General features: G+C 72.8%; 45 protein-coding genes (1 of these 45 running past the window's edge). 4 read left to right on the plus strand and 41 right to left on the minus strand.

From position 1 onward, the window contains the following. From AB0B63_RS29425 to AB0B63_RS29520, 20 genes are all read right to left on the minus strand, one after another. Nucleotides 1–95: chorismate synthase (locus AB0B63_RS29425; RefSeq protein WP_357024739.1), on the minus strand; the 95-nt coding region annotated here is incomplete at its 3' end. 99 nt (nucleotides 96–194) lie between these two features. Continuing rightward, nucleotides 195–1,082: a sulfotransferase domain-containing protein gene (locus AB0B63_RS29430; protein ID WP_357024650.1), complete on the minus strand. Its 888-nt coding sequence runs from the start codon at nucleotides 1,080–1,082 to the stop codon at nucleotides 195–197. Between the two features lie 64 nt (nucleotides 1,083–1,146). Next, a complete protein-coding gene (locus AB0B63_RS29435; RefSeq protein ID WP_357024653.1) occupies nucleotides 1,147–2,754 on the minus strand; it encodes a polysaccharide biosynthesis C-terminal domain-containing protein in 1,608 nt (535 codons plus the stop codon). Next, complete coding sequence (locus AB0B63_RS29440) at nucleotides 2,751–4,976, minus strand: hypothetical protein (RefSeq protein WP_357024656.1); 2,226 nt, start codon at nucleotides 4,974–4,976, stop codon at nucleotides 2,751–2,753. Before AB0B63_RS29440 ends, AB0B63_RS29435 begins: the two co-directional genes overlap by 4 nt. Next, the gene (locus AB0B63_RS29445) at nucleotides 4,969–5,901 is read right to left on the minus strand and encodes a glycosyltransferase family A protein (protein ID WP_357024659.1); all 933 of its coding nucleotides are present in this window, start codon (nucleotides 5,899–5,901) and stop codon (nucleotides 4,969–4,971) included. Before AB0B63_RS29445 ends, AB0B63_RS29440 begins: the two co-directional genes overlap by 8 nt. Beyond that, the gene (locus AB0B63_RS29450) at nucleotides 5,894–7,531 is read right to left on the minus strand and encodes a hypothetical protein (RefSeq protein WP_208569484.1); all 1,638 of its coding nucleotides are present in this window, start codon (nucleotides 7,529–7,531) and stop codon (nucleotides 5,894–5,896) included. The genes AB0B63_RS29445 and AB0B63_RS29450 overlap by 8 nt, the downstream gene beginning before the upstream one ends. A 190-nt stretch (nucleotides 7,532–7,721) precedes the next feature. Next, the gene (locus tag AB0B63_RS29455) at nucleotides 7,722–9,641 is read right to left on the minus strand and encodes a delta-60 repeat domain-containing protein (protein ID WP_357024663.1); all 1,920 of its coding nucleotides are present in this window, start codon (nucleotides 9,639–9,641) and stop codon (nucleotides 7,722–7,724) included. Nucleotides 9,642–9,862: 221 nt separating this feature from the next. After that, a complete protein-coding gene (locus AB0B63_RS29460; protein ID WP_357024666.1) occupies nucleotides 9,863–10,807 on the minus strand; it encodes a glycosyltransferase in 945 nt (314 codons plus the stop codon). A 90-nt stretch (nucleotides 10,808–10,897) separates the two neighbouring features. After that, entirely contained in the window at nucleotides 10,898–11,737 is an 840-nt protein-coding gene (locus AB0B63_RS29465; RefSeq protein ID WP_208569481.1) for a phosphatase PAP2 family protein, read from the minus strand. Nucleotides 11,738–12,048: 311 nt separating this feature from the next. Beyond that, complete coding sequence (locus tag AB0B63_RS29470; protein ID WP_208569480.1) at nucleotides 12,049–13,284, minus strand: hypothetical protein; 1,236 nt, start codon at nucleotides 13,282–13,284, stop codon at nucleotides 12,049–12,051. Nucleotides 13,285–13,399: 115 nt separating this feature from the next. After that, nucleotides 13,400–14,905, minus strand: coding sequence for a family 16 glycosylhydrolase (locus AB0B63_RS29475; protein WP_357024670.1), 1,506 nt, complete (start codon nucleotides 14,903–14,905; stop codon nucleotides 13,400–13,402). A 280-nt stretch (nucleotides 14,906–15,185) separates the two neighbouring features. Next, nucleotides 15,186–15,995: a shikimate dehydrogenase gene (locus AB0B63_RS29480; RefSeq protein ID WP_208569478.1), complete on the minus strand. Its 810-nt coding sequence runs from the start codon at nucleotides 15,993–15,995 to the stop codon at nucleotides 15,186–15,188. Further along, nucleotides 15,992–17,227, minus strand: a complete 1,236-nt coding sequence (gene mltG, locus AB0B63_RS29485) for an endolytic transglycosylase MltG (protein ID WP_357024673.1) — start codon at nucleotides 17,225–17,227, stop codon at nucleotides 15,992–15,994. Before mltG ends, AB0B63_RS29480 begins: the two co-directional genes overlap by 4 nt. Beyond that, nucleotides 17,224–17,685, minus strand: a complete 462-nt coding sequence (gene ruvX, locus AB0B63_RS29490) for a Holliday junction resolvase RuvX (protein WP_208569476.1) — start codon at nucleotides 17,683–17,685, stop codon at nucleotides 17,224–17,226. Before ruvX ends, mltG begins: the two co-directional genes overlap by 4 nt. Before the next feature lie 72 nt (nucleotides 17,686–17,757). Beyond that, on the minus strand, nucleotides 17,758–20,436 hold the full coding sequence (gene alaS / locus AB0B63_RS29495; RefSeq protein WP_357024677.1) for an alanine--tRNA ligase: 2,679 nt from the start codon (nucleotides 20,434–20,436) through the stop codon (nucleotides 17,758–17,760). Beyond that, nucleotides 20,433–20,738: a hypothetical protein gene (locus AB0B63_RS29500; RefSeq protein WP_208569474.1), complete on the minus strand. Its 306-nt coding sequence runs from the start codon at nucleotides 20,736–20,738 to the stop codon at nucleotides 20,433–20,435. The genes alaS and AB0B63_RS29500 overlap by 4 nt, the downstream gene beginning before the upstream one ends. 31 nt (nucleotides 20,739–20,769) lie before the next feature. Next, a complete protein-coding gene (locus AB0B63_RS29505) occupies nucleotides 20,770–21,231 on the minus strand; it encodes a DUF948 domain-containing protein (RefSeq protein ID WP_208569473.1) in 462 nt (153 codons plus the stop codon). A gap of 139 nt (nucleotides 21,232–21,370) precedes the next feature. Further along, the gene (locus AB0B63_RS29510) at nucleotides 21,371–22,060 is read right to left on the minus strand and encodes a hypothetical protein (protein ID WP_357024742.1); all 690 of its coding nucleotides are present in this window, start codon (nucleotides 22,058–22,060) and stop codon (nucleotides 21,371–21,373) included. 3,251 nt (nucleotides 22,061–25,311) lie between these two features. Next, nucleotides 25,312–26,808 (minus strand): replication-associated recombination protein A, encoded by a 1,497-nt coding sequence (locus AB0B63_RS29515; protein ID WP_208569471.1) that lies wholly within the window; start codon nucleotides 26,806–26,808, stop codon nucleotides 25,312–25,314. Nucleotides 26,809–26,893: 85 nt separating this feature from the next. Then, complete coding sequence (locus AB0B63_RS29520; protein WP_067307861.1) at nucleotides 26,894–27,106, minus strand: hypothetical protein; 213 nt, start codon at nucleotides 27,104–27,106, stop codon at nucleotides 26,894–26,896. 129 nt (nucleotides 27,107–27,235) lie between these two features. Between AB0B63_RS29520 and AB0B63_RS29525 the strand changes: the two genes are divergently transcribed. Next, nucleotides 27,236–27,979, plus strand: a complete 744-nt coding sequence (locus AB0B63_RS29525; RefSeq protein WP_357024684.1) for a GNAT family N-acetyltransferase — start codon at nucleotides 27,236–27,238, stop codon at nucleotides 27,977–27,979. Here AB0B63_RS29525 and AB0B63_RS29530 read toward each other — a convergent pair. The 8 genes from AB0B63_RS29530 to AB0B63_RS29565 all read right to left on the minus strand — a co-directional run bounded on the left by AB0B63_RS29530 (nucleotide 27,950) and on the right by AB0B63_RS29565 (nucleotide 38,225). After that, a complete protein-coding gene (locus AB0B63_RS29530) occupies nucleotides 27,950–29,410 on the minus strand; it encodes an MFS transporter (RefSeq protein WP_357024687.1) in 1,461 nt (486 codons plus the stop codon). The genes AB0B63_RS29525 and AB0B63_RS29530 overlap by 30 nt on opposite strands. After that, nucleotides 29,410–30,006, minus strand: a complete 597-nt coding sequence (locus tag AB0B63_RS29535) for a helix-turn-helix domain-containing protein (protein WP_219469647.1) — start codon at nucleotides 30,004–30,006, stop codon at nucleotides 29,410–29,412. The genes AB0B63_RS29530 and AB0B63_RS29535 overlap by 1 nt, the downstream gene beginning before the upstream one ends. Before the next feature lie 105 nt (nucleotides 30,007–30,111). After that, entirely contained in the window at nucleotides 30,112–30,924 is an 813-nt protein-coding gene (locus AB0B63_RS29540) for a sugar nucleotide-binding protein (protein ID WP_357024691.1), read from the minus strand. 121 nt (nucleotides 30,925–31,045) lie between these two features. Beyond that, nucleotides 31,046–32,848 (minus strand): aspartate--tRNA ligase, encoded by a 1,803-nt coding sequence (gene aspS / locus AB0B63_RS29545; RefSeq protein WP_357024693.1) that lies wholly within the window; start codon nucleotides 32,846–32,848, stop codon nucleotides 31,046–31,048. Nucleotides 32,849–33,041: 193 nt separating this feature from the next. Then, complete coding sequence (locus tag AB0B63_RS29550) at nucleotides 33,042–34,094, minus strand: S1 family peptidase (protein WP_357024696.1); 1,053 nt, start codon at nucleotides 34,092–34,094, stop codon at nucleotides 33,042–33,044. Nucleotides 34,095–35,103: 1,009 nt separating this feature from the next. After that, entirely contained in the window at nucleotides 35,104–36,039 is a 936-nt protein-coding gene (locus AB0B63_RS29555) for an acyl-ACP desaturase (protein ID WP_208569464.1), read from the minus strand. Nucleotides 36,040–36,112: 73 nt separating this feature from the next. Then, entirely contained in the window at nucleotides 36,113–37,435 is a 1,323-nt protein-coding gene (hisS, locus tag AB0B63_RS29560; RefSeq protein ID WP_357024701.1) for a histidine--tRNA ligase, read from the minus strand. 70 nt (nucleotides 37,436–37,505) lie between these two features. Beyond that, nucleotides 37,506–38,225, minus strand: a complete 720-nt coding sequence (locus tag AB0B63_RS29565) for an MBL fold metallo-hydrolase (protein ID WP_208569462.1) — start codon at nucleotides 38,223–38,225, stop codon at nucleotides 37,506–37,508. Between the two features lie 259 nt (nucleotides 38,226–38,484). Between AB0B63_RS29565 and AB0B63_RS29570 the strand changes: the two genes are divergently transcribed. Next, the gene (locus AB0B63_RS29570; RefSeq protein ID WP_208569461.1) at nucleotides 38,485–39,369 is read left to right on the plus strand and encodes a peptidylprolyl isomerase; all 885 of its coding nucleotides are present in this window, start codon (nucleotides 38,485–38,487) and stop codon (nucleotides 39,367–39,369) included. A gap of 61 nt (nucleotides 39,370–39,430) precedes the next feature. Next, nucleotides 39,431–40,270: a peptidylprolyl isomerase gene (locus AB0B63_RS29575; protein WP_208569460.1), complete on the plus strand. Its 840-nt coding sequence runs from the start codon at nucleotides 39,431–39,433 to the stop codon at nucleotides 40,268–40,270. 164 nt (nucleotides 40,271–40,434) lie between these two features. Here AB0B63_RS29575 and AB0B63_RS29580 read toward each other — a convergent pair whose 3' ends face one another. The 12 genes from AB0B63_RS29580 to AB0B63_RS29635 form a co-directional block, all read right to left on the minus strand. After that, nucleotides 40,435–42,867, minus strand: a complete 2,433-nt coding sequence (locus AB0B63_RS29580; RefSeq protein WP_357024745.1) for a bifunctional (p)ppGpp synthetase/guanosine-3',5'-bis(diphosphate) 3'-pyrophosphohydrolase — start codon at nucleotides 42,865–42,867, stop codon at nucleotides 40,435–40,437. Between the two features lie 276 nt (nucleotides 42,868–43,143). After that, nucleotides 43,144–43,710, minus strand: a complete 567-nt coding sequence (locus tag AB0B63_RS29585; RefSeq protein WP_208569459.1) for an adenine phosphoribosyltransferase — start codon at nucleotides 43,708–43,710, stop codon at nucleotides 43,144–43,146. A 99-nt stretch (nucleotides 43,711–43,809) separates the two neighbouring features. Continuing rightward, a complete protein-coding gene (gene secF, locus AB0B63_RS29590) occupies nucleotides 43,810–45,009 on the minus strand; it encodes a protein translocase subunit SecF (protein WP_357024705.1) in 1,200 nt (399 codons plus the stop codon). Nucleotide 45,010: 1 nt separating this feature from the next. Next, complete coding sequence (gene secD / locus AB0B63_RS29595) at nucleotides 45,011–46,939, minus strand: protein translocase subunit SecD (protein WP_357024708.1); 1,929 nt, start codon at nucleotides 46,937–46,939, stop codon at nucleotides 45,011–45,013. Nucleotides 46,940–47,165: 226 nt separating this feature from the next. Next, nucleotides 47,166–47,513, minus strand: a complete 348-nt coding sequence (yajC, locus tag AB0B63_RS29600) for a preprotein translocase subunit YajC (RefSeq protein WP_208569456.1) — start codon at nucleotides 47,511–47,513, stop codon at nucleotides 47,166–47,168. Nucleotides 47,514–47,651: 138 nt separating this feature from the next. Further along, on the minus strand, nucleotides 47,652–48,716 hold the full coding sequence (ruvB, locus tag AB0B63_RS29605; protein ID WP_208569455.1) for a Holliday junction branch migration DNA helicase RuvB: 1,065 nt from the start codon (nucleotides 48,714–48,716) through the stop codon (nucleotides 47,652–47,654). A gap of 34 nt (nucleotides 48,717–48,750) precedes the next feature. Then, entirely contained in the window at nucleotides 48,751–49,353 is a 603-nt protein-coding gene (ruvA, locus tag AB0B63_RS29610; protein WP_208569454.1) for a Holliday junction branch migration protein RuvA, read from the minus strand. Next, nucleotides 49,350–49,877: a crossover junction endodeoxyribonuclease RuvC gene (gene ruvC, locus AB0B63_RS29615; RefSeq protein ID WP_208569453.1), complete on the minus strand. Its 528-nt coding sequence runs from the start codon at nucleotides 49,875–49,877 to the stop codon at nucleotides 49,350–49,352. Before ruvC ends, ruvA begins: the two co-directional genes overlap by 4 nt. A gap of 97 nt (nucleotides 49,878–49,974) precedes the next feature. Further along, nucleotides 49,975–50,583 carry a TetR/AcrR family transcriptional regulator gene (locus AB0B63_RS29620; protein WP_357024713.1) on the minus strand — a complete coding sequence of 203 codons (609 nt, stop codon included), beginning with the start codon at nucleotides 50,581–50,583 and terminating at the stop codon, nucleotides 49,975–49,977. Nucleotides 50,584–50,594: 11 nt separating this feature from the next. Then, on the minus strand, nucleotides 50,595–52,160 hold the full coding sequence (locus tag AB0B63_RS29625; protein WP_357024716.1) for an MFS transporter: 1,566 nt from the start codon (nucleotides 52,158–52,160) through the stop codon (nucleotides 50,595–50,597). Between the two features lie 155 nt (nucleotides 52,161–52,315). After that, nucleotides 52,316–52,939, minus strand: a complete 624-nt coding sequence (locus tag AB0B63_RS29630) for a transcriptional regulator (protein WP_357024719.1) — start codon at nucleotides 52,937–52,939, stop codon at nucleotides 52,316–52,318. A gap of 90 nt (nucleotides 52,940–53,029) precedes the next feature. Continuing rightward, nucleotides 53,030–54,067: an aminotransferase class V-fold PLP-dependent enzyme gene (locus AB0B63_RS29635; protein ID WP_208569450.1), complete on the minus strand. Its 1,038-nt coding sequence runs from the start codon at nucleotides 54,065–54,067 to the stop codon at nucleotides 53,030–53,032. Between the two features lie 370 nt (nucleotides 54,068–54,437). Here AB0B63_RS29635 and AB0B63_RS29640 point away from each other — a divergent pair, with 370 nt between their 5' ends. Continuing rightward, entirely contained in the window at nucleotides 54,438–55,298 is an 861-nt protein-coding gene (locus AB0B63_RS29640) for an SPFH domain-containing protein (protein WP_208569448.1), read from the plus strand. Nucleotides 55,299–55,458: 160 nt separating this feature from the next. Here AB0B63_RS29640 and dnaE read toward each other — a convergent pair whose 3' ends face one another. After that, nucleotides 55,459–57,671: the 3' portion of a DNA polymerase III subunit alpha gene (gene dnaE / locus AB0B63_RS29645; protein WP_357024723.1), read on the minus strand. It continues 1,318 nt past the right edge of the window; only the last 2,213 of its 3,531 coding nucleotides appear in the window; the start codon falls outside the window, past its right edge — the gene reads right to left on this strand; it ends in the stop codon at nucleotides 55,459–55,461.

The following is a 57,671-nucleotide window of genomic DNA, read 5'->3' on the forward strand; positions in this document are numbered from 1 at the left end:
TCACCAGAAGTCACCGCCACCCCAGCGGGAACCCCCTCCAACAACGCCACCAGAGCCGGACCATGCGATTCACCTGCAGTCAGCCAACGCAACACGACGGTCAGTCTGTCACGCCCGGTGCCGGCGTCGGCACCCTGTCCGGCCCGTCCCGCCCTGCGGACGCCGAGCTGCGCCGGGCGGGCCGCCGACCGGGTTCACGACCAGTCGAAGCGCATACCCAGTCGTTGTTCCAACGCCGCGTTGTGCGGGGCGAAGTGCGCGCTCAACTCTTCCCGTACCTGCTCGGGCATGGCGCTGCTGCGGCGGTGGTTGTGCGCCTCGTACGCGGCGAGCTGGTGCGGGGGCAGGCCGAGGAAGTCCAACACCCGGGCGTACGTGGCGGCCGGCTCGGCGTACAGCGTCTCGCTGGGCAGGATCAGCAGCTGGGAACGGTCGAACCGGTCCAGCCACGGCGTCAGGTGCTCCAGGTAGCGGCCCCGGGCCCGGTAGGTGTACCAGTCGTACGCCTCGCTGAAGTACGTCGGGTCGGCGATCAGCTTCTCCCGCTCCCCCGCCGTCCGCTCCTCCTCCCGGGCCAGCGCCTCGACGAAGTCCAACGGCTCCTTGCCCTCGGTGCGCCGCTCCTTCCAGTGCGAGTACGCCCGCTCCACGGGGTCCCGGAGCAGGAAGATCAACCGGACGTCGGGCATCAGCTCGGCTACCCGCTGCGCGGCGAGCGGGTGGAACATGTACAGCGGGGCGGCCTCACCGACGCGGACCGGCCCGCCGTGCCGACGTTCCAGGGCCTGCCGGTGCCGCACCGTCGGGAAGTGCGAGCGGTACCACGCCTCGCCCCGACCCCAGTTCTCCTCGAAGTAGTGCGAGGTCTTGGTGTTCCAGGCCGGGAAGAGCCGGGGCACCAGGGGGTGCGCCAGCAGGTAGCGCCACAGCGAGGTGGTGCCGCCCCGCTTGGTGCCGGTGATCAGAAAGTCGGGCAGCGGTCGGCGGTCGCTGGTGCGTTCGCCGTACCGGACCAGCGAGCTGCGTACCTGGTGGGTGACCTGGTGCGGGACCACACCCTTGAGGCGGTCGCGGATCGTCATCGTCTCCCTCTCGTCACGCCGGTTTCGGCCTGAGCATCGTCACGGCGGCCTCGGCCTGAGCGCCTCATGCCGGTTTCGGCCTGAGCATCGTCACGGCGGCCCGGACCGTACCCCGGACCCGCCGGTCCAGCAGCAGCCCGGCGGCGACGACCGCCAGCACCGCCAGGGCCAACGCCAGACCGGCCACGCCCCGGCCGGCGACCAGCGCGCTGAGCACCGCCACCACGGCCGCACCGCCGCCGGCCCCGAGCGCCGCCCAACCCACCGACCGGGTGAGCAGCGGCTCGCCGATCGCCACCCGGGCGGCGATCGCGGCCAGCACGTTCTCGGCGACCACGCCGGCCGTCCAGGCGTACGCCGCGCCGAGCGCGCCGTGGTCGGGGATGAGCAGGAAACCCAGGCCGACGGTGAGCGCCAGCCCCACCATGGTGGCCTGGAGGTGCCGGGTGCTGTTGCCGCTCATCAGCAGCATGGTCTGCACGATCCCCACCCCGGAGTTGACGAGCATCGCGAAGGCGAGCACCGCCAGCGGGGCGGCCCCGACGGTGAACCCGTCACCGAAGAGGCTGAGGAACCCGGGCGCGAACACCGCCAGCAGCAGGTACGCCGGCCAGGACAGCAGGATGATCACGACGGTGACCCGCCGGTAGACCAGCGCCGCGTCGGCGGTGCGCCCCTGCCCGAGCAGCCGGGAGAGCTGGGGCGCGACGGCCACCCGCAACCCCTGCATGATCAGCAGCCCGGCCAGGGCGTACCGGCCGACCGCGCCGAAGACACCTGACTCGTCCGCACCGGCCAGCGCCGCGGTGAGCAACACCCCGACCCACATGCTGCTCGCGTCGATCGCCGCCGACACCGCCCGGGGCAGCGCGAAGCCCCAGAGGGTACGCCAGTCCGCGCCGTCCGGCCGCAGCCGCGCCCCCGCCAGCACCCCGAGCGGACGCAGCAGCAGGACGGCGGCGGCGACCACGGCCAACGCCACCGGCAGCAGCCAACCGCCGAACCCGACGGCCACCCCGGCCCCGGTGGCGACCGTCGCCAGCAGCAGTACGGGTCGGGCCAGCGGCACCAGCACGTACTGGATGCCGATCACGGCGGTCACCGGCCGGACCGCCCGGACGGCGGCGAGCAGCACGGTCATCGCCACGGTGACCGGCAGGGCGAGGAACGCCAGCCGCAGCAGTGTCGGCCCGTCCGACCGCTCGAAGAAGACCGGGGCGAGCCGGTCGGCGGTGAACGCGCCCACCGTCGCGACGACCCCGGTGAGCAGCAGGACCGGCAGCAACGCCACCGGCAGCAGCCGGGCGGCGTCACCGTCGACACCGGTGCGGCGTCGGGGCAGCGCCCAGACCAGCGCGGTGTCCGCACCGGCGCAGCAGATCGCGCCCAGAATGGAGACCACACCGATGGCGGTGAACAGCGCACCCGATCCGTCGGTGCCGAACCCGCGCACGATGACCACGGTGAGCAGGAAACCCAGCGCGCCGTTGACCGCCGCGCCGACCAGCCCCACCGCGCCGCTGCGGGCGCTGCGGCGGACCTCCCCGGCGCCGCTCGCCGCGTCGGAGGTGTCCGCCACCGGCCCGGCCGGTGCGCCGGCCGCCGTGGCACGGCGGTCGACCTGCCGGGGAGCCGCGGGTGTGGTCCCGGTCCCGGTGCCCGGATGGCTCATGTCCGCTCCCTGCCGTCCTCGGTGCCGGTCTGGTCTGCGGTCCGGGTGGCGGTCCGGACCGGTGGGGTGGGCCCGTCGGGCCGGGCCGGTTGCACCACGGTGGGTGCGTCCACCCCGCCACCCGGACGGGACCCGCCGCCCGGAGCCGGGGCCGAGGTCGGCGGTGGGACCGACGGCCGGGCCGAAGCCTGGGCGGCAGCGGGCACCGGCGGTGAAGGCGGCCGGGGCGAAGCCTGGGTGGAAGCCGGCACCGACGGTGGGACCGACGGCTTGGCCGAAGCCTGACTGGCGGTCGGCACCGGCGGCGAAAGCGGCCGGGGCGAAGCCTGGGTAGCGGCCGACACCGACGGTGGGACCGACGGCCGGACCGAAGCCTGGGTGGCGGCCGGCACCGGGTGCGGCGCAGCGGCGGAAGCCGGAGTCGGAGCGGAAGCCGGAGCCGGGGTCGGAGCGGAAGCGGGAGTCGGAGCGGGAGCCGCGAGCGGGGGCCAGGCCGGGGCCGGGGCCGACGACGACGCGCTCCGGCCGGCGGGAGCGGGAGCCGGGTCCGCAGCGGGTGCCGAAGCGGGACCTGGGGCCGGATTCGGAACCGGAGTCGGGCCCGGGGTTGGAACTCGGCTCGGGGCTGGGGCCAGCACTGGGGCTGGGGCTGGGGTCGCGGGGCGGGGCGGGACCGGGGTCGGGGGTGGGGTCGCGCCCCGGGGGGCGGGCGGGGAAGCGCTGGCCGTGACCCTGGTGGGCGGGGACGGGACGCTGGCGGTGGCTCGGCCACGCGTGGCCGGGGCGGTGCCGGTGGCGCTGGGGGGCGGGACGGTGGCCGATGCCCTGGTCGGCACGGATGCCGTTCCGGTCGCCGCCGTCGGCGGGCCGGTGAGCGCCGCCGTCGGCGGGCCGGAGGCCGCCGCGGTGGGGCGGGGTGCGCGGGGCTCGACGACTCCGGGCGCGAGGGTCACCGGGCGGTTCACCGGCCCGCTGACCGCCGCCAACCCGACCCCGACCGCATAGAAGATCACCGACATGTTGGGGTCGATGTAGGCGTACACGGGGATCACCACCAAAGCGATCACCGGGATGGTGCTCAGCCACTGCCCGGCCGGGGAGACCGCGCCGGCGAGCCGCTTGGCGATCAGCACCAGCCAGGCCAGGAAGGCGACCAGGGCCGGGATGCCGTGGCTGTAGAGCACCTGCCAGATCATGCCCTGGGTGCCCAGCGGCTCCTCGGCGAGCGTGGTGTCGACGCTGTTGGGTGCGCCGTACCCGAGCAGCGGCGAGCGTTCGACGGCTTGGAGGGTACGGACGTAGAGGTCCATCCGGTCGACGTTGGTGTCGGTGCTGCTGACCCGGTTGTCGATCAGCTCCTGCACGGGCACCACCAGGCTGACCACCCAGACCAGCAGCACCAGCCCGCCGATCGAGGCGATCAGCTTGGCGTTGCCCCGCACCAGCGCCCGCAGGCCCAGGTAGGTCAGCCCCGCGCCGAGGCCGAGGAACATGCCCCGGTTGAGGGTCATGAACGCCGGCACCATCGACAGCGGCAACGACACCAGCAGCGCCACCCGGAACTTGCCGGTACGCACCGACGTCAGGTACGCCAGCACACACGGCACCAGCAGCGCGTACGCCGTGCCCCAGTTGTTGGTGTACGGGTAGGGCGCGGCGGTCCGGTAGATCGGGGCGCGCGAGATCGGGTTGAACTCGTTGGCCCGCACGTGGGTCAGCGCCTGGATGAACCGCTCCCCCGACATGCTGCCCGGCAGCAGCAGTTCCATCGGGGTGGTGAGCTGGAAGCGGGGTGCCAGCACCGCCAGCCAGCCCAGGGCGACCACGCCCAGCCAGTACCAGCCGAGGGGGCGGAGCACCTGGGCCCAGGGGACGCCGTCGCGGACCAGGTTGTAGACGTACACGCAGACGATCAGGGCGGTGACCATGAAGCCGAGCCGCAACCCGGAGGTGAGGTAGGCGGTGGCCCGGTCCAGCCGGGTGAAGCTGAGCAGCACCAGCGCCAGCAGCACCATCCAGCAGGCCGTGCCGGTGGGCAGCGCCACCCGGCCCCGGGTGACCATCAGGCCCAGCAGCACCAGTCCGAACGCCGACCAGCCGAGGTAGAAGCCGCCGAGCGCCCACCACAGCGGCATCAACCCGAACATGGCCAACAGCGGCCAGGTGGGCAGCGGCGGCAGTCCGGTCGGCGACGTGCCGGCCCGACGCCGCCGGTCAGACACCTCGACCCCGACGCTGGGCCAGTCGGAGCACCCGTTCCCCGGAGAGCAGCCCGAGCACCACCGGGACGGTCACCAGCACCCGCTTCTCCCGGGGGTTGAGCCGGACCACCCGGCCGAGTTCCCGGACCGCCTCCCGCCGCCGTCGGCCGGAGGCGAGCGCGAAGGCGATCTGGCCGTGCAGCCGGGCCAGGCCGGTCCGGCTGCCCGCCAGCTCAGGGTGCTTGTCCAGCAGGTAGCGGGTGGCCTCGACGATGGTCGCCCAGCGGCCGAAGAAGAACGATCCGCCGTGCCAGTCGACCACCACCAGCACCTCGGGGACGATCACCACCGGGCCGTGCGCGGCGATCCGCAGCAGCCACTCGTAGTCCTCGCCGTAGCCGCCGGGCAGCTCCTCGTCGACCGGGCCGATGGCGTCCCAGGTCGAGCGGCGGATCAGGATGGTGCTGGAGTGCACCTCCATGATCCGGTCCTCGACGAAGTCGGGGAGGGTGACCTCGGCCCGGTCGAGTTGGCGTTCCTTGGCGATGCCGGGGCCCTCCAGCCGGATGCCGCAGCTCGCGGCGGCGGCGTCGGGGCGCTGCGCCAGCAGCTCGACCTGCCGGCGCAGCTTCGCCGGCAGCCAGAAGTCGTCGTCGTCGCAGAACGCGACCAGGTCGGCGGTGGCCTCGTCGGCGCCGGTGTTGCGACCGCCGGGCAGGCCCTGCCGGTGGGCGTTGTTGACGTAGCGGAGGCTACGGCCGGCCGGGACGTCCACGGCCAGCTCGCGCACGTCGGTGTGGTCGTAGACGACGATGCACTCCACCGGGCCGGGGTAGTCCTGGCCGAGCACGGCACCCACGGCCCGTTCCAGCAGGCCGGGCCGGTCCCGGGTGGCGATCACCACGGTCACCGGCGGGTGCTGCCCGACGGCCGTCGACTCAGTCACGTTTCTCTCCCGTCACCACGAATCCGACCGGCTCGACGCCCACCGCGCGCAGCCGTTCCACCAGTTGGCTCAGCCGACCGGTGCGGGTCTTGTCCCGGGCTGCGACCAGCACGGCCCGGCCCTCCCGGGCGGCCCGCACGCCCCGCTCGTCGTGCAGGGCGGGTGGCGCGTCGATCACGGTGACGCCACCGCCGGTCGGGGCGTCCAGCGGGACCAGGTGCACCGCGCCGGACCCGATGCGCAGCTCCTCACCGTCGACCGCGGGGGTCTCCTTGGGCAGCACCCGGGGGATGATCTCGGTCTTGTCCGCCGAGGTGGTGGTGGAGCGGTAGACCCCGCCGTTCTTCGGGTCCTCGGTGGGGAACGGCCGGGGCTTGCGGACCGGCTGGATGATCATGGTGTCTTCCGGGCTGCCCATCGGGGCGGTGGCCGCCGGTGCCGGGACGGCGCTGGGCGCCGGGCGCGGGCGGGGCACCCGGGGGCGGGTCGGTTCGGTGGCCGGGTGGCGGCGCTGGGCGTCCTGGAGCAACGGCCGGATCCGGTCCCGGCTCTCCGGGGCCACCCCGAGCCGCACCTCGTGCCCGCTCTGGGCGAGCGCCGCGGCGATCCCGGCGGTGACCTGTTCGCGTCGCTCGTCGGCGGCGCTGGACAGCAGCACCAGCGGCAGCGGTCTCGGCCCGTCCACCCAGCGGCTCAGGGCCAGCACCAGGTAGCGCAGGTCGGTGTCGGAGAGCCGCCCGGAGCGGTCCCGCCCGACGGTCCCCAGCAGCGGGGCACCGACCAGCGCGGACGCCTCGTCGGCGGTACGCACCCGGCGGTCCATGGACTCCCGGACGAAGGCGACCAGACCGCCGACCAGCAGCCCGCCGAGCAGCCCGGCCACCAGGATCAGCGGGGCGGCGTCCCGGCTCGACGGGACGGGTGCGCGGGCGGCGCTGGTGACCGATCCGGGGCTCAGATCCGCCGAGCCGATCTTGGAACGCTGCTCGGCGAGGGTCGCCAGCTGGTCGTTGAGCGCCCGCAGCTGGTCCAGCAGGGCGCTGGTGCGCGGCGACGGGGTGGAGGAGTTCTGGTTGGCCGGCAACGACCGCTGGGTGGTGGTGCGCTGGCTGGTGACCAGGGCGATCGTGTCGTCGTACGACTTGAGCACGGCGGCGCGCTGGTTCTCGTACATCCCCTTGCGCAGTTCGAGGTACGCCTCGGCGGCGCCGTTCGCGCCGTCCACCGCCTCGGCCTCGCTGTGCCCGGAGTAGCTGAACCGCATCACCTGTCCACCGACCGGGGTTTCCACGGTGAGCGCGTCGGCCACGCCGGTGGTGTCCCGGCCGGTGATCGAGGCGACCTTGTCGATGACCCCGTTGCTGGTGGCGATCCCGCTCTCGGCGGTCATGTTGACCGCCCGGTCGGCACCACCGGAGGGCACCGAGAAGGGGTCGGTGACCACCGGTCGGACCACCACGGCCGTGGTGGCGGTGTAGGTGGCGGGAAAGACCAGCAGGTAGGCGGCCACCAGCAACAGCACCAACCCGGTGGCGGCGAGCACCGTGCGCCACCGCCGCACCGGGATACGGGCCAACTCGGCCAGGCCGACCGGGCGCTGCCGGGCGGGAGTGACGTCGGTCACGTCCATCAGTCAGGTCCTCTAGCGATGAGGGGGTGGGCAGGTCGGCGTGGGCCGGACGTCGGCCCCGGTGCGAGCCGCCGGTCGTCCTATTGTCGCCGACCGTTCACTTATGGTCGACAGCCGACCGGTCCCCTGCGCGACGGGCGGCCCGCCGGTGCCTCGAGGACACCGGCGGACCGCCCGCACCAAAGGTGGATCAGGAGGTGGCGAAGAACAGCGTCTTGCTCGACCAGTCCACGCCGGCACCGGCCGGCGCGATCTCCACCGAGGCGGCGCCGTCGACGGCGACCTCGTCGAACGGCACGGCGCGCAGCGAGCCGTTGGTGTTGCCATAGACGATCTTGCCGTTGACCCAGGCCATCCCCCGCACGGAGCCCCAGTTCAGGCCCACGCTCGGCAGGGTGAACTCGGAGCAGCCCACGATGTAGCCGTCCGGCTCCAGGTAGCGGTAGAACAACTTGTTGGTGCCGGCCTTGGTGTAGTACATCCGGCCGTCGAGGTAGAACGCGCCGGCCATGGTCGCCGGGTTGAACCAGTCGTTGTAGCCGCTGCTGACCCAGGGTGCGCCCACCGAACCGCCGGTGAACATCGACACACCCAGGTAGCTGCCACCGGCGGCGGTCGGGTCGGTCTTCGACCAGTAGAGCTTGTTGCCGACCGAGAAGGCCGCGCCGGACGCGGTGAGGTTCGCCTGCGCGCTGGCCACCGGCGTGCCCACGGTGCTGCCGTTGAACGACACCTTGGCGGTCTGCCCGTTGCCGGTCCCGACGTACAGGTAGCCCGACGACGCCGTCGGCGCGTTGGTCGCCGCGACCGTACGCCCACCGGCGAGCGGGAACAGGCCCAGCCGCCCGTGGTACTCGTTGCCGAGCCCGTCGGAGTCGAAACCGGCCAGCAGACCGTTGCTGCCCCGCCACAGCTCCCACATGATCGGGCCCCAGGTGGTGGTGCCCGCCGGGGCGCCCGAGCGGGTCGGGTTCCAGACCAGCGGCAGGCCGTTGATCGGGTCCAGCGCGCCCAGGCCGAACCGGTTGATCGCGCCGGAGCCGGCCGAGTCGTTGCCGTTGGCGTTGCTCAGCCAGCGAAAGTGACCGCCGACGTAGACCACGTTGTCGGCGACCTCGACGGAGGTCACCGAGTCGGTGCCGGTGTAGTTGACCCAGGTGGCGTCCATGGCCGTGCCCCGGTCGGCGGTCTCGAACCGGGCGATGGCGTCGCAGTACGCCCCGTCGCCCCGGCCGCCGTCGGCGATGATCACGAAGTAAGAGCCGTCGTCGGAGAAGTCGACGTCCCGGGCGTAGAACGGGAACGAACCGCTGTAGCAGGGCGCCACGTAGCGCTGGGTGCTCCAGTTGGCGACCGCCGGGGTGCCGTCCAGGTCGACGACCACCACCTGGTTGCGGGGCTGGCCGTTGACCTCGGTGAAGTTGCCCACCGCGACCAGGGTCTTGCCGTCGGGGGCGACGGCGAGGCCCCAGACCAGCTCGCTGCTGGCGCGGGCGACGCTGGCGTCGATCTGGAAGCTCGGGTCGATCGCACCGGTGGTCGCGTCGAGCCGGGCGAGCAGCGAGTGCTGGGTGCCGTTGACCCAGTGGAACGCGCCCGCGATGTAGAGCTTGTTGCCGACGACCACGGTCCGCCGGACCAGGCCGCCGTCGCTGCGACCGACCCAGCCGGTCACCGTCGCGCCGGTGGTCGGGTCCAGCTCGACGAGGTTCTTGCGGCTGACGCCGTTGACGTTCATGAACGAGCCACCGACGATGAGTTTGCCGTCGGGGCTCGCCGCGAGGGCGTGCACCGCGCCGTCCAGCGTCGGGGTGAAGTCGGCCTTGAGCGCGCCGCTGGCCCGGTCGTACGCGAACAGGTAGCTGCGGCTGGTCCAGCTCGCGTCCCCGCTGGCCTTGATCGAGGTGAACGAGCCACCGACGTAGACGGTGTTGCCGATCTCGGCGAATGCCTTGGTGTCACCGTTCTGCGCGTGCGGGATGTTGTCCGCCGGGTTCGCCGAGGTGAGGGTGCTGGTGACCGGCGTGAGGTTCGCCGCCCGCGCGGGCGCGGCCAGCAGGCCGGCCGCGAGCACCGGTACGGCGAGAGCGGCGAACCACCGCCGCCACACCGGTCGAGACGTTCTGTGTTGCACTGGCGCCCCCAAAGATGAAGTGAGATCACGCGTAGCTTGCTCTGCCCGGACATTTCGCACCATCAACCGACCGGTCCACTCGGCCACCGGCTCGGTCCGGTCCTGCCGTACGGGTCGCGTCCGGACGACCCACGGAGGACGAGGATTGCGCATCGACCGGCGGGACCCGTCACCGGGCCGCCCGGTCCCGGCCGGCCTCACGCCGGCTCCGCCCACCGGAACGGCGGGACCGTGCCGGTGGTGGTGACCGTCCAGGATGCCGCGCGGGCCAGGTCGTCGGCCGTGACGGCGTCGGCCTCCCGGGCCAGCACCAGGCCCCGCCGGTCGAGTTCCCGGGCCATCTCGACCTGGTGGTCGTCGACGTGTTCGCCGTGCCGGGCCCGGCGCGGCACGTAGACGGCACGGCGTCCGGCCCGCATCGCGGCCAGCGCCGAACCGACCCCGGCGTGGGTGACGATCACGTCGGCCTCCCGCATGGCCTGCTGCATCTCGGCGTGCGGCACCTGCCGGCGGGCCCCGGCCGGCATCCGGGGGATGCGGGTCGACCCCACCTGCCAGAGCACCTCCGCCTCGGGGGGCACCACGTCGACCAGGCGTTGCAGCAGGCGCGGAAAGCCGAAGCGGGACTGGGTGCCGAGGGTCACCACGATCCGGGAGACCGGGCGCGGGGCAGCGGGTGCGGGCAGGTAGCCGTCGAAGATGGAACCGCCGTAGCGCCACCGGCCGTCCGCCCAACCTGGGTACTGGGTGTAGAGCCGGGTCCGGGGCACCCGGGCGACCAGCCGACCGGTCAGCGACGGGCCCTCGGTGCGGGTGGCGCTCTCGATGTAGTGGCAGTCGAGGCCGTGCCGCACGGCGGGCAGGAAGAACGACATGGCGACGCTGGCACCGGTGCTGACCACCCGGCGGAACCGTCCGCCGCAGAGCACCCGGCGGGCGGCCAGCAGGTCGCGCAGCGCACCGACCGGGTCCCGGGTGGCGGCCGGCGGCACGTGGATGACCTCGTATCCGTCGAGCAGGGATCGGCTCTGCGGGGAGTCGAACGTCGCCCAGACGCAGTCGTCCTGCACCCCGAGCCGGGGCAGCAGATCGTGCAGCTCGGCGAGGTGCCCACCGGTGGAGGCGACGAGGAGGGTGGTCACGGTGGTGGCCCAACTTCCGTTCGAGGAGTGGTGGGGGCCGGGTCCGTCGCGGCGCGGGGAGGGGTAGCGCCGGTCCGGACGGGGAGGGGGTCAGGTACCGGTGGTCAGCCGGTCGGCGTTGGCCGGTGCCGGGTCGGCAGGCGTCCCCGGCGGGCGGACCCGGCCGTCGACGACCAGCACGGCGAGCACCATCACGCCGGTCAGCAGGGTGCCGAAGAACCAGCCGCCGAAGACGTCGGTGAGCCAGTGCTTCTCGGCGTAGATGCGGGTGTAGCCCTCGACGGTGACCAGCACCGCCAGGGCGGTGACCAGGCCGATCAGCACCCGGCGGGGGATCCGCCAGGTCAGCGCGGCCAGCACCAGGATGGTGCCGAAGGTCATCAGCACCCGGGCGCAGCCGCCGGAGGGGTAGGTGCCCAGGTCGGTCGGCGGGTGGCCCCGGTCGACGACCTTCGCGAGGATCGTCTGGGTGTACTGCTCGACGACGAACTGCAACGGCATCGCCACCAGCGGAATCCACCAGCGGCGGCGACGCCAGGCGATGGCGAAGCCGATCGCGGCCACCACGGTCACCCACTTGAGCGGGTAGCGGTCGCCGATCGGGGAGATGAACAGGTTGACGTCTTCCCAGAAGCCGACCCGGTGGGCGTGCACGTAGTCGAAGACGGGGTGGTCGACGTGGGGTTCGAGCCGGGAGATCGCCTCACCGAGCGGCCAGCAGACGGCGACGACCGCCGCCGCACCGGCCAGCAGCACCACCAGCGCCGCTCCGGTCCGCCCGAACGCGGCGGTCAGCCCGGCGAGGGCGATCCGGAAGCGTTCGGCCGTCCGGCCGGTGTCGACGGCCGACGCCCACCGGGCCGCCAGCACCGGAACTGTCAGCAGGGGCACCAGCACGGCCAACACGGCCAACACGTAGACGATGGTCACCTGGGGTCACCGCCGCCCGAACGGCCGGCGGCCGGGGCGCAGGTGACCCCGAACTGGTTGACGCGTGACGATCCCATCGTGCTCCCTGATTGTGCCGGCCATCGGCCGGGCCTCCCCACACCCCGGACGAGGTCCCCACGCCGTCCCGGGCCGCACCGACCACGCCGTCGCCGGCCAGTGGTCATCGAGTGGGGCCACCCTAATGGAACGTGAGCCGGCTTCGGTAGCGGCGGTGACGGCAGTGTGGGCTTTTCGCCGTTTTTCCGGTCGGGACCCCGACACTTGTCCCATTCACCGGGAGAAACCGCCGGTCAGGGGCGGGGTGAGCCCAGCCGGTCGGCGAGCGTGTGCAGCAGTGCGGGGTGCAACTTCGCACTCCAGCCGCCCCCGCCGGCGGCCAGTTCCGCCGTCCGCAACCACAGCTCGACGAGATATGCGTCGGCGACGAATTGACGTCCCGCCGGGTCCAGGCCGAACGCCGGGCCGTGCCGGTCCAACAGCTCGACCATGTCGCCGGTCGCCCCCGCCACGTCCCGGCCGGCCAGCGACAACGCGCTCTGGAAACCCTGGTGGGCGAGGTCGAACCCGAGGGGCCGGTCGGCGCCGCTGTTCTCCCAGTCCCAGACGACCAACCGGCCCCGGTGCCGGCCGAGGTTCCACGGCACCCAGTCGCCGTGCCAGTGCCCGAACTCCACCGGCCGGTCGCCGTCACGGTCGACGAGGGCGGCCAGCGCCCCGACCACCGGACCACCGGCGGTCGCGGCCCGCGCGGTCAGATCGGCCAGGAACGCCGAGCCGCGCAACGGGCGGCGGGCCGCCGCCGGGCCACCGCGCCGGGCCACCGCCAGCATCGCGGCCACCTCCGGGCGCAGCGGGTGACGCGGCCGGCGGATCCGGGCCGGCATCGGCTCGACCAGGGTCACCGCCAGGTCACCCCAGCTCACCTCGTCCAGCAGCCGGGGCACGTCCGGGAAGTCACCGCCGTCGCGGGGCAGCTCCCGCAGCGCGGCGGCCTCCGCGCGGACCATCGCCCGGGTCGCGTCGTTCCACCCGATCTTCGCGTACGCCCGCGCGGCACCCCGGTCGTCGAAGAGCTGCAACGTCGGCTTGTGGTGCGGGTCCGGCGGCCGGATGCCGATCGCGGCGTGCAGCCGTCGGCCAGCCAGCCGGCCCAGGTGCTCGGCGAGCAGCAACTCGGCCGGATCGGCGTCGGTGGGCACCGCGACGGTCAACACCGGCATCCGGGCCAGCCCGGTCGCCCCGAGCCCGGCCAGCATCCCGACGGCCAACCGGTTGGCCCGCACCCGGGGCGGGCGCAGCGCGTTGTACGCCAGGGTCGACGCCGCGCCGACCCGGCGGGAGACGAGCGGGAGCAGGAACCTGGCCCGCTCCACCGAGGGCACCACGGCGTACCGGACGGCCGGGCGGTGGGTGGTGGGCACCGGGTCGGCCGGACCGCCGAGCCAGAGCCGGGGGTCACCGAAGATGGCCCGGGTCACCCAGCCCAGGCCGTCCTGCCGGGTCCGTGGGTCCGCCACCGCCGTCATGCCCTCTCCCGTCCTCGCCCGAGCGCCGCGCGCTGGCGGACACGATAGGGGCAGCGGGCAAGCAGCCGCCCGGCGGGCCGAGGCCCACCGGGCGGCGTACGGTGCCCGGTCCGGGTCAGCGCTGCCAGACGCGGACGTAGTCGACCCGGAAGTCGGCCGGGAAGCGGGTGGCCGCGTCGGGGTCGCCCAGCCAGCCGCCGACCTGGAAGTTCAGCCGCAGGTTGAACGGCTTGTTGAACGCCTCGTCGAACCACGGGGTGGTGCTGCGGTCGCGCTGCCAGACCTGCCGGCCGTCGATGTACCAGCGGATCACCCCCGGCTCCCACTCCGTGGTGTACGTGTGGAAGCCGTCACCCGGGTAGCCGGTCGGGAAGTCCCACCGCTGGTCCTGCTTGACCGGCGTGTAGTCGTAGAAGATCGCCTGGGTGGCGGCCTCGTGCAGGGACGACCCGCCGGGCAGCTCCACCACGTCGATCTCGCCCTTGCCGCCGTCGTCGGGGCGCAGCCAGAACGCCGGCCAGAGGCCCTTGGAGTCGGTCGGCCCGTTGGGCGACTTGGCCCGCATCTCGAACCGGCCGTAGGTGAACGACGCCTTGCCGATGGTGTCCAGGTAACTCTGGGTGTACTGCCGGGTCTGCGAGCTGCACACCGCGGTCTCCCGCTGGGCGCGCAGGGTCAGCACCCCGTCGGCGACGAAGGTGTTGTCCGCGTCGTCGACGTTGCAGCCCTTGTCGATGTCGCGGCCCTCGTTGTCGCGCAGGTTCCACCGTTTCAGGTCGACGGTGGGCCCGGTGAACTCGTCGGACCAGACCAGCCGCCAGCCGGGCACGTCCGTGCCGGGGCGGACCGTCGGCGTGGGCTTCGGGGCGGCCGTGGTCGGCGCGGGCGGGCCGACCGTCCGGGTCGGCGACGGCGCCACCGTACGCGTCGGCGTGGGCTTCGGGGCGGCGGTGGTCGGCGGGGCCGTGGTGGCCGGTGGCCGGGTCGGCGGCCGGCCACCCCGCTCATAGGTCACCACCAGGCTGGGCCGGATGGTGGTCTTCGTGTTCTCCCGGGACGCCCAGTAGATGCGGGTGTTCCAGTTCTCCTGGGTCAGGGCGAAGGTGACCTGGCCGTTGCCGCTGACCGCGCCGGAGACGTCCCACTCGTTGTAGCCCTGGGCGACCCGGTCGACGGTGGCCAGCGCCGGGCCGAGGACGGGCCGTTCGTGCCACGCGCCGGTACCGACCGCGGTGCCCTCGGCGGCGTGCGCCCGGACCCGGGAGGTGAACTGCTGCCAGGCGTACACCCGCAGGGACGCCTTGACCTTCACCGCGTCGGCGGGCAAACCACGCACCTGGAACTCCAGGACGGCGTCGCGCTGGCCGACCCGGTTGCCGTCGCAGAGTTGCGGGCAGCTGGCCAGGGTGGTCTTGACCCCGTTGTCGCCGTCCTGCGGGACCTGGGTGGCCGTGGTGTCCGCGACGGCGGAGAGCACGATCGGCGGCACCTCGGCGGCGATCAGCGGCATCATCGTGGCCACGATGCCGCCGACTGCGGTGACGCTCAGGACACTGAGGACGACCGCCTTGCGTCGGCCGGTGATGGCCGGAAGGGCGCGGTGGATTCCGTGCCTGCTCAAGGAACTCTCCCCGGGTGGGCGACGATTACCGGCAGCAGCGTATCCACCACGGGCGGCTGTGGCAGGGGTGAAATCAAGGTGGCGACAGGACTTAACCAAAGAATAAGGCAGCCGGGGTTGCTTTTCGGCGGGCGAGCAAACGAATGCCGGCTTCCCGAGGTTACGCCTGATTGACCGGAAAGTCGGCGATGCGGTTCGCCGTCATCCTGGCCGCTCCTGACCCGCCGGGCAGGGTCGCGGGGAACGCCCGTCGGACCGGCCGGCCCGACGGGAGAGCGGGTCAGCGGCGGGCCGCCGCCAGCGCCGCGCGCATCGCCTCGACCGGGGCCGGCACCCCGGTGAACTGGGTGAACTGGCCGACGGCCTGGGCCAGCAGCAGATCCAGCCCGGAGAGCACCTGACGGCCGGCGGCCAGCGCCGAGGCGGCCAGCGGGGTCGGCCACGGGTCGTACAACGCGTCGAAGAACACCGTGGACGGTCCCCAGTCGACCCCGTCCGCCAACGGGTCGGCGACCCCCTTCGGCACGGTGGAGACGACCAGGTCGGCACGCAGGTGCGCGGCGGCGTCGGCCCAGGCCACGGGGACCAGGTCCACCCCGACGGCCGCCGCCACCGGCCGCAGCTGCGCCACCGCCGCCGGGCGGCGGGCCACCACGGTCACCGTGGTCACGCCGAGCCCACCGGCGGCGGCCAGGGCGGCCCGGGCGGTGCCCCCGGCGCCGAGCACCGTGACGGCGGCCCCGGCCGGCACCCCCGCCGAGGTCAGCACGGTCACCATGCCGGAGACGTCGGTGTTGTCGGCGTACCAGGAGCCGTCGGGACGCCGTACCAGCGTATTGGCCGCGCCGACGGCGGTGGCGACCGGCGACGCCCGGTCGGCCACCGCGAGCGCGGCCTCCTTGCCCGGCATGGTCACCGACAACCCGGCCCACTCCGACCCCAGGCCGGCGACCAGGGCCGGCAGCTCCTGCGCCCCGCACTCGATCCGGGTGTACGACCAGCCGTCGAGCCCGGCCGCGGCGTAACCGGCGTTGTGGATCACCGGGGAGAGGGAGTGCGCGATCGGCCGGCCGAGCACCGCCGCCCTCACCGGCAGTTCTCTCCGCTCAGCACGCCGTTGGTGCACATCTGGCGTTGCAGGTCACGGAAGTCGGCGTCGGTCGTCCCGTAGCCCATGGTGCCCTTCTTGTCGACGGTCATGAAATAGACCCAGGAGCCGTTGGGCGGGCTCATCGCCCCCTTGAGGGCGTCCTCGCCGGGGTTGCTGATCGGGGTGATGGTCAGCCCGTCCGCGCCGTGCGTCCGGTACGGGTTCTTCGGGTCGTTCAGCTCGGACTGCTTGAGGATGTCGGAATCCTTCGGGTTCTTGCCCTGCAACCGCAGCCAGTAGTTGATCGCGCTGTCGATCTCCAGACACTTGCAGTGGTAGCGGTCGGTGTAGACCCGGTTGTAGATCACCCGGGCCACCTTCGGCATGTCCACGTGGTTGACCGACTCGGCCTGCGCGATCGACGCCGTGATCAGCGCCTCGTACGGGGAGATGCCCCGGTCGGCCTCGACCGTCTCGACGAACTTCATCTCCCCGGTCACGTCGAGGAACTTGTCCACCATCAGCGACAGGATCTGCGGGGCGGTCGCCTTCGGCGGCAGCTCGTAGGTGGCCGGGTAGAGGAAGCCCTCCAGGCTCCGCGGCCCCTTCTTGCCGTCCTTGCGGTTGAACCAGAACTCCGGCACGCCCAACTTGACCGGGTCCTTCGCGGCGGCCTTAAACTCGGCGACCGGAATCTTGGTCTCCTTGGCCAGCAGGTCGTAGATCGCCAGGGTGATCATGCCCTCGGGGATGGTGATCCCGTTGACCACCCGGCTCTTCGGGTCCAGCAACAGGATGAGCGCGTCGGAGGCGCGCATCTCCTTCTTGACCTTGTACCGGCCGACCTGGATGTTCTTGCTGAGCGCGTTGTCGTCGGCCGCCTCGACGAAGGCCTTGGTGCTCTTGACCACACCGGCGTCGTACAGGGAGTTGCCGATGTCGGTGGCCGTGTCGCCCTGCTTGACGTCGACCAGCGCCTCACCGGTGCCCGGGCCGTCGAAGTCCGGCGTGATGAAGTGGCTACGGATCCGGTCGAAGCCGTAGAAGGCCCCACCCCCGATGCCACCCAGCAGCACCAGGGCCATGAACAGAGCGAAGATCGTCTTCAGGTGCCCGCCGCCCGACTTTCCGCCACCCGACGTGCCGTTGCGTCGGCTGACGAAGCCACGCCGGTGCCGGCCCTTCTCCCCCCTCTCCTGCTCGTCGAACCCGAGGTCCAGATCGTCGATCATTCCGTCCGCCTCCGCTGCGCTTCCAGCCAGCTCTGCAGGATCTCGACCGCGGCGGCCTGATCCACCACCGCACGTTGGCGCTTTCCCCGGACGCCACGCTCGGCAAGCCTACGAGACGCGACGACGGTTGACATCCTCTCGTCGGTGAGCGTCACCGGAACCGGCGCTATCACCTCGGTCAACCGGCGCACGTACGCCAACACGTGCTGGGCCGCCGGCCCCTGCCGGCCCGCCAGATTGACCGGCAGCCCGACGACGACCTCGACGGCCTCGTGCTCGGCCACCAGCTGCGCGAGCTGGGCGAGGTCACCGGGCACCGCGTCCGGGCCGGTGGTCAGATCCCGGGCCAGAGTGACCAGCGGAGTGGCCAGGATCCCGTGCGGGTCGGAGCGGGCCACCCCCACCCGGACCTGCCCGACGTCGACACCCAACCGGACCCCCCGGGACAACTCACTCACCGTCGGTCACCCTCCCCGGTGACGAGCCAGGGCGGACCAGCTCTGGTCCGCCCTGGCTCGTGCGCTGATCCGTCACGCGTCGGCGATCGCCTTCTCGACCGTGAGCAGCAGCTTCGGCGCCTCGGCGGCGGGCAGGCCACCACCCTGCGCGACGTCCTGGCTGCCGCCACCCCGACCGGAGAAGGCCGCCTTGACCAGGTCGTTCGCCGCCAGACCACGGCCACGGGCCGCCGCGTTCACGGCCACCACCAGGGACGCCTTGCCGTTCGATCGGGCCGCCACCGCCACCACCGCCGGCCGCGCCGGGTCGATCTTGCCGCGGATCTCCTGGGCCAGGGTCCGCACGTCGTTACCGGCCGCGCCCTCCGGCGCCTCGGTGCCGACGTACGCCACCCCGCCGACGTCCTTCGCCTGCCCGGCCAGCGCCGCCGCCCCGCCCAGCACCAGCTGGGCGCGGAGCTTCTCCAGCTCCTTCTCGGCGTCACGCAGCTGCGTCACGGTCTGCTCGACCCGGTCGGCGACCTGCTCACCGGGCACCCGGAACAGCTCGGCGAGGCGGGACACCAGCAGGTGCTCACGGGCCAGGAAACCGAACGCGTCCATCCCGACCAGCGCCTCGATCCGGCGCACGCCCGAACCCACCGACGCCTCGGAGAGGATCTTCACCAGGCCGAGCTGGGCCGAACGGGCCACGTGGGTGCCGCCGCACAGCTCCCGGGCGTAGTCGCCGACCTCGACGACCCGGACCCGCTCGCCGTACTTCTCGCCGAACAGCGCCATCGCGCCGATCCGCCGCGCCTCCTCCTGGGTGGTGATGAAGGCGTTGACCTCCAGATCCGCCAACAGCACCTCGTTGACCTGCTGCTCCACGTCGTGCAACACGCTCGGCGACACCCCGGTCGGGGTGTTGAAGTCGAACCGCAGCCGCCCCGGGGCGTTCAGCGAGCCCGCCTGGGTCGCCGACTCGCCCAGGAAGTTACGCATCGTCTGGTGCACCAGGTGGGTCGCGGTGTGCGACCGCGAGATCGCCCGCCGTCGGGTCACGTCGATCTCCGCGTAGCCGGTCTCGCCGGCCCGCACCTCACCCCGGACCACCTTCGCCCGGTGCACGACCAGACCCGGCACCGGCTGCTGCACGTCGAAGACCTCGACCTGACCGGCACCGACCGTGATCAGCCCCTGGTCGGGCTGCTGACCGCCACCCTCGGCATAGAACGGGGTGGTGTCGAGCACCAGCTCGACGGTGTCACCCTCGACCGCCGCGCCGACCTGGACGCCACCGCTGAGCAGCGCCCGGACCCGGGACTCCCGGCTCAACTCGCTGTAGCCGGTGAACTCCACCGCGCCACCGTCGTCACGCACCGACCGGTACGCCGACACGTCGGTGTGCCCGGTCTTGCGGGCCTGCGCGTCGGCCTTGGCCCGGTTGCGCTGGTCGGCCATCAACCGGCGGAAACCCTCCGCATCCACCTGGAGGCCCTGCTCGGCGGCGATCTCCAACGTCAGGTCGATCGGGAACCCGTACGTGTCGTGCAACTGGAACGCCTGCTCACCCGACAGCGCCGGCTTGCCCGCCGACCGGGTCTGCGCGATCGCCGTGTCCAGGATCGTCGTACCCGCCCGCAACGTCGACAGGAACGCGTCCTCCTCCGCGTACGCGTACTGCGAGATCCGGTCGAACTCGGCCGCCAGCTCCGGGTACGACGGGGACATGCAGTCCCGGGCCACCGGCAGCAGCTCCGGCAACGCCCGCTCCTGCCAGCCCAGCAGGCGCACCGCCCGGATCGCCCGCCGCATGATCCGGCGCAGCACGTAGCCGCGCCCCTCGTTGCTCGGGGTCACCCCGTCACCGATCAGCATCAGCGCGGTCCGCACGTGGTCGGCGACCACCCGCAGCCGTACGTCGTCCGGGTGCGACTCGCTCGCCACGTGACCCGAGTGCGCGCCGTACCGCTTGCCGGTCAGCTCCGCCGCCCGGTCCAGGATCGGCCGCACCTCGTCGATCTCGTAGAGGTTGTCGACGCCCTGCAGGATCGAGGCCATCCGCTCCAGGCCCATGCCGGTGTCGATGTTCTGCGCCGGCAGGTCACCCAGGATCGGGAAGTCCTCCTTCCCGCTGCCCGGACCCCGCTCGTACTGCATGAAGACCAGGTTCCAGAACTCCATGTAGCGGTCCTCGTCGACCGCCGGGCCGCCCTCGCGGCCGTACTCCGGACCCCGGTCGTAGAACAGCTCCGAGCACGGGCCGCACGGGCCGGGAATACCCATCGACCAGAAGTTGTCCGCCTTGCCCCGGCGCACGATCCGCTCGGCCGGCACCCCCACCGACCGCCAGATCTCGAACGCCTCGTCGTCGTCGAGGTAGACCGTCGGCCAGACCCGCTCCCCGTCCAGCCCGTAACCGCCCTCGGCGACCGGCTTGGTGACCAGGTCCCAGGCCAGTGGGATCGCCCCGGACTTGAAGTAGTCGCCGAAGGAGAAGTTGCCGTTCATCTGGAAGAACGTGCCGTGCCGGCTGGTCTTGCCGACCTCGTCGATGTCCGGCGTACGCAGACACTTCTGCACACTTACCGCCCGCCGGTACGCCGGGGTCTGCTGCCCCAGGAAGTACGGAACGAACTGCACCATGCCGGCGTTGACGAACAGCAGGTTCGGATCACTGATGGCGGGCAGCGGAGCGGACGGCACCACGGTATGCCCGTTCGCCTCGAAATGGGCGAGGTACCGCCGCTTGATCTCCGCCGTCTTCATCGCTGGTGCTCCTCCGGAAAGATCTCTCGGTCACCGATACGCGGGTCCTCCCGCAGCTCGGCGAACTGGTCGTCGAACGCCTCACCCCGGGCGAACGCCTCGTGGATCTCCTGCTCGCGCTCGGCCATCCCGATCCGTACGTCCTCCACGAAGCTACGCAGCGACTCGACCAGACCGCCAGCGGATTCGGACAGCCCACTGGCGATCCCCGCCGGGGTGTACGCCTGCGCGGTCCGGGTGGCCTTGCGGACCACCACCACGCCCACGGCCAGCCCGATGCCGAGCCAGAAAAGTCGCCTCATGTCTCATGCCTCCTGTGCGACCCGGGCCGGGTCAGCGGTTGCCACGCCGGGCGGCGCGACGCTGCTGCTTGATGGTGTCGCGCACCTCACGCTCGGTCTCCGCGGTACGCCGCGCCGAGGCGGCCCGGCGAACGCCGTACCCGAACGCCGCCACCTTCACCAGCGGGTTCGCCGCGGCGGCGGAGACGACGGTGGCCAGGTTCGCCACGTTGGCGGTGACGTTCTGCGCGTGGTTGGTCATCGTGTCGACCTTGGCGAGTTGCAGGTTCACCCCGTCGAGGGAGGTCTGCACCTGCTCCAGGGCGACGTTGACGTTCTTGACCGTGGTGTTCACGTCCCCCAGCAACGGGGCGGTCTGCTCGTTGAGGTCGTTGATCATCCGGGTCGTCGCGTCCACGGTGTGCCGCAGCCGCAGGATCGGTACCGCCAGCACGAGCACCAGCATCAGGAACGCGCCGGCCGCGATCAGCGCAGCGATCTGTCCACCATCCACGCATGTCCTCCTCAAGCAGGGTTCCGGGGCCCGACGCCCCGGAACACGCGACCCGGGTCGCGGCGTGACCCGCACCGGGTCGATCGGGAGCAGGCGGGCCTGCCAGCCCCAGACCCTACCGTCCGTGATGGAAGCCGGCTCAGGATGGTGAAGGTGTCGGGCTGCCGAGCGGATCGTCGGTGATCGTCGGGAACGGGTCCTCACCGGTCAGTGACGGGTCGGTGCTCGGCTGTGGCCGGGTCCGCTCGTCGTCGATCGCGTTGCGGACCTTCACCGACACCAGCGAGCCGGTGCACTCCCCCGCCGCGGGCGGGACCGGGGTGGCCGGCGGTACCGCCGGGTCGCCGCTCGCCTGCGGTGCCGCACAGGTCGGCTCCCGCACCCACAGGTCGAGGGTCAACTCGTCGCGCCGCCAGCAGGTGTAGCTGCCCTTGGCCGGCTGTTCCGGGCACCGGGTCACCTTCCACGGCCGCCAGCCCTGCGCGCGCAGGGCCTGTTCGTAGACCTGGGTGGTCTCCTGCGGCGCGCGGTCGGACTCCACGGTGCGCTCCCGCAGCCGGCAGTCCTGCAGGCACCAGCGGCTGCCACTGACGTTGTCCACCGTCTCCACCGTCGCCCAACCCGGCACGCCCAACTCGTCGAGGGTGCCGAAGACCGGGTCCCTGCTCAAGGTCCGCATCCCGAAGAAGGCCGGGAGCGCCCCGAGGAGCAACGCGCTGGCCAGCACCAGGATTCCCAGCCGCAGGCGACGCCGGTGCCCCGTCCGGCGACGCGGTTCGCCACCGGTGTCGTCGGCGCCGTCGGGCTCGTCCTGCGTGGGCGAACGCAACGGCGCCCCGGCCGACCCGTCCGGATCGGACCGGGCCCCCTGCGGTGGCGTCACCCGGGCCACCCCGGGGCCGTCGACCCGACCGGAGGACGGGCCGGCCGGAGCACCTGCCGGCTCCGTCCGATCGGGGGGACGCACCGGAGGTGCTGCCCGGCCCACGGCGTCCTGCGGGCCGGCGACCGGTCGTCCGCCCGGCGCGGTGGCCCGGGCGACAGCAGCCGCCGCGACGGCCCCACCCGTACCGGCGGGTCGGGCAGCGGACCGTGGCCCGGCGGGCCGGCCGCCGTCCGCGCCAGCCGCCCGATGCGGATCGTCGGTGATGGCGGGCGGGCGGGCGACGCCGGTGACCGGGCCGGTGGCGGGACCGTCCGGGCGGGCGGTGCCGGTGACCGACCCCTCCGCACGGGCGGTGCCCCGCGACGACGTGCCGGGACGGGGTGCGACCGGGTCAGACGCGCCGGGCTTGGCCGCCCTCGGGTCAGGCTGCGCCGCCCTCGGGTCGGACGCGCCCGGTCGGGTCGTCCTCGGGTCGGACCCGCCCGGTCGGGGTGCGCCCGGTTCGGGTGCCCCCGGCTGCGGGGCCGGCGGGGCGGGGGCGTCCGGACGTGGCCCGCCCCCGGCGCGTACCTCGTTGCGGGGCGCGGCGGCAGCGTTCGGACCCGGTGCGCCGAAGCGGGGAGCGCCGGAGGTCGGTGCCGTCGCGGCACCGTCCGGACCGGCGTCGCGGGACGGTCCGGCCGCCGGCGGCGGGCCTGCCGGGCGCGACCCGCCCGGGACCGGCGCGGTACCGGGCACCGGGGCCGAGCCGCCGACCCGGGGGCCACCGGAAACCGGACCGGGACCGGCGGGGCGCGCAGCCCCCGCACCCGGCGGCGTGCCGGGCACCGGTACGGAAGCGGTACCACCGGCCCGGGGGGCGCCGGACCCGGGATCGGAGCCACCGGGACGCGGACCCCGAGCCGGGTCGGGCCCGGGGCGGGCTGCACGGACCGGACCGGGGTCATCGCCCACCGGCCCGGGACCGGCCGGCCGCTCAGGCGGGACCGGCCGTGCCGTCCCCCGAGCCGGCCCAGCCTGCTCCGGCCGGCGCGGGCCAGCCTGCCCCGGCCGGTGCGGGTCACCGTGCTCCGGCCGGCGTGGGCCAGCCTGCTCCGGCCGGTGCGGGTCTCCCTGCTCCGGCCGGCGTGGGCCAGCCTGCTCCGGCCGGTGCGGGTCTCCCTGCTCCGGCCGGTGCGGGTCGCCCGGTCGCCCCCGACCAGCCGGGTCGGCCGGACCAACGCCGCCCGACGGGGTCGGCCGACCACCCGGTGGGGTCGATCGGTTGAGCACCCGCAGGGCGGGGTCGGTGTGTGAGGTGCGACCGGCCTGCCGCAGCCAGTCCGCCGGCCGATCCGGCCGGTCGCCACGGGGCCGCTCGTCCTGGGCGGGACCGGGCGGGACCGGGCGACCAACCGCCGTACCCTCGTCCGGCCGACTCCGCCGGCCCCGCGACTCGTCGATGGGCGGGCGTCCCTGGGGATCGGACTCGTTCCCGGTCCGGACACGCCACTGCCCTGACGGCTCCTCACCGTCCGGGCGGTTCCGCCGCCCCCCGGGCCCGTCGCCGTCCGACCCGGGACGGTGGGCCGCCGGCCCGCCGTCAGCACCGGACCGTCGGCCCGGTGGGGGGGCGATGTCGGTGGGCGGGCGGCGACGCCCGTTGTCGTCGTGGGCAGCCGGACCGGACCGGCCAGTGCCGGGAACGGACGGCGACGGCGGAACACCGGGTGGGGTCGGCGCGGCCCCGGGTAGCGGTGGCGCGTTGCCGGTCAGCGGCACCGCCGGTTGGTCCGGTTCGGCGGCACGACGACGGCCTGCCCGCTCGCCGGCCGGCCGGCCACCGGCATCACGCACGGGGGTGGGCGGTGCCTCGGCACGGCGGACCCCCCCGGCCCGGCCGGGTGCCGCCGTCTCGGGCGGAGGGTTACCGCCCGGCGGGGCCGTCGGGGCGGTACGGGGGCCGCCGGCAGTCGGGTCCGGTAGTACTCCGGCGCCGGTCGGGGCACCCACCCCGGCGCGGGGTGTGCCCGCCGGCTGCGCCGCAGCGGGCGCGGGACCACCGGGCCCGGGGCCGGGCCGGTTCGCCGGTTCGATCGGACCGGGACGTCGCTCTCTCGGCCGGTCGTCCGGCACGGTCCGGCGACCCCGCAGGGAAGGACCATCCGCTGCCGCCGCCCCCGACCGGTCGTCGGGTACCGCCCGACGGCCCGGGGGTGGCCCGGCAGGTGTCGGGGCACCGTGCGAAGGCCCGGCAGGCGTCGGGGCACCGGGACCGGCCCATCCGACAGGTGGTGCCTGACCGGGTGGCACCGGCCGGCCGGGAGCCGCGCCGGGGACCGTCGCCCGGCCGGGGGCCGGGACCGCAGCCCGGCCCGGACCGGAACCACCGGCGGTGGCGTCCGGGTGGGAGGCCTGTCCGGGCCGCTGCGGGCCGGGGTGATCGGCGGACGCCTGGCCCGGCCAGGGCCCGGCACCCGGACGCGGATGCTGCCCGGAGGGTGCGGACCAGCCCGGCCCACGCACCGGTGGGGCAGCCTGGGTAGCGGGGTGTGCCGGCCCCGGTGGTGGTCCGTCGGGGCGGGCGGGACGGGGCGAATCGGTGCCGGCTGACGCCGCCCCGGGCCGGGCGGGGCCGACCGGCGGCAGCGGGGACGGCCCACCCGGCTGCGGCGGGCGGGGGCCACCGGATGTCGGCGTCTCCCGCCGCGGACCCGGTGAACCGGCCGGCGGACCTGTCGGAGGTCCGGACTCCGGTCGGGCGCCCGGCTGCTGCTGCGGCCGAAGCTCCGGCGGGGCCGGCTGTTGCCGGAGAGCCGGCGGCGCCTGCTGCGGCCGGGGATCCGGCGGGGCCTGCTGCAGCCGGGGATCCGGCTGCGGTGGGCGGACGCCGGCCGAGGGGGGCCCGTCGGGACGGGACACCGGCTGACCGACGCGCGGCGCGACCGGTCCCCCCGGGGCGTCCGGCGGGGCGACCGGTCCCCGTCCGGCAACCGGCGGCACCGGGCGGACCGGCGGCACGGGACCACCGTCCGGGCCGAGTTCGGTGCGCTGCTGTTTCGCCGTACGCAGGTCGTCGATCCAACCGAACTCTTCGCCGGCCGGCTCGGGCGGGGTGTCGTCGCCGCCCCGCCCCCGACCCCACCGACGTCCCTTGGCGCGAGGTTCACGCCGCTCGTCGGGACCGTCCTGCGGTTGCTCCCCACCTCGCGATGTCACTGCTGAACCTCCCCGGCGTCGCCGCCGTCCTCATCCGCCCCACCGGCGTGTCCCGGGCCCGACGGGTGACGGCCGTTGACCACCGGCACCGGCCCGTCGGGTCGTGACACCGGGGTGGACAGCCCCCGGACGATCCGGCGCAGCAGGGGCAGCCGGGCGGCCACCGACCGCTCGGCACCGTGCCCGCTGGGCCGGTAGTAGTCGGTCCCGACGAGGTCGTCGGGAGCGTACTGCTGGGTGACCACTCCGCGTTGGTCGTCGTGCGGGTAGCGGTAGCCCGTGCCGTGCCCGAGCCCCCGCGCGCCGGAGTAGTGCGCGTCGCGCAGCCCACGCGGCACCGCGCCGCCCCGACCGGCCCGTACGTCGGCCATCGCCGCGCCGAGGGCCGTGGTGGCCGAGTTGGACTTCGGCGCGGTCGCCAGGTGGATCACCGCCTGGGCGAGGTTGAGCTGGGCCTCGGGCAGGCCGACGTACTCCACCGCGTGCGCGGCGGCGGTGGCCACCGACAGGGCGGTCGGGTCGGCCAGGCCGACGTCCTCGCTGGCGAAGATGACCATGCGGCGGGCGATGAACCGGGCGTCCTCCCCGGCGACCAGCATCCGGGCCAGCCAGTGCAGCGCGGCGTCGACGTCCGAGCCGCGCATGCTCTTGATGAAGGCGCTGGTCACGTCGTAGTGCGCGTCGCCGTCGCGGTCGTAACGCACGGCCGCCACGTCCACCGCCTGTTCGGTGGTGGCCAGGTCGATCCGGTCGACGTCGAGCGCGGTCGCCGAGGCCGCCGCCGCCTCCAGCGCGGTGAGCGCCTTGCGGACGTCACCGCCGGCCAGGCGCACCAGGTGGTCCTCGGCGTCGGTGGCCAGGGTCAGCGCGCCGGCGAGGCCGCGCGGGTCGGTCACCGCACGCCGTAGCAGCGCCCGCACGGCCGCGTCGTCCAACGGCTGGAGGGTGAGCAGCACGCAACGGGACAGCAGCGGCGAGATGACGGAGAAGTACGGATTCTCGGTGGTCGCCGCGAGCAGGGTGACCGTACGGTCCTCGACGGCGGCGAGCAGCGAATCCTGTTGGGTCTTGCTGAACCGGTGCACCTCGTCGATGAAGAGCACGGTCTGCGGGCCGCCGGAGCGGCGCTGCCGACGGGCGGCCTCGATGACGGCCCGGACGTCCTTGACCCCGGCGGTCAGCGCCGACATGGCCACGAAGCGACGGTCGGTGGCCCGGGCCACCAGGTGGGCGATGGTGGTCTTGCCGCTGCCCGGCGGGCCCCAGAGGATGACCGACAGCGCCGCGCCGCCGCCGACGAGCTGACGCAGCGGGGCGCCGGGCGCGAGGAGGTGTTCCTGCCCGACCAGCTCGTCGATGCTCGCGGGCCGCATCCGCACCGGCAGGGGGGCGTCCTGCCCCACCGAGGCGAAGTCGTCGACGCCGACGGTGCCCGCGGGGGCGCTGGGCGCCGCGGCGGGTGCACCGAGGGAGAAGAGGGCGTCGGAATCCATCAGGAAGACAGTACCGGGCGGGGCCGACGACGCCGGAATCGCGCCGTCGGCCCCGCCCGTTCTGATCCGATGCGGTCAGGTGCGGTCAGCCGCGACCCGGCCGACGGCCCCGGTACCACCGGCCGCCGCCACCGCCGCGCGGGCCGCTGCCGACGCCGGCCAGGTAGAGCGAGAGCAGCAGCAGGCCGATCAGGACCAGGGTGTTCCAGTTGAACAGGTCGGGGGCGCCGAAGTTGGTGTTGAGCAGGTCCAGCAGGAGCGCGAAGCCGAAGACGACGGCCGCGAGGATGGCGAGCATGTGTATGTCCTCCGGTAGGGGGTCCCAGTAGGTCGGCCCCGATGTACCCAATCGGTCGACTCGTCAATCTCCACCGTGGAGATCGCCGTCGCCGGGGCGTCTCGCCCGGCCGGGTTCTAGGCTGCTCGCATGATCGACACCGACCGGGAACTTGCCGGCCGGGCGGCAGTCCTCGCCGCCACCGACCACCATCCGTACGTACGGCACGCGTTGCGGCGCGACGACCGGCCCCGCGGCTGGGTCCGCGACGGCGCGGTGGCCTGGGTGCTCCCGGCGGCGGAGAACGACCGGGCGGGTGGTGTGGTCGGTCCGGTCGACGCGGCGGTGGAGCTGGTCGCGGCGCTGGTCGCCGACGGGTTCGTGCGCCCGGGGCAGTACCTGCAGCTGCCCCGGGCCGACCGGAGGCTGCTGGTCGACCGGTTCGGCGCGACCCGGGTCGACGACTGGGATTTCCTCTGGACCACCGCCGCCCCGCCCCGGCAACCCGGGCAGGAGCGGGTCGTCCGCCTCGGCCCGGCGGACCACCCGGCACTGTCCGCGCTGATCGACGACGCCTTCCCCACCTCCTCGTCGCGCCCCGAGGACCCGACGGTCGTCGACTGGTACGGCAGGTGGGAGGCCGGGCGACTGGTCGCCTGTGGGGCGGACCGCAGTCGCGGCGACATCGGCTTCCTCGCCGGGCTGACCGTGGCCCGCGACCGACGGGGGCGGGGGCTGGGCGCGGCGCTGACCGCCGGGATGACCCGGGCCCTGCTCACCCGGTACGACCAGGTCGGGCTCGGCGTCTACGCCGACAACCTCGCCGCGCTGCGGCTCTACCGCCGGCTCGGCTTCACCAGCACCCTACGACGCAGCTCGGTGTGGCTCGGCTGAGGCCGCCGACCCGGCCGGCTGGGCGCCCCGGTGGTCGACCCCGGCGGGCACGGCCGGAGGTCCGGCCCCGGCGGGCACAGCGGGAAGTCCGGCCCCGGCCGGTGTGGCCGGAACGTTCCCGGGTCCGGCTTCGATCGGGACGTACCCCGGCTCGGCTTCGACCGGGACGTCGCCGGGTGGGGCTGCGGCCGGGGTGGCCCGCCGGCCGGCCCACCAGGCGGGCAGGTAGAGCGGGGCGGCCACCGCCAGCGCGACCGCGCCGACCACCATCGCCGGGCCGACCCCGTTGCGGTCGGCCAGCGCGGTGAGCAGCACCGCGCCGAGGGCGAACCCCGGTTGCCCCATCATCGAGTTGAGCGAGATGACGCTGGTCCGGTAGGGCCCGTCGACCTGCCGGTGCAGCAGCCCCAGGTGCAGCGGGTTGGACGCGCCGTGCACCGCATAGCAGGCCAGGTAGGCGACCAGCACCCCGACCGGCCCGGCGAACAGCCCCATACCGAGCACGGTGACACCCTGGAGGATGCGCAGCAGCCCGGCGGCGGGGGCGGCACCGAGCCAGCGCAGCAGCAGCGGGGTGGCCGCCGCACCGGCCGCCGAGACCAGCCAGGCCGCCGAGTTGGCTGGGCCGAGCAGTGCCGCCGCCCGCTCGGCGTCGCCGACCACGTCGGCGAGCCGGATCGGCAGCAGCGACTCGAAGGTGACCATGCCGAAACCCCAGAACAGCTCCACCGAGACCAGGGCGAGCAGCACCCGGGAGCGGCGCAACAGGCCGACGGCCCGACCCACCATCCGGGGTGCCGCCACGACCGAGGCACGCAGCGTGCCGGGGCCCCGGGCCGGGCCGGTCTCGACCAGCATGATCAGCAGGACGACCAGGGCGACGGCCTGGAGGGCGGCGGCGACCAGCACCGGCACCGTCAGGGCGCTCACCGGCCCGACCGGGCCGAGCGCGATGAGGCCGCCGCTGAGCAGCGCACCGCCGGCGATGGTGACGCCCGCGACGGTGCCGGCGAAGCCGAGGCCGGGCTCGTAGTCGGCGTCCCGGTCGGCGGCGAGCGTGGACTCGACGTACCAGGAGTCGAGCGGGCCGCTGTCGAGCGCCCGGTAGACCCCTTGCAGGGCCCAGACCAGGAAGAACAGGGCGAACGAGTCCGCCACCGCGAACAGCCCGAGCGACAGCAGGCTCACCGACCAGGCGGTGACCAGGACCACCCGGCTGCCGAGCGCGTCGGCCAGGCCACCGGTCGGCAGCTCCAGCACCAGCACGACCAGGCCCTGGGCGGTGGCGACCAGACCGATCTGGGACAGCGACAGGCCGCGTTCCTGCATCAGCAGGATCAGCACCGGAATGGTCAGGCCGGTGGGCAGCCACCGCAGGCCGTAGAGGGTGAGATAACGGAACCGGACCTGGCGTACGGTCAGCGCGGCCATCACTGCTGCTCGATCATCGGGAACGCGGCCACGAAGACGTGCACCCGTTCGGCGTCCGGCTGCGCCGGGTCCGCCTCGGTGCGGTAGCGCTCCAGCACCTGCCACAGCTCGTCCTCCAGGGCCTGGAGCCGGTCGGCGGGGAGGCTGAGGAAGGCGTCGCTCATCCCGAACGCGTCCCGCCAGGCCGGTGACCAGTCCTGCTGGACGGCGAACCAGCGTTCGGCCCGCTCAGCCAGGAGGCGCACCTGGTCGCCCTGGATCCACTCGATCGCGGCCCGGGCGTCGGGGTCGTCGTCGAAGTCGCTCGGCTCCCAGTCGGTCACCTCGTGCGCGGCCCGCCACCAGCGCTGCCGCCCGGCGCTGCGGTCCGGGTCCTCGACCACCAGCCCCACGTCGGCGAGCTGGCGCAGGTGGTAGCTGGTGGCGCCGGTGTTGGTGGCGAGCAGGCCGGCGAGGGTGGTGGCGGTGGCCGGTCCCTGCACCCGCAGCGCGCCGAGCAGCCGCAGCCGTAGCGGGTGGGCCAGGACGCGGACCTGCCGGTGGTCGATCCGGACGGAGCTGGTCGCGGGTCGCCCGCCGGTGTCGTCGTTCTCCATGCATGCACAATAACTGTGCACAGAATCTATGCACAATATTTGTGCATAGATTCTGTGCACAGCTCTCCTGTGAGGCCCGACACGGCCGACCCGACGGCCTGCTTGTCAGTCGGCGAGCAACTCGGTCACGCCGCGCAGCCGGGTCCGCAGCAGGGTGACGGCGCGGGACGAGTCGAGCCGCACGTCGGTGGGACGCCGCAGCCCGGCCGCCGTGGTCGTGACGGTCGTCATCCCGGCCGGATCGATCCCGTGCCGACGGGCCACCAGCAGTCCCAGCCCGGCCCGGCTGACCGGCTCCGGGCCGGCCACGTTGAGCGGGCCGGCGACTGTCGAGTCGGCCAGTTCCAGCACCGCGTCGGCCAGGTCACCGACGTCGACCGGGCAGCGCAACTCGTCGGTGAACAGGGTGGCCCGACCCGCCAACGCGTCCCGGCAGAGCTGGATCTGCTTGCTGCCCTCCCCCAGGATCAGCGAGGTCCGCACCAGCACCGCGCCCGGGTCGACCACCCGTACGGCGGTTTCCGCCGCCGCCTTCGCCGCACCGTAGGGATGCACCGGGGTCGGCACGTCGTCGTCGAGATAGGGGGTCGGACGGCCGGCGTGCAGCGCGTCACTGGACAGGTGCACCAACCGCGCCCCCACCTCGGCCGCCGCGTACGCGACGTGCGCCGCCCCGTCGGCGGTGACCGTCCAGTCGTCGGTGCGGTACGCGGTCGCGACGACCACGTCCGGGTGTACCTCGGCGACCAGCCGGCGCACCGCCTCCCGATCGGTCACGTCGAGCCGCCGCGCCGCCACTCCGGGCACCCCGACCGCACCCGACCAGCACGTCCCCACCACCGACCACCCGGCAGCAACCCCCCGCCGACACACCTCACCCCCGAGAAACCCACTACCCCCCACCACCAGCGCCCGCATCCCACCACTCCCCTAATAGCGATCAAGAGGTTCACGTCACCTCACGGCGTGATGATGACGTAAACCTCTTGATCAACGATCCGGGGTTAGGCCGGCCGGGCCGACCGGGGTGGGGTGGGGGTTAGACCGGGTCGGCTACCGGGGCGGCGGGGCCGGCGGTGCCGGGGGACGCGGCCGGGGGCTTGGGCTTGGCGTCGATGCCGGCCTCGGTGCGCTGCTGGGTGGTGATCGGGGTCGGGGCGCCGGTCAGCGGGTCGAAGCCGCCCCGGGTCTTGGGGAAGGCGATCACCTCGCGGATCGAGTCGGCCCCGGCCAGCAGCATGCAGACCCGGTCCCAGCCGAACGCGATGCCGCCGTGCGGCGGGGCGCCGTACTTGAACGCCTCCAGCAGGAAGCCGAACTTGTCCTGCGCCTCGGCGGGGGTGATGCCGAGCAGGTCGAAGACGCGCTGCTGCACGTCGCCCCGGTGGATACGGATCGAGCCGCCGCCGATCTCGTTGCCGTTGCAGACGATGTCGTACGCGTAGGCCAAGGCCCGGTCCGGGGCCTCCTCGAACCGGCCGACCCAGTCGGCGTTCGGCGAGGTGAACGGGTGGTGCACGGCCGTCCAGCCGCCCTCGTCCGTGCGCTCGAACATCGGCGCGTCGACCACCCAGCAGAACGCCCAGGCGCTCTCGTCGATCAGCTTGGCCCGCTTGGCGATCTCGATCCGGGCCGCGCCGAGCAGTTCCTGCGCCTCCCGGTTGTTCGTGCCGGCGGCGAAGAAGACCGCGTCGCCCGGCTTGGCCCCGACCGCGTCGGCCAGGCCACCCAGGTGCTCGGCGGAGAGGTTCTTGGCCACCGGTCCACGCGCCTCGCCGGTCTCGGCGTCCAGCACCACGTACGCCAGGCCGCGCGCGCCACGCGCCTTGGCCCAGTCCTGCCAGCCGTCCAGTTCCTTGCGGGTCTGCGCCGCACCGCCGGGCATGACCACCGCGCCGACGTAGCCGCCCGCGTCGATCGCACCGGCGAACACCCGGAACTCGGTGCCGCGCAGGTACTCGGTCAGCTCGGTCAGCTCCAGGCCGTAACGCAGGTCGGGCTTGTCGGAGCCGTACCGGGCCATCGCGTCGTGCCAGGTGATCCGGGGGATCGGCCGGGAGATCTCGTGCCCGGCCAGGTCCTTCCAGAGTGCCGCGACGATCGCCTCGCCGAGGTCGATCACGTCGTCCTCGGTGACGAAGGACATCTCGATGTCGAGCTGGGTGAACTCCGGCTGCCGGTCGGCGCGGAAGTCCTCGTCGCGGTAGCAGCGGGCGATCTGGTAGTACCGCTCCATGCCGCCGACCATGAGCAGCTGCTTGAACAGCTGCGGCGACTGCGGCAGCGCGTACCAGCTGCCGGGCTGGAGCCGCACCGGGACCAGGAAGTCGCGAGCGCCCTCGGGGGTGGACCGGGTCAGCGTCGGGGTCTCGATCTCCAGGAAGTCCCGCTCGTGCAGCACGGTGCGGGCGAGCTGGTTGGCCCGGGAGCGCAGCCGCATCGCGTTGGCCGGGCCACTGCGGCGCAGGTCCAGGTAGCGGTAGCGCAGCCGGATGTCGTCGCCCGCCTCGACCTGGTCGTCGACCGGCAGCGGCAGCGGCGCGGCCTCGGAGAGCACCTCCAGCGCGCTGGCGGTCACCTCGATCTCGCCGGTGGGCAGCTCCGGGTTCTCGTTGCCCTCGGGGCGGCGGGTCACCTCGCCGGTGACCTTGACGCAGAACTCGTTGCGCAGCGCGTGCGCGTCCTCCTCGCGGAACACCACCTGGACCACGCCGGAGCCGTCGCGCAGGTCGACGAAGATGACACCGCCGTGGTCGCGCCGGCGGGCCACCCACCCGGCGAGCGTCACCGTGGTGCCGGCGTCCGTCGCGCGCAGGCTGCCGGCGTCATGGGTACGGATCACGACTTGCGTCTCCTCATCTGCGGTACGGCTGTTCCCCCGCATTGTGTCAGCCGCCCGGTGCGCCCGGTTGCGGGGTGAGCAAGGCCGGCCCGCCCACCGGACGCGCGGAACGGGCCGCCGGTGTTCCCGACGGCCCGTTCACGCAAGGTGGATCAGCGGATCCGGTGGTGCATCAGAGGATGCGGCAGATCGGTCAGATGATGCTGACGCCGTAGACGCTCAGCGGCTCGGTGACCGGCTGGAAGTAGGTGGTGCCACCGCGGGTGCAGTTGCCGCTGCCGCCGGAGGTGAGGCCGACCGCGCTGCTGCCGCTGAACAGCGAACCGCCGCTGTCGCCCGGCTCGGCGCAGACGTTGGTCCGGATCAGGCCGGAGACCGAGCCCTCGGCGTAGTTCACGGTGGCGTTGATGGCGCTCACCGAGCCGCTCTTGAGGCCGGTGGTGCTGCCGGAGCGCTGCACGCTCTGGCCGACGTACGCGTTGGCGGCACCGGTGACGTCCCGGAAGCTGCCGTTGTAGAGGGAGACGTTGCCGGTCGCGTTGGCGGCGTTGCTGTGCCGGACGATGCCGTAGTCGTTGCCCGGGAAGCTGGTGCCGGTACGGGTACCGAGCACGCTGGTCTGGCCGGAGTTCGAGTACCAGGTCGAGCCGATGTTGGTGCAGTGCCCGGCGGTCAGGAAGAAGGTCTGACCGGCGCTGTTGCGGACGTTGAAGCCGAGCGAGCAGCGACCGCCGCCGGTGTAGATGGCCTGGCCGCCGGAGATCTTGGTGCTGAGCACGCCGGCCTCGGCCTCGATCCGGACGGTGCCACCGGTGCGCGCGGCGGCGGCCTTGACCCGCTCCAGCTTGGCGCCGGTGACGGTGCTGTCGACCGACACGACGACCTGGTTGGTGGCGGTGTCGGTCCACCACGCGGTGCCGGGGATCTTGGCCGACCGCTCCAGCTCGGCGGTGGCGGAGCGGAGCTGGGCCGCGCCCCGGGTGACCAGCTTCGGGACGGCACCGGCGGCGCGGACCTGCTTGGCGGCGGCGGTGTCGGTGACGGTGACGACCATCTTGCCGGCGGCGTCGGCGTAGGTGCCGGCGGCGCGGTCACCGAGACGCTCGGCCAGGCTGGCGGCGGCGTCGGGGGATGCGGGCGAGGCGGGGGCCGCCTGGGCGGGGGCACCCATGAGCGCGCCGGTGACCAGGGTTCCGGCCATGGCGACGGCGGCGGCGTGTCGGAGTGAGGACCTCGTGGGTCGCATGCAACAACCTCCGGAAGGGGTGACGGGCGGCGTCACAAGACGCACCCGGGGACAACCGGCCGACCTGGGGAAACCGGCCGAGAGACTGAAGTATTCACATATTTAAGATCGTTATCAAGACATGCGTTTGCCCGGATTCACCCCACCAGCGGTTATGACGGTCAGGCAACATCGTGGACACATCCATGTCAGACCCTCCGCCAGCCTGCCCCGCCCCCACAGCGGGCCGGGCCCGAAGCGGCCACCGCCGACAGCCCGAAGCGGCCACCGCCGGGGGTCCGACGCCGCGGTCCCGACCCGGTGTCGAGTGGTTCGCAGGCGGCCCGGTTGCGCGCCGCACCGGTCCCGCAGGCACCGCAGCCGATCCCGTGGACGCACCGACCGGAGCCGACCCGCCCCCGCACCGTCCGGCGAGACCGGTGGCACCGGGGTGGTCCGGCCACAGCCGGGACGGCACGGCACGACGGGGCCGCCGACCAGGACGTCTCGTGCCGGCAGGCCCGATGGCGGCGGAAAACGGCAACACTCGACACCCGTCACCGGGAGTCATCATCAGTCGACCGCGCCGCCTGACGGTCGTCCCCTTTGCTCTGCCGCCCTCACCGCGACAGTTACCTCAGGTAGCCATGCATGAGAAGACCAGCGAATCACACGCCGCAAGGAAGTGCAGCTCAGGTCGGTGGCGCTCCGAGGGCAGCAGAGCAAAGCGCGGAAGGGTAGGAGCACGAGGGAGGAGCCGTTGTCACGGCGCGTCACACCCACCGGCCTGTCACCGAAAGTCACCGACCTCGAGGAACGGACGGGGCAACCGGGTGACGCATGACGTCGGCACAACCTCGGGCGAAGCGGCGGGGGCCCGAAGAGCCGTCCCACCCGCGCGGCACGCCGACGCGCCCGCCGCACGGCACACCCGACGCGCCCGCCGCAGGGGGTGGCGACGTGGTCGCAGCACACCCCCGCGCCTGCGGGCAGGCACGGGGGTGGTGAAACGCCGGAGGGGACGGTCAGGTCAGGCGCGGGCGGCCAGCTTGGCGGCGCGCGCGTCGCGCTTCTCCTCGAACCGGGACGCGGCCTGCTCCAGGCCGTCCAGGTGGGCGGCGATCCGGTCGCGGGCGGCCTCGCCCTCGGCGTCCAGACCGACGACGTTGAACACGTCCCACTGGCGCAGCACCGGGGCCACCACGTCGTCGCGGTGCTGACGCAGGTCGTAGATGCCGGCGAGGGCGATCGTCACCGACTTGCGGGCGAAGCCCTCGATGCCCACCCCGGGCATCTGGAAGTCTGCCAGCACCTCGTCGATGGCACGCATCGTCTGGTTCGGGTCCACCTCGAGGGCCGCGCCGAGCAGGTTGCGGTAAAAGATCATGTGCAGGTTCTCGTCGGCCGCGACGCGACCCAGCAACGCCTCGCAGACCGGGTCGCCGGTGATCCGGCCGGTGTTGCGGTGCGAGATGCGGGTCGCCAACTCCTGGAACGACACGTACGCCAGCGAGCGCAGCATCGACGTGTCGTGCGAGTTGCTGTAGCCGGCGGTCATGTGCACCATCCGGGCCCGCTCCAGGGCCACCGGGTCGACCGCCCGGGACACCGTGAGGTAGTCCCGGATGGCGGTACCGTGCCGACCCTCCTCGGCGGTCCACCGACCCACCCACGTCCCCCACGCCCCGTCCGGGCCGAACAGGGTGGCGATCTGATGGTGGTACGACGGCAGGTTGTCCTCGGTGAGCAGGTTGACGATCAACGCCGTCCGGGCCACCTCGGGCAGGGTCGAGTCCCCCTCCGACCACGCCTCGCCGCCGAGCGGGCCGTCGAAGGTCCGCCCTTCGCTCCACGGCACGTACTCGTGCGGAAACCACTCCTTGGCCACCGAGAGGTGACGGTCGAGGTTCTTGGCGACCACGGGTTCGAGTTCGTGCAGCAGCGCGGTCTGGCTCAGCTCGGTCACAGGGCCCCTCCCTACGGTGGCGTAACTTACGCCACCGTAGGTCCCCGTCGGCGTACGCGCCAGTAACTGAGACTCAGCCGACCAGCGGCTTCAGGTCCGCGTGGGGCGGCGTCCACTCGGCCGGCACGGCGTTCACCTGCTCGCCCGAACGGATGTCCTTGACCTGGTCACCCTCGGCACCCCGGAACCACACGTACGGGATACCACGCCGCTCGGCGTAGCGGATCTGCTTGCCGAACTTGGCCGCGTTCGGTGACACCTCGGTCGGGATCCCCCTCGACCGCAGCGCCTCGGCGACCGCGTTGCTGCCCGCCCGCTCCTCCTCGGCACCGACCGCGACCAGCACACAGGTCGGCACGCTGCGCGAGACCGACAGCGCCCCGGCGCCGAAGAGCAGGCCGAGCAGCCGGGTCACCCCGATCGAGATGCCGACCCCCGGGTACGACACGGCACCGGCGCTGGCCAGGTTGTCGTACCGGCCACCGGAGCAGATCGAACCGAACCGCTCGTAGCCGAGCAGCTGGGTCTCGTAGACGGTGCCCGTGTAGTAGTCCAGGCCCCGGGCGATCCGCAGGTCGGCGACGCAGAGCCCCGGCGCGTGCGCGGCAGCCGTCTCCACCACCGCGACCAGCTCCGCGATGCCCTCGTCGAGCAGCGGATCGCTCACCCCGAGGGCGCGCACCGCGTCGGCGAAGGAGGCGTCCGGGGCGGAGATCCCGGCCAGCGCCAGGCACGCCTTCGCCTGGGCCACGCTCGCCCCCGCCGTCTCGGCCAGCAGGTCGGCCACCTTGTCCGGGCCGATCTTGTCGAGCTTGTCGACCGCGCGCAGCGCCGCCTCCGGGTCGGTCAGCCCGATGCCCCGGTAGAACCCCTCACAGATCTTGCGGTTGTTCACCTGGATCAGCACCGGCGGGATCGGCAGCGACCGCAGCGCGTCCCCGATCACCAGCGGCATCTCCGCCTCGTAGTGCGCCGGCAGGGTGTCCCGGTCGACGATGTCGATGTCGGCCTGGAGGAACTCCCGGTAGCGCCCCTCCTGCGGGCGCTCACCCCGCCACACCTTCTGGATCTGATAGCGGCGGAACGGGAACTGGAGCTTGCCGGCGTTCTCCAGCACGTACCGGGCGAACGGCACGGTCAGGTCGAAGTGCAGGCCGAGCGCATCGTCACCGGCCGGACCATCCGCGTCGGCCTGCAACCGGCGCAGCAGGTAGACCTCCTTCGAGGTCTCCCCCTTACGCAGCAACTGGTCCAGTGGCTCCACCGACCGGGTCTCCAGCGGCGCGAACCCGTACAGCTCGAAGGTGTGCCGGATCCGGTCGAGGACGAACTGCTCGATCATCCGCTGCGACGTGGTCCACTCCGGGAAGCCGGACAGGGGCGTGGGCTTGCTCATGGCGTACTCCTTGCGGGTCCGCGCCGGGCGCGGTGAGAGCGAAAGGTCCGCGCGCGGCGCGGAGGAGAAGCTAGAGGCCGCGGGTGGGCGCGGCCGGACGTGCGCCACCGGGGCCCGCCACGTCGACCAGGTACGGGTTGCGCACCCGCTCGCGGCCGATGGTGGTCCTCGGGCCGTGGCCGGGCAGCACGACCGTGTCGTCGGCCAACGGGAGGACCTTCTCCCGCAGGCTGGCCAGCATCCGGGGCATGCTGCCGCCGGGCAGGTCGGTGCGACCGATCGAGCCGGCGAAGAGCACGTCACCGGAGAGGCAGAGCTGGTCGGCCTCCCAGGGCGAGCCGGTGCCGGGCAGCCGGAACAGCACCGACCCGCCGGTATGGCCCGGCGCGTGGTCGACGGTGATCTCCAGGCCGGCCAGCGCCAGCGTCGCCCCGTCGGTCAGCTCCGCGACGTCGTCCGGCTCGGTGTACGGCAGCCGGCCGCCGAACAGCGCGGTGAGGTCCATCGACAGCGCCTTGGTCGGGTCGGCCAGCAGCTCCCGGTCCTCCGGGTGGACGTACGCCGGGATGCCGCGCGCACCGCAGACCGGGGCGACGGAGAAGGTGTGGTCGAGATGGCCGTGGGTGAGCAGCACGGCGGCCGGGTGCAGGCGGTGCTCGGCGAGTACGGCGTCGAGCCGGTCGAGCACCCCGATACCGGGGTCGACCACCACGCACTGCTCCCCCGGCGCGGTCGCCACCACGTAGCAGTTGGTGCCGAAGGCGTCCGCGGGAAAGCCGGCCACGAGCACGTCCGCTCCCCTTTCGTTCGAGTCGTCCGTCTCCTGGGCAGCCTAGTCGTCGGCGCGATCCGATATCCGCGCCCACCCGCACCACGGGCCCCGTACGGCACAGTGACGCACTTTGATAAACCCAGGCCGGCCCTCGTACACCACTTTCACAGCGGGTACCCGTACACTCTGGCGGGCGTGTGGCGTGGCGCACCTGCGGACATCGTGGCGCGTACGGCCCGACCGCCGGTGACGACCAGGGTAGAGGAGGGGAGCACGGGTGGCTTCCAGCAGGGACCGGCAGCGCAAGCTCGCGCGGGAGAAGCTCGACCGGCAGTTGGCCCGGCGGGCCGCCGCCGCCCGACGGCGTCGGCAGATCCAGGCCGGGGTCGGTGCGGCCGTGGTGCTGGTGCTGATCGTGGCCGGCGCGGCCTGGGGGCTGGGTGCCTTCGACAGCGACCCCGAGCAGAAGGCCGCCGAGGACGTCTGCCTCTGGACGCCGCAGGACGCGGCCGCCAACACCAACCTCAAGGACGTCGGCACCCCGGCCACCACCGGTCTGCCCACCACCGGGGTACGCACCATGACGATCGACACCGACCAGGGCGGCCCGGTCACCGCCGAGCTGGACCTCGCGGCGGCGCCGTGCGCCGGGGCGAGCATCGCCCACCTGGCCGGCAAGTCGTTCTACGACAACACCAAGTGCCACGAGATCACCACCGAGGGTGCGTTGCGTTGCGGCGACCCGAGCGGCACCGGGCTGGGCGGCCCCAGCTACTCGTTCTACAACGAGAACGTGCCGACCGCGCCCGAGGCGAGCCCCTCGGCCAGCCCGCCGCCCGGGCAGCCGCCGACCTACCCCAAGGGCACGGTCGCGATGATCAGCAACCCGCCGGGCGCCAACGGCAGCCAGTTCCTGCTCTTCTTCAAGGACTCCAGCCCGGCCCAGCCGGCGTACCCGATCATCGGCCGGATCACCGGCGGCCTCGACGTGGTCGAAAAGATCGGCGCCCAGCCGACCGTGGACAACGGGGCGGGCGCCAAGGTCAAGCCCAAGACCGACGTGCTGATCCGCAAGCTGACCGTCGGCGAGGCGCAGGCCGCGCCGGCTCCGGCGACCGGTTCCCCGGCCGCGTCCCCGGCGGCCAGCCCCAGCGCCGGCTGAGCCGGCCCACCACCCGTACCTGCGGCCACGCCGCGCCAGAGAAAGCCCAGGAGGAGTGACCGTGACGTCCACGAGAGAGCGGCAGCGCGCGGCGGCGCGGGCCCGACTTGAGCGGGAGATGGCCGAACGTTCGGCCAAGGCCCGCAAGCGCCGGCAGACGCAGGCGATCGTCGGGGCCGCCGCGATCCTGGTGCTCGTGGTCGCCGGCACCGTCTGGTTGGCGACCAGCCTCGGCGGTGATGACGACGACAACAAGCAGCAGACCGCCAGCACCGAGGGCTTCTCGCAGTGCACCTACAACGAGGCGCCCAAGGAGGGCCGGCCCGCGCAGATCAAGGACGTCGGGCTGCCCCCCAACCAGCAGGCCAACAAGGGCACCCAGACGCTGACCCTGGAGACCAACCTGGGTCCGATCGTCGCCAAGCTCGACCGGACCAAGGTGCCCTGCACCGCCGGCAGCTTCACCCACCTGGCCAGCAAGGGCTTCTTCGACAACACCAAGTGCCACCGGCTGGTGACCGAGGGCATCAAGGTGCTCCAGTGCGGCGACCCGAGCGCGACCGGCGCCGGCTGGCGGCAGACCGACGGCACCGGCGGGCCGAGCTACGGCATGGCCGAGGAGAACCTGCCGACCGACAAGCGGCCCCCCTACCCGGAGGGCGTCATCGCGATGGCCAACGCCGGGCAGGGCACCACCGGCAGCCAGTTCTTCATCGTCTACGGCGACTCGCAGCTCGACCCGAACTACACCGTGCTGGGCACCGTCACCTCCGGCATGGACCTGGTCAAGCAGGTCGGGGCGGCCGGTGACGACAAGGCCTACGCGCAGCAGGCCGGGGGTGGCCACCCCAAGAAGGAGGTCACCATCACCAAGCTGACCATGAGCGACATCGAGGGCTGACCCCTCGGGTACGACGAAGCGCCCGCCGGCTGAGCCGGCGGGCGCTTTCGTGACCCTGGTGTCCGGAACCCTCCCGGGGGCGCCTCCGGACGGCTCCCGGACGGTCGGGTGGGCCGCCGGCCCGGCGGTCGGGTGAGCCGCCGGGCGGAGGTTCCCCAGGCCCGTCAGGCGCCGGAGGTGACCCGGTAGGCGTCGAAGACCCCGTCGACCTTGCGGACGGCGGCCAGCAGGTGCCCCAGGTGCTTCGGGTCGGCCATCTCGAAGCTGAACCGGCTCACCGCCACCCGGTCCCGGGTGGTGGTGACCGTCGCCGACAGGATGTTGACCCGCTCCTCGGAGAGCACCCGGGTGACGTCGGCCAGCAGTTTGTGCCGGTCGAGTGCCTCCACCTGGATGGCCACCAGGAACGTGGAGGCGGAGGTGAGCTTCCAGCTGACCTCCACCACCCGCTCGGCCTGGGCCCGCAGGTCCTCGGCGTTGGCGCAGTCGTCACGGTGCACGCTGACCCCGCCGGAACGGGTGACGAACCCGAAGACCGAATCCGGGGGCACCGGCGTGCAGCACCGGGCCAGCTTGATCCAGACGTCGCTGACGCCCCGCACCACCACCCCGGGGTCGCTGCTGTTCTGCCGGCTGTGCGGCGGACGGGTGGCGACGGCGGTCTCGGCGATGTCCTCCGCCGCGCCCTCCTCACCGCCGTACGCGGCCATCAGCTTCTGCACCACCGACTGCGCCGACACCTGGCTGTCGCCGACCGCCGCGTAGAGCGACGCGACGTCGGCGAGGTGCAGGTCCCGGGCGATCGCCATCAACGCGTCGGAGGTGAGCATCCGCTGCAACGGCATGCCCTGCTTGCGCATCGCCTTGACGATCGAGTCCTTACCGGCCTCGATCGCCTCCTCACGCCGCTCCTTGTTGAAGTACTGGCGGATCTTGGTGCGCGCCCGGGGGCTCTTGACGAAGCTCAGCCAGTCCTGCGTCGGACCGGCCGTGTCGGACTTCGAGGTGAAGATCTCGATCACGTCGCCGTTGGACAGCGCCGACTCCAACGGCACCAGCTTGCCGTTGACCCGTGCCCCGATGCACTTGTGCCCGACCTCGGTGTGCACCGCGTACGCGAAGTCCACCGGCGTCGACCCGGTCGGCAGCGGGATGACGTCCCCCTTGGGGGTGAAGACGTACACCTCCTGGCTGGACAGGTCGAAGCGCAACGCGTCGAGGAACTCCGACGGGTCGGCGGCCTCCCGCTGCCAGTCCAGCAGCTGCCGCAGCCAGGTCATCTCGTCGATGTGCGCGGGCGGGCCGACGATCTGGGTGCCCTTGTGCTCCTTGTACTTCCAGTGCGCGGCGATACCGAACTCGGCGGTGCGGTGCATCGCGTAGGTGCGGATCTGCATCTCCACCGGCTTGCCGGTGGGCCCGATGACCGTCGTGTGCAACGACTGGTACATGTTGAACTTGGGCATCGCGATGTAGTCCTTGAACCGGCCCGGCACCGGCTGCCAGTTGGCGTGGATGACCCCCAACGCCGCGTAGCAGTCCCGCACCGTGTCGACCAGGATGCGCACCCCGACCAGGTCGTAGATGTCGTTGAAGTCCCGCCCCCGCACGATCATCTTCTGGTAGATCGAGTAGAGGTGCTTCGGCCGGCCGGTGGTCTCCGCCTTGATCTTCGCGGCCTTGAGGTCGGTGCCGACCTTCTGGGTGACCTGCTTGAGCAGCGACTCCCGCTGCGGCTGGTGCTCCCCGATCAGCCGGAGGATCTCCTCGTAGCGCTTGGGGAACAGGGTGCCGAAGGCCAGGTCCTCCAGCTCCCACTTGATCGTGTTCATACCGAGGCGGTGGGCCAGCGGCGCCAGGATCTCCAGCGTCTCCTTGGCCTTCTGCTCCCGCTTCGGGGCCGGCAGGAAGGACAGCGTCCGCATGTTGTGCAGCCGGTCGGCCAGCTTGATCACCAGGACCCGGGGGTCCTTCGCCATCGCCACGACCATCTTGCGGATCGTCTCCGCCTTGGCCGCGTCGCCCAGCTTGACCTTGTCCAGCTTCGTCACGCCGTCGACGAGCAGGGTGACCTCGGGACCGAAGTCGGTGCGCATCTGGTCGAGGGTGTACTCGGTGTCCTCGATCGTGTCGTGCAGCAGCGCCGCCACCAGCGTGGTGGTGTCCATCCCCAGGTTGCCCAGGATGGTCGCCACCGCCAGCGGGTGGGTGATGTACGGGTCACCGGACTTGCGGTACTGACCGGAGTGCCACCGCGCGGCGGTGTCGAAGGCGCGCTGGAGCAGCCGGGCATCCGCCTTGGGATGGTTTTCCCGGTGGCTGGCGATCAGCGGTTCGAGCACCTCGCTGACCTGGGAACTCTGCCAGGGGGCGTTGAACCGGGCCAGCCGCGCCCGCACCCGACGCCCGGTCGGCGCGTTGGACAACGCGAAACCGGCGCTCGGGGACGGGTCGTCGTCGAGCGCCGCCCCGGCTGCCATGCCGTCGAGCGTGGCAGCGACGTCGTCGCCGACCCCCGCCGGGCCGACCGGTGGGTCGTTCTTCCGAGCGGTCACCGCGCCGTCAGCGTCGCCTGTCGGGTGCACCGTGCCCTCCACCGGAGGGACGACATCGTGGGACACCGGCCTCCTCACCGATCGCCGGGACCACGCCGACCGTGCGGCCGACGCCTGTCTTCCAACCGGCCGTCGCGCCGGCATGTTCCCATCGGCCGCCGTCGGGGCCGATGGCGTTACCCGCCGGCCCCCGGCCGACGCCCTGCCCGCCGCCCGGACGGGTGATCGCCCGGTCAGCAATGGGCAATGCTACCCGCACGGTAGGTGCCGTGCCGCTCCGCCGGACGGTCCGTCCCAGGTCGGCGGGACGACCGGGCGTCACACGGTCAGCAGGGCATGCACCGGACGCCCGGCGAGCCGCTCCCGCCCACCCAGGAAACCCAACTCCAGCAGTACGGTGAAGCCGGCCACCGTGCCACCGGCCCGCTCGACCAGATCGAGGGTCGCCTCGGCGGTGCCACCGGTGGCCAGCACGTCGTCGACCACCAGCACCCGGTGCCCGGCGGTGAAGGCGTCCTGGTGCACCTCGAGCGTCGCCTCGCCGTACTCCAGGGCGTAGGAGGCCGAGTACGCCGGCCGGGGCAGCTTGCCCGCCTTGCGCACCGGCACCACCCCCATCCCGGTCGCGTACGCGATCGCGGCGGCGATCACGAAACCCCGGGCCTCGATGCCGACCACGATGTCGAAGCTGTCCCGCCCGTGGTGGTCGATGATGCCGTCGATCACCTCGCGGAACACGTCGCCGTCGGCGAACAACGGCATCAGGTCCTTGAACAGGACACCGGGCTTGGGGAAGTCCGGCACGTCCAGCACCCGGCTGGCGACCAGCCGGGCGACCTGCGGGCCGCTGTCTCCCCGTACCGCGGTGCTGTGGGTCTCCGTCACGATGGTCGATTCTCCTTCGCTACGACGACGGCGTCCGCCATGCTGCTCGCACAGCATGGCGGACGCCGTCGACTCGACGTGTGGCGGGTCGCCCGTCGGTCAGCGCCGCTTCGCGCCACCGGGGCGGTTGCCCCCGCCGCCGCTGGGTCGACCACCCCGGGCGCCGGTCGACCGCTTGGCGGCCGGCCGGGAACCGACCTTCGGGGCGCTGCCGGCCAGGGCCGCCGCGTCCAGGTCGATCGGCTCGTCGGTGGCCTCGTCGGCAGTCGCCTGCCGGGCCGCGCCACGCGGGACGACCTCGCCCCGGGCGATCGCGCCCCGCCGGGCCAGCACCCGCTTGGTGTGCGCCTCGATGCGCGGGTCCTTGTTCTTGAGCAGCACCAGCAACGGGGTGGACAGCAGGATCGAGGTCAGGAACGCCATCGCCATACCGACGAAGAGCACCAGGCCCAGGTCCTTCAGGGTGCCCGCGCCGAGCAGGCCGGCACCGATGAAGAGCAGACCGCCGACCGGGAGCAGGGCGACCACCGAGGTGTTCAACGACCGCATCAGGCTCTGGTTGAGCGCCAGGTTGGCCGCCTCGCCGTAGGTCTGGTTGTTGTTGGCGGTGATGCCCCGGGTGTTCTCCTGGACCTTGTCGAAGACCACCACCACGTCGTAGAGCGCGAAGCCCAGGATGGTGAGGAACCCGATGATGGTCGACGGGGTGACCTCGAAGCCGACGAGCGAGTAGATGCCGGCGGTGAGGATCAGGTTCATGAACAGCGAGATGATCGCCGCGACCGCCATCCGCCACTCGAAGCGCAGCACCAGGTAGGCCGCCACCACCAGGACGAAGATGATCAGGCCGAGCAGCGCCCGGGAGGTCACCTGGCTGCCCCACGCCTCGCTGACCTGGCTGCCGCTGATCTGGTCGGCGTTGATGCCGAACTCCTGCGCCATCTCGGCCTTGACCGCGTTGGCCTGGTCGGCGCTGAGCTGCGAGGTGCGCAGCTCGTAGTACTCGCCGCTGGTGCTGCCGACCTTCTGCGCGGTCACCACCTTGATGCCGTCGCCCTCGGCCGCCAGCGCCTCGTTGACCTTGTCCTCGGCCTGGTCCAGGGTGCCGACGCTGGCCGGCACCTGGAACGAGTTGCCGCCGGCGAACTCGATGCCCAGGCTGAAGCCGCGCACCGCGAAGCTGAGCACGGCGATCAGCACCAGCACGCTGGCGACGGTGAACCACAACTTGCGCCGGCCGACGATGTTGAGACCGGCCTCGCCCCGGTAGAGCCGGGACGCCAGACCACTCTTAGCCATCTCAGGCCTCCTTGACGCGCGAGTTGCGGGCGGTGGCCGGGTCGGCCGAACGGGCTGGCAGGGCCCGACCGAGGCCGCTGACCCGGGGCGACAGGAACGCCGGGGTCCGGGCGAACATCGTCATGATCGGGTGCCGGAAGAGGAAGACGACCACCAGGTCGAGCACGGTCGCCAGGCCGAGGGCGAAGGCGAAGCCCTTCACCGTGCCGACCGAGACGATGTAGAGCACCACGGCGGACATCAGGGTGATCGCGTTGGCCGAGATGATAGTCCGGCGGGCCCGGATCCAGGCCCGGCCCACCGCGCTGCGTGGGCTGCGCCCCTCCCGGATCTCGTCCTTAAGCCGTTCGAAGTAGATGACGAACGAGTCGGCCGCCACACCGAGCGAGACGATCATGCCGGCGATGCCGGCGAGGGTGAGGGTGAAGCCGATCGACCGGCCGAGCACCACCAGCGCGCCGAAGACCAGCAGCGCGGAGAGCACCAGGCTCAGGAAGATGACCGAGCCGAGCAGCCGGTAGTAGAAGAACGAGTAGATGATGACCAGCAGCATGCCGATGCCGGCGGCCAGCAGACCGGCCCGCAGGTGGCTGTCGCCCAGCGTCGCGGTGACGTTCTGCTGCTCCTGCGGCACGAAGGTGACCGGCAGCGCGCCGTAGCGCAGCTGGCTGGCCAGCGCGTTGGCCGAGGTGTTGTCGAAGCTGCCGGTGATCTGCGAGTCGCCGGTCAGCACGCCCTGGATCTCGGGCGAGGAGACGATCTCGTTGTCCAGCACCACCGCCACCCGGCACTTGCCGTCCTGGCCCAGGGCCGTCTGGTCGCAGCCGCCGCCGGTGTTGTTGAACGCCTCCCGGGTCAGCTCGGTCCACTTGGACTGGCCGTCGCCGGTGAAATTCAGGCTGACCACCCAGGTGCTGGCCTGGTCTAGGACCGCGTTGGCGTCCTTGACGTCGGTGCCGACCACCTTGGCCTGGTCGAGCAGGTACTTCGCCGCGCCGCCCTCACAGGCGACCGCCTGCTGCTTCTCGTCCTTGATCGACGCGGGGGGCCGCTTGTCGAGCTGGGCGCAGGTGATGGTCGGCACGTTGAACTGCATCTGCGGGGTCAGCACCGCGATCTCCTGCGGGGAGAGCGTGCCGAACGGCTTGAACGTCTCCGCCAGGGCCGGGTTGGTGGCCAGGTCGGCCGGGGCCTGGAGCCCGCTCGCGGCGGCCCAGGCGGCTGCGCCGACCTTCTTCTCGACGGCCTTGCGCTGCTCCTCGATGCTCTGCGGCACCGGGGCCTCGCTGGCGCTGGGCGAGGCGGCCGGGGCGCTCGGCGAGGCCGACCCGGACGGGGAGGCGCTCGGGCTGGCGCTCGGCGCGGGGGCACCACCACCCTGCCCACCGGCGCTCGGCGAACCGGTCACCTTCGGCGCCGCACTGCCGGAGGCCTTCGGCGCCGCGCTGCCCGACGGGGCCGGGGAGGCGCTACCCGACGGGGCCGGCGACGCGCTGCCGGACGGAGCCGGGGCGGCGACCGTACCGCTGCCGTCGGCGGCCTTGAGCACCTTGCGGAAGCGCAGCTCCGCGGCGCTGCCGACGTCGGTCAGGTCGCGGTTCTCACCGGGCAGGGAGATGACGATGTTCCGGTTGCCCTCGGTGACCACCTCGGCCTCGGCCACCCCGTAGGCGTTGACCCGGCTCTCGATGATCTGCCGGGCCTCCTCCAGGTTGGCCGACGTCGGGGGCTTACCGTCGATGCTGTTGGTCGCCTCCAGCGTCAGCCGGGTGCCACCGATGAGGTCCAGGCCGAGCCGGGGCTCCAGCCGGTCCTTCCAGCCGCCGCTGGCACCGCCCGAGAAGAACACCAAGGAATAGAGGACGACGAAGATGAACCCGAGCACGGCGAGCTGCCGCCCGGGGCGCATCTGTCCCTGAGGTGGTGCCACGGCTGTCTGTCTCCCTGTAACGGTCGCGCCGCCGGCGCAGCGGCGACGAGGTCGGAGCGGGGTTCCCGCCCCGACGTGCTCTGCGCGGACCGCTCCCGACCGTGCGGCACGGCGTACCACCGCCGACGTGGGGGCGTCGGACGGCGGGGCGCGCGTGCCGGCCCCGGGACCGGCCCACCTATCCAGTTGTCCTGTCACGCCCACCCCGGCGGGGCGGGCGTGACACTCACTCCTTGACGGCTTCCGCGTCCTCGATGACCGGCTCGTCGGCCTCCGGACGCTCCGCCCGGGTGACCACCCGGGCGATGGCCGGCCGGGCGTAACGGGACTGCACGCCGGGAGCCACCTCCAGCAGCACGGTGTCGTCCTCGACGCCCACGACCGTGCCGTAGAGCCCGCCGATGGTGACGACCTCGTCACCGGGGCCGAGCGCGGACTGCATGGCCTCGGCCTCGCGGCGGCGCTTCTGCTGCGGCCGGATCATCATGAAGTACATGACCCCGAAGAGCAGGGCGATCATGATGATCGGCGTCAGACTGCCGGCGCCTCCGCCGGACTGTGCTGCGTAAAGCACGGTGTGCGACCTTCCCATTGGCCCCCGTTCGGCGCGGTGCGCGCCGGAGCGGAGGCGGATATTCACATCCTGTACAGACCGCGGCGAGTCTAATCCCTGCACCTGGGAACGCCGAATGCGGCGCAGATCACGTTCAGATCACGGTGGATCGGGCGCGTTCGAGAACAGATCAGGCACAGCGGGGGCTTCCATGCCAAATGTACCATTTGGTGGTGTCCGGCCGAGGTGCCGCCAGGCCGCCTCGGTGGCCACCCGCCCCCGGGGCGTACGGGCCAGCAGTCCAGCGCGGACGAGGAACGGCTCGCAGACCTCCTCCACCGTGTCCGGCTGCTCCCCCACCGCCACCGCCAGGGTGGACAGGCCCACCGGCCCACCCCGGAACGAGTCGACCAGCGCGGTCAGCACCGCCCGGTCCAGCCGGTCCAGCCCCAGGGCGTCCACGTCGTAGACGGTCAGGGCAGCGCGCGCGGTCTCCAGGGTGACCACCCCCTCGGCCCGGACCTCGGCGTAGTCGCGCACCCGGCGCAGCAGCCGGTTGGCGATCCGGGGCGTGCCCCGGGACCGGCCGGAGATCTCCACCGCCCCCTCCGGGGTGATCGGCACGCCCAGGATGCGCGCCGACCGGTGCAGCAACGCCTCCAGGTCGGCCGGGGAGTAGAAGTCGAGGTGCGCGACGAAACCGAACCGGTCCCGCATCGGACCGGTCAGCAGGCCGGACCGGGTGGTGGCACCGACCAGGGTGAACGGCTCCACGTCCAGCGGGATGGCGGTGGCCCCCGGCCCCTTGCCGACGATCACGTCGACCCGGAAGTCCTCCATCGCGCTGTAGAGCAGCTCCTCCGCCGGCTTGGCGATCCGGTGGATCTCGTCGATGAACAGCACGTCGCCCTCGGCGAGGCTGGTCAGGATGGCGGCCAGGTCGCCGGAGCGCTCGATCACCGGCCCGCTGGTCACCCGGATACCGGACCCCAGCTCGGCGGCCACGATGTTGGCCAACGTCGTCTTCCCGAGGCCGGGGGGCCCCGACAGCAGGATGTGGTCGGGCGGGGCGCCGCGCCGCATCGCGCCCTGCAACAGCAGGTCGAGCTGGTCGCGGACCCGGTGCTGGGCGATGAACTCGTCGAGCCGCTTCGGCCGGACGCTGACCTCGGCGTCCCGCTCCGCGTCGTCGGCGTACGCCGAGACCAGGCCGTCGCCGCTCATGCCGGCCGCCCCGACCGCGACCGTGCCACGCCGGTCACCGGGTCCGGCCGAGCAGTCGGATGGCCTGCTTGAGCAGGACCGGCACCGGCGGGGTGGGGCCGTCGACGGTCTCCGCCACGGCGGCCACCGCCTGGTCGGCCTGCCCGGCCGTCCAGCCGAGCCCGACCAGCGCCTGGCGGACCTGGTCCGGCCAGGCCCCGGCGGTCACCCCGGCCGCGCCGTCGGGCCCCACCGGCACCGGGCCGATCCGGTCACGCAGCTCCAGGACCAACCGCTCGGCACCCTTCTTGCCGATCCCCGGCACCCGGGTCAGGGCGGCGGTGTCGGCGTTGGCGATGGCCTTGCGCACCGCGTCCGGGGTGTGCACGGCGAGCACCGCCTGGGCCAGCCGCGGGCCGACCCCGCTGGCCGTCTGGAGCAGCTCGAACAGCTGCTTGGCGTCGTCGTCGGCGAAGCCGTAGAGGGTGAGCGAGTCCTCCCGGACCACCAGGCTGGTGGCGAGCCGGGCCGGCTGGCCGACCCGCAGCTCGGCCAGGGTGCCGGGGGCGCACTGCACCGCCAGGCCGATCCCCCCGACCTCCACCACGGCATGGTCCGGACCGGTCGCGGTCACCGTGCCGCGCACGCTGGCGATCATCGTGCTCCTCCTCGTCGAACCCGGTCGGCGGCCTCGGCCAGCTTGGACCGGGTGCCGCCCCGCCACACGTGGCAGATGGCCAGGGCCAGGGCGTCCGCCGCGTCGGCCGGCTTGGGCGGCTCGGCCAGCCGCAGCAGCCGGGTGACCATGGCGGTCATCTGCTTCTTGTCGGCCTGACCGGACCCGGTCACCGCGGCCTTGACCTCGCTCGGCGTGTAGGTCTGCACCGGCAGCCCGGCCCGCGCCCCGGCCAGCACGGCGATCCCGCTGGCCTGGGCGGTGCCCATCACGGTGCGCACGTTGTGCTGGCTGAACACCCGCTCCACGGCGACCGCGTCGGGTCGGTGCTCGGCGACCAGGCCAGTCAACGACCGGTCCAGGTGCAGCAGCCGCAGCGACAGGTCGTCGGCGGGATCGGTGTAGACGACGTAGTAGGCGACCAGCGAGCAGGGCCGCCCCGGCACGCCCTCGACCACGCCGACCCCGCACCGGGTCAGCCCCGGGTCGACGCCCAGCACACGCACGCCGTCTCCTCCAGGCCCCTCGACAGTACGGGTGTTCGACACCCTACTGGTCCACCCCGACACGCCGGTGGGCGGACACGCCGCCCGCCGGTGGGGCTCAGCGGGTACGCAGGCCGTCGAGCACGCCGTCGACGACCCGTTCGGGGAGCAACCGGTCGTCCAGCTCCGGGTGCCAGCGCAGCAGCCGCTGGACCAGCATCGGCCCGGTGAGCAGCGCCATGGCCACCTCGATGTCGAGATCGGCGCGCAGTTCGCCGGTGGCCACGCCCCGGCGGAGCACCTCCCGCATGATCTTGCGGCGGGGCTCGATGATGTTCTGGTAGAGCTGGAAGTGGTCCGGGCTGCGGTTCACCTCGGGCACCAGGCACGGCATGATCCGCTCGGCCCGGGGGTCGATGTTGTGCCCGACCGCGCCGACCAGCAGCACCAGGTCGTCGCGCACGGAGTGCCCGGCCGGCTGGGGGACCACCCCCTTGAGCCGGCGCAGGGCGTCGAGCAGCAGGGCGTCCTTGCCGGGCCAGCGGCGGTAGATGGTGGCCTTGCCCACCCCGGCACGGGCCGCGATCGCCTCGATCGACAGTGCCTCGAGGGTGCTGCCCTCGGCGAGCAGGTCCAGGGTGGCCTCGACGATGGCCTCGTCCGCGCGGACGCTCCGCGGTCGCCCGGGCGACCGCGGAGCATCGGCGGTGGGGTTCATGTCAGACATTGTTCCCGGCCCTATGTGGTTGCGGCCAGTTCCCGCTCCGCCACCGGCGTCGCGTCGGTGGCCGTGGCGGTGCGGCCCGGCATCCAGCGCAGCACGATGAGGATGCCGAGGGCGGCCACCACCGCGGAGATCGCCGCCGCCCAGTGCATGGCCGAGACGAACGCGTCGTTGGCCGCCGCGATCAGCTTCGGTGCCGCCGGGCCGACCTGCGCCGCCGCCGCGTACGCCCCGAAGACCGACTCGGTGGTCGCCTCCCGGGCGGGGGCGGGCAGGCTGTCGACGGTCGCGGCGATGTCCTGCCGGTAGACGGCGGACAGCACCGAGCCGAGGACCGCGACGCCCAGCGCGCCGGCGACCTGGCGGACGGTGTTGCTGACCGCCGAGCCGACGCCGGCCTTCTCCCGGGGCAGCGCCGACATGATCGACTCGGTGGCCGGGGGCATGATGTTCGCCATCCCGACGCCCTGGAGGAAGAAGGCCACCAGCACCACCCAGATCGGCGTGGTGGCGTCGATGAAGGCGAACGCGGCCAGCGCCACGGCGGTCAGCACGAGGCCGACCGTGGCGACCGCCCGGCCGCCGTACCGGCGCACCATCGCGGCGCTGCGCGGCGCGAAGACCAGCTGGGCCCCGGCGAACGGCAGGAAGAACAGGCCGGTCTCCAACGGGCTGTAGCCCCGGACCAGCTGCATGTAGAACGAGCTGAAGAACATCACGCCCATCGCGGCGAAGAAGACCAGGCCGACGATCGCCACCGGCGCGGCGAACCGGGGCACCCGGAACAGCCGGACGTCCAGCGACGGGTGGTCACTGCGCCGCTCGTGCTCGACGAACCAGGCCAGCACCGCCACTCCGCCCAGGATGGCGGCCCAGACCGTGGGCCGGCCGAAGCCGTGCTCGCCGCCGTCGATGATGCCGTAGGTCAGCGCGACCAGCCCGACGACCGACAGCAGCACGCCGAGGATGTCGACCCGGCCGGGCCGGGGGTCGCGGGACTCGGGCACCAGCAGGGCGACCAGCAGCACGCCGAGCACCACCACCGGCACGTTGATCAGGAAGACCGAGCCCCACCAGAAGTGTTCCAGCAGCGCGCCGCCGAGGATCGGGCCGATCGCCACCGCCAGGCCGACCGCGCCGGCCCAGACGCCGATCGCGCGGCCCCGTTCCCGGGGGTCGAACACGTTGGAGATGATCGACAGGGTGACCGGCATGATCGCCGCGCCACCGATGCCCATCAGGGCGCGGGCCGCGATCAGCTGGCCGGGGCTCTGCGCGTACGCCGACAGCAGGGACGACAGGCCGAACAGGACCAGGCCGACGAGCAGGAACCGGCGGCGGCCGGCCCGGTCCCCGAGCACCCCGAAGGTGAACAGCAGGCCGGCGAAGACGAGGGTGTAGGAGTTGATCGCCCATTCCAGCTCGCCCTGGCTGGCCCCGAGGCCGTGCACCGGGTCGGCCAGGGTACGCAGCGCGACGTTGAGGATGGTGTTGTCGAGGACGACGACGAGCAGGCTGACCACCAGCACGCCGAGGATCGCCCATCGTCTCGGATGTCCGGTGTTCTCGTGCGGTTGCATACGCTCCGGTGCTCCCCCCGGTTCACCCGTACCGGCAATACGATACGGGGCAGACTCGTAACGACACTCACCTTACGAGGGGGATGTTTCGATACGGCACCGGTTCGTATCGGATGTGGTGCGGGTCACGCCACCCTGGACGGTCGAGGCGCGACTCAGGCCGGCACACCGCACGCGGCCAGGGCAGCGGAGAAGCTGGTCAACCGGGTCGCCGGGGGCGGCAGGGGCCCGATCCAGCCCGGCCCGGCGGCGTACACGCGTACCCCCGGGACATCGCGGCCGAAGCGGACCAGGCGGTACGCGCGGCCGGTGACCGGCGTCTGCGACCAGACCACCACGACCCGCGGGCGGGCCCGCAGGACGGCGGAACGCAGCGCCGCCCAGGGTAGGTCCGGCCCCAGGTGCAGGCAGCCCCGACCCTGCTCGCGCAGTGCGGCGGCCACCGCGTGCAGGCCCAGGCAGTGCGCCTCGTGCTCGGCACCGGCGAGCAGCACACCGTCGGCGCGCAACTGCCGGACGGGAGCACGGCGGTGCACGTCCAGCCCGATCCGGATGCCCTCGGACAGGGCGTGCTCGACGGCGATCTCGGCGGCGTCGCGCCCCCGCAGCCCGGCCAGCATCGGCACGCAGAGCCGCTCCCAGGCCGCCACCACCCCGGCGTCGGCGGCGAACTCCAGCACCAGCGCGGCGACCAGGTTGGCGTCGAGGTCATCGGCGGCTGCCGCGAGCCGCCTGCGGGTCGTCTCGACGGCCTCCACCGGCATCGGATCTGTCAACACCAGACGCACCCCCGGGTAGCTCACCATTACCAGGGGATTCGCCCGGACGGCACGGTCTGGATGCGCCGTCGGTGGATTATCTGCGGCGGCTCAGTCGGTCAACGCCGTCAACGCCAGATCCACGTCCGCCTCGGTGGTGTAGAGGTGGAACGCGACCCGGACCTGTCCGGCGCGCACCGCCGCCCGGACCCCGGCCCGCGCCAACCGCTGCCGCGCGTCGGGCACCTCCACCGCGACGATCGCGCTGCGCCCCGGTGGTTTGCCCAGCCCGGCCAGGAAACGGTTCGCCAACCCCACGTCGTACGCGCCGATCACCGCCGGGCCGAGCGCGGCGACCAGCTCCAGGGCCGGCGCGGTGCCCACCCAGCTGAACCAGGCCGGGGAGATGTCGAACCGGCGGGCGTCGTCGGCCAACCGCAGCGGCGGACCGTAGTAGGTGGAGTGCGGGTCCTTACCCGCGTACCAGCCGGCGGCGTCCGGCCGCATCCGCTCCCGCAGCGCCGGAGCCAGATAGGCCAACGCCGAGCCGCGCGGCGACATCAGCCACTTGTACGTCCCCACCGCGACCGCGTCGGCCAGCGACCCGTCGAACGGCAGCCACCCGCACGCCTGGGTGGCGTCCACCACCACCAACGCGTCGTGCGCGCGGGCGGCGGCCACGATCTCGGCGTACGGGGCGACGGCCCCGTCGGCGGACTGCACCAGACTGAACGCCACCAGGTCGGTGCCGGCGTCGATCGCGTCCCGCAGACCGGCCAACGGCACGGTACGCACCCGCACCCCGCGCTCCTGCTGCACCAGCCAGGGGAACAGGTTGGAGGTGAACTCGACCTCCGGGACGACCACGGTGGCCCCGGCGGGCAGGGCGGCGGCGATCGGCGCGAGCAGTTGCGACACGGTGCTGGCCACCGCGACGTCCGCCACCGGCACCCCGATCAGCCCGGCGAAGGCCTCCCGGGACCGCCCGGTCGCCTCTCCCCACCCCTCCCACGAGGTACGCCCCACCCGCCAGTCGGCGAGCGCGCCCTGCACCGCCGTCCAGACCGGCTCGGGTGGGAGCCCGTAGCTGGCGGTGTTCAACCAGCCCGGCTCCGGCTGCCACAGCTCACGTGCCTGTTCCAGCTCCATGCCACCGACGCTAGCCACTCCCTCCGCCCGCGCGTCAGCGCCAATCCGGGCCCGGTGGCCCGGACCGGGCCCAGGTCCGGGCCCAGGTCCGGGCCCTGGTCCGGGTCCTGGTCCGGGTCCGGGCCCTGGTCCGGGTCCGGGTCCGGGCCCTGGTCCGGGTCCGGGCCCTGGTCCGGGTCCGGGCCCTGGTCCGGGTCCGGGCCCTGGTCCGGGTCCGGGCCCTGGTCCGGGTCCAGGTCGTGGTCGTGGTCCTGGGTCGGTCGGGACGGCAGCGGTGGGAGCCTCGGCAGGCCACAGCGCTGGTCCGGGCTTGACAGGGTGCCCTAGGTTGAAGATCAACATTGTGACCAACCCGGAAGGGTGATCCTCCATGCCGGTCGGCTTCACGTTCGCCGTCATTCTCGCCATCGGGCTGGCGGTCGCCGGCGCGGTGACGCTCATCGCCCGCAACCCGGGCGTCAAGCGCATCGCCGCGCTGGTCGCGCTCGGCTGCCTGGCCGGAACGGTGCTCTTCGGCGTGGGAGCGAGCGCGCACTCCGTGCCGATCCGCTCGGTCGGCATCGTCACCAGCTTCAACAAGCCGACCGGCGAGGTCACCGGCTCCGGTCTGAAGTGGGTCGCCCCCTGGCAGAAGGTCGGCGAGTGGGACGCCGGCCGGCAGAAGTACGACCACATCGGCGGCGACCAGTGTGTCCGGGTCCGCACCGGCACCCTCGCCGACGCCTGCGTGGAAGTGCTGATCGAGTGGCAGGTCAAGCCCGAGAACGCGCCGAAGCAGTTCATGGACTACAAGGGCGACTTCGAGAGCTTCCGGGGCCAGCGGGTGGGTGTGCAGTTGGACAGCGCGGTCAACGACGCCTTCGCCACCTACAACCCGCTGGAGAAGATCGACGCCCGGACGGGCAACCTGAACGTCGACCTCAAGCCGTTCGCCGACGGCATCCGGGGCAACGCCGAGGGCCGGCTCTCCGGCGACGTCGACATCCTGTCCGTCACCATCACCCGGGTCAACCACGACGACAAGACCGAGGGCAACATCAAGGCATTCCAGGACAAGCTGGCCCAGACCCGCAACCTCGAACAGGACCGCAAGAACGCCGAGATCCAGAAGCAGATCACCGAGACCAACGCCAAGGTCGACAAGGTGTCCCGCTGCCTGGAGATCGCCGAGAAGAACGGCTCCACCCCCGGGCTGTGCATCAACCCGGGCATCGTCACCGGCGGCAAGTGACGACCGACCGGTCGGTGCGACGAGCGCCGCGCTGCTGTGCCGGGACGACGCGCCGGCCGCTCGATCCTTGTTGTAGTGGCATCCGCGCAGGGGGAAACCACCGGAACAAGGATCGAGCACGATCTTGCCGCCGACCGACGTGAGCTGACCGGCCGGCGGGTCAGCTGACGTTGGCGGGGCCGAGGACGCTCTTGAGGTCGCCCATCAGCGCGGTGGTGGCGGCCACCCGGAACGGCCCGAGCCGCAGGGTGGTCACCTTGCCGCCGTTGAGCAGCTTGACGTGCACCTCGGTGTCGCCCGGGTGCAGCACCAGGGTCTCCTTGAGCCGTTCCACCAGCGGTGGCGTGCAGCGGTGCACCGGGATGGTCAGCGTCACCGGTTTACTGCCGGGGGTGCTGCTGACGTCCGGCATGGACATGTCCATCGCCATGATCCGGGGGGTGTCGTCACGCCGGTCCACCCGGCCCTTGACCACCACGATCGCGTCCTCGGCGATGTACTGGCCGATCACCTCGTAGGTGTTCGGGAAGAACAGCGTCTCCACGCCGCCGGCCAGGTCCTCCAGGGCCGCCGACGCCCAGGCCCGGCCCTGCTTGGTGACCCGGCGCTGCACGCCGGAGAGGATGCCCGCCAGGGTGACCACCGCCCCGTCCGGGACGGTGCCCTCCTCCGACAGCGCGGCGATGGTGGTGTCGGCCGCCGCGCCGAGGACGTGTTCCAGCCCGAACAGCGGGTGGTCGGAGACGTAGAGGCCGAGCATCTCGCGTTCGAAGGCGAGCTTGTCCCGCTTGTCCCACTCCGCGTCGCCGATGGTCGGCATCACGGTGGTGCTGCCGGTGTCGGCGTCACCGAAGCCCGCCCCGAACAGGTCGTACTGGCCGACGGCCTCCTTGCGTTTGACGTCGGCGAAGGCGTCGATGGCGTCGGCGTGCACGGCGAGCAGGCCCTTGCGGGTGTGCCCCAGCGAATCGAACGCACCCGCCTTGATCAGCGATTCGATGGTCTTCTTGTTGCAGACCACCGCGTCGACCTTGGACAGGAAGTCGTAGAAGTCGGCGTACTCGCCCTTCTCCTCGCGGCACCGCATGATCGCCGCGACCACGTTCGCCCCGACGTTGCGTACCGCGGCCAGGCCGAAGCGGATGTCCTTGCCGACCGGGGTGAACGGGCCGGCCGAGGTGTTCACGTCCGGCGGCAACACCTGGATACGCATCCGACGGCACTCCGACAGGTAGAGCGCCATCTTGTCCTTGTCGTCACCGACTGAGGTCAGCAGCGCCGCCATGTACTCGGCCGGGTAGTGCGCCTTGAGGTACGCCGTCCAGTACGACACCAGGCCGTACGCCGCGGAGTGCGCCTTGTTGAAGGCGTACCCGGCGAACGGCACCAGGACATCCCAGACCGCCTGGATGGCCTGGTCGGAGTAGCCGCGTTCGCGGCAGCCGTCCCGGAACGGGATGAACTCCTTGTCGAGGATCTCCTTCTTTTTCTTGCCCATCGCCCGGCGCAGCAGGTCCGCCTGGCCGAGGGTGTAACCGGCGAGGATCTGCGCGGCGCGCTGCACCTGCTCCTGGTAGACGATCAGGCCGTGGGTGGGCGCCAGGATCTCCCGCAGCGGCTCCTCCAGCTCCGGGTGGATCGGGGTGATCTCCTGGAGGCCGTTCTTGCGCAGCGCGTAGTTGGTGTGCGAGTCGACACCCATCGGGCCCGGCCGGTAGAGCGCCAGCACGGCGGAGATGTCCTCGAAGTTGTCCGGCTTCATCAGCCGCAGCAGCGAACGCATCGGCCCGCCGTCGAGCTGGAACACGCCCAGGGTGTCGCCCCGGGCGAGCAGCTCGTAGGCGGGCTTGTCGTCCAGCTCAAGGCCCAGCAGGTCGAGTTCCCGACCGTGGTTGAGCTGGATGTTCTTGACCGCGTCGTCGATGATCGTCAGGTTGCGCAGGCCGAGGAAGTCCATCTTCAACAACCCGAGCGACTCGCAGGTCGGGTAGTCGAACTGGGTGATGATCGCCCCGTCGGCGTCCCGGCGGGTCAGCGGGATGTGCTCGATGATCGGCTCGGCCGACATGATCACCCCGGCGGCGTGCACCCCGGTCTGCCGGATCAGCCCCTCGATGCCCTTGGCGGTGTCGATCACCTTGCGGACGTCCGGGTCGGACTCGTAGAGGCCCCGGATCTCGCCGGCCTCGGCGTACCGGGGGTGCTTGGGGTCGAAGATGCCGGTGAGCGGGATGTCCTTGCCCATCACCGCCGGGGGCATCGCCTTGGTGATCCGGTCGCCGACCGCGTAGGGGAAGCCGAGGACCCGGGCCGAGTCCTTGATCGCGGCCTTCGCTTTGATCGTGCCGAAGGTGGCGATCTGCGCGACCTTGT

This window comes from Micromonospora sp. NPDC049081, from assembly GCF_040648835.1.
GTDB classification, from domain to species: domain Bacteria; phylum Actinomycetota; class Actinomycetes; order Mycobacteriales; family Micromonosporaceae; genus Micromonospora; species Micromonospora antibiotica.

Coding starts and splice junctions, on each gene's coding strand:
- AB0B63_RS29430 (WP_357024650.1), bottom strand. CDS start 1,082: ATGACGATCCGCGACCGCCTCAAGGGTGTGGTCCCGCACCAGGTCACC.
- AB0B63_RS29435 (WP_357024653.1), bottom strand. CDS start 2,754: ATGAGCCATCCGGGCACCGGGACCGGGACCACACCCGCGGCTCCCCGG.
- AB0B63_RS29450 (WP_208569484.1), bottom strand. CDS start 7,531: ATGGACGTGACCGACGTCACTCCCGCCCGGCAGCGCCCGGTCGGCCTG.
- AB0B63_RS29470 (WP_208569480.1), bottom strand. CDS start 13,284: ATGACGGCGGTGGCGGACCCACGGACCCGGCAGGACGGCCTGGGCTGG.
- mltG (WP_357024673.1), bottom strand. CDS start 17,227: ATGATCGACGATCTGGACCTCGGGTTCGACGAGCAGGAGAGGGGGGAG.
- alaS (WP_357024677.1), bottom strand. CDS start 20,436: ATGAAGACGGCGGAGATCAAGCGGCGGTACCTCGCCCATTTCGAGGCG.
- AB0B63_RS29500 (WP_208569474.1), bottom strand. CDS start 20,738: ATGAGGCGACTTTTCTGGCTCGGCATCGGGCTGGCCGTGGGCGTGGTG.
- AB0B63_RS29515 (WP_208569471.1), bottom strand. CDS start 26,808: ATGGATTCCGACGCCCTCTTCTCCCTCGGTGCACCCGCCGCGGCGCCC.
- AB0B63_RS29520 (WP_067307861.1), bottom strand. CDS start 27,106: ATGCTCGCCATCCTCGCGGCCGTCGTCTTCGGCTTCGCGCTCCTGCTG.
- AB0B63_RS29525 (WP_357024684.1), top strand. CDS start 27,236: ATGATCGACACCGACCGGGAACTTGCCGGCCGGGCGGCAGTCCTCGCC.
- AB0B63_RS29530 (WP_357024687.1), bottom strand. CDS start 29,410: ATGGCCGCGCTGACCGTACGCCAGGTCCGGTTCCGTTATCTCACCCTC.
- AB0B63_RS29535 (WP_219469647.1), bottom strand. CDS start 30,006: ATGGAGAACGACGACACCGGCGGGCGACCCGCGACCAGCTCCGTCCGG.
- AB0B63_RS29540 (WP_357024691.1), bottom strand. CDS start 30,924: ATGCGGGCGCTGGTGGTGGGGGGTAGTGGGTTTCTCGGGGGTGAGGTG.
- AB0B63_RS29550 (WP_357024696.1), bottom strand. CDS start 34,094: ATGCGACCCACGAGGTCCTCACTCCGACACGCCGCCGCCGTCGCCATG.
- hisS (WP_357024701.1), bottom strand. CDS start 37,435: ATGAGCAAGCCCACGCCCCTGTCCGGCTTCCCGGAGTGGACCACGTCG.
- secF (WP_357024705.1), bottom strand. CDS start 45,009: ATGGCTAAGAGTGGTCTGGCGTCCCGGCTCTACCGGGGCGAGGCCGGT.
- ruvB (WP_208569455.1), bottom strand. CDS start 48,716: ATGAGCGGCGACGGCCTGGTCTCGGCGTACGCCGACGACGCGGAGCGG.
- ruvA (WP_208569454.1), bottom strand. CDS start 49,353: ATGATCGCCAGCGTGCGCGGCACGGTGACCGCGACCGGTCCGGACCAT.
- AB0B63_RS29620 (WP_357024713.1), bottom strand. CDS start 50,583: ATGTCTGACATGAACCCCACCGCCGATGCTCCGCGGTCGCCCGGGCGA.
- AB0B63_RS29625 (WP_357024716.1), bottom strand. CDS start 52,160: ATGCAACCGCACGAGAACACCGGACATCCGAGACGATGGGCGATCCTC.
- AB0B63_RS29635 (WP_208569450.1), bottom strand. CDS start 54,067: ATGGAGCTGGAACAGGCACGTGAGCTGTGGCAGCCGGAGCCGGGCTGG.
- AB0B63_RS29640 (WP_208569448.1), top strand. CDS start 54,438: ATGCCGGTCGGCTTCACGTTCGCCGTCATTCTCGCCATCGGGCTGGCG.